Source organism: Sphingomonas silueang (assembly GCF_040049155.1).
In the GTDB taxonomy this organism is placed as follows: domain Bacteria; phylum Pseudomonadota; class Alphaproteobacteria; order Sphingomonadales; family Sphingomonadaceae; genus Sphingomonas; species Sphingomonas silueang.
The window spans coordinates 115,343-173,013 of record NZ_JBDZDK010000008.1 but is presented as its reverse complement, the minus strand read 5'-3'; the positions used below and the strand labels follow the sequence as shown (position 1 = coordinate 173,013).

The window sequence follows — 57,671 nt, the reverse complement described above, 5'->3', positions numbered from 1 at the left end:
CGCCGGTGGTGATCTTCAGGTCGTTGCGCATGTCCGTTTCCCCTCGCTCCGCCAGCAACCTAGCGCCCGCTCAGGCATAGGCATAGGGGCCGCCGACCGCGAGCGCCGCCTGATAGGCCGGGCGGGCATGGATGCGCCCGAGCCACGCGACGGTGTGCGGACGCGACGGCCCCAGCCCTGCGCGACCGCGCGCCGCTTCGAGCGGGAAGCTCATCATCACGTCGGCGGCGGTCATCGCCTCGCCCGCGAACCACGGGCAGGCGGCGAGGTGCGATTCGACGTAATCGAGATGCACGTCGATCATCGGCTGCACCTTCCGCTGCGCGGCCCGGCCGAACAGCGGCACGCGGCCGAGCACCAGCTTGAGCAGCAGCGGCGGCATCAGCGAGCCTTCCGCATAGTGCAGGAAATGGCGATAGTGGAGCGCGGCGCGGCGGTGCGCCGGGATGCCGAGCCGCCCGTCGGCCTTCTCGACCAGATATTCGACGATCGCCCCGGTTTCGGCGACCGCCAGCGGCCCGTCGCTGCCGCGCGCGTCGTCGTCGACGATCACCGGCGATTTGCCGAGCGGATGGATGCGGCGCAGTTCGGGCGGGGCGAGCAACGTCGCCTTGTTCCGGGCGTAACGCTCCACCCGATAGGGCAGGCCCAGTTCCTCGAGCAGCCACAGCACCCGCTGCGACCGCGAATTTTCGAGGTGGTGAACGGTGATCATCGGCACTCCCCCTGGCAATCGCGCATCCGGCAGCCCCGTCGCCGCGAAGCTTGGCCGGAACCCCGCGGAAGTCGGCGAAGGTTACACGGAACATCGTCGTACCGCGGGCACCCCTCCTTGCCAACACCTTGGCAGAAAAGCGGATTGGCCGTTGCAGCGCATCGCATCCGGCGGGCGGAAGTTGGCACTACCACCCGCCGGACGCACCGCATCAGAGGTCGTCGTCCTCCGCATCGGGGCCGGTCATCATCTCCTCGGCGACCTTTTCGGTGCGCTGGCGGATCGATGCCTCCAGCTTGTCGCGGAGTTCGGGATGCTCGTTCAGGAAGGTCTTGGCATTCTCACGCCCCTGCCCGATCCGCACGCTGTCATAGCTGAACCACGCGCCCGACTTCTCGACCAGACCCGCCTTGACGCCGAGGTCGAGGATCTCGCCGATCTTCGAGATGCCCTGCCCGTACATGATGTCGAATTCGACCTGCTTGAACGGGGGTGCGACCTTGTTCTTCACCACTTTCACGCGGGTGGCGTTGCCGATGATCTCGTCGCGGTCCTTGATCTGCCCGGTGCGACGGATGTCGAGCCGGACCGAGGCATAGAATTTCAGCGCGTTGCCGCCGGTCGTCGTCTCCGGATTGCCGTACATCACGCCGATCTTCATGCGCAGCTGGTTGATGAAGATCACCATGCAGCGCGAACGGCTGATCGAGCCGGTCAGCTTGCGCAGCGACTGCGACATCAGGCGTGCCTGCAGGCCGACGTGGCTGTCGCCCATCTCGCCCTCGATCTCCGCGCGGGGCACCAGCGCCGCGACCGAATCGACCACCAGCACGTCGATCGCGTTCGAGCGGACCAGCGTATCGGTGATCTCCAGCGCCTGTTCGCCGGTATCGGGCTGCGACACGATCAGCTCGTCGATGTTGACGCCCAGCTTCTTCGCATAGACCGGATCGAGCGCATGCTCGGCATCGACGAAGGCGGCGGTGCCGCCGTTCTTCTGCGCCTCGGCGATGACGTGGAGCGCGAGCGTGGTCTTGCCCGAGCTTTCCGGGCCATAGACCTCGATCACGCGCCCGCGCGGCAGGCCGCCGACGCCGAGCGCGATGTCGAGCCCGAGCGATCCGGTCGAGATCGCCTCGACCTGCATCGCTTCCTTCTGGCCCAGCTTCATCGCCGAACCCTTGCCGAACGCGCGATCGATCTGCGCCAGCGCGGCGTCGAGCGCCTTCTGCCGTTCGCCCGCCGCCTTGTCGTTTGCCGCCGCCATCTTGCTATCGACCGCCTTCAGATTTGCCGCCATGTCCAGCCTTTCGCGTAGAGCAACCGCGCCGAGGGTTCAACGCGCCTGTTGGATTGGCATGTATTCGTTTTGTTCCGGTTTTGCAAGATGCAATGGTTGCGGGCCGCACTGATCGAAGGGTAACGCAACGGCATGTGCCATCCGGCACGATGTGCAGGAGCGATGCAACGTGGATAGCACCGGCACCAAACTACATGATCGGGACCATCCCGGTCGCGCCTACCGATGGATCGGCGGCATGCTGCGGACAGTCGCGTTCGCATTCGGCAGGGGACAGGTCACCGGACGGCACCACCTGCCGGACGGCCCCGCCATCATCGTGGCCAATCACGTCGGCTGGCTCGACCCGCTCTGGATCGGAACAGCGACCTGGCCGCGCCCGGTCTATTTCATGGCGAAGCGGGAGTTGTTCGTGCCGGTGATGGGTACGATCCTGCGATCCGCTGGCGTATTCCCGGTGGATCGGGATGCCCCGGGGCCCAGCGCGATGAAATTGCCGCTGGCGATATTGGCCGGTGGTGGACTGCTGGTGATTTTCCCCGGTGGCCGACGTAGCGAAGCACTCGGCGATCTGAAACGGGGCGCAGCGACGATCGCAATGCTGGCGGGCTGCCCATTGGTGCCGGTCCACTATGCCGGCCCCACGAAATTGCAGCTCCGTGATCTCTTGCGGCGACCGCCCGTCCGTGTGCGCTTTCATGCGCCGATCCTGCCTCCGCCACGAGAAGGTCGGCGCATGCGCGACGCTGCGGATACACTTTCCCAGGCAATCGAAAAGGCAATCAACTCCGGGTAGTCGGCATCGTGAACGTCTCGACCCTTACCCCAGCGCCGCCAGCGCCTGTTCCACGCCGTCCATCGTGAACGGCTTGGAGAGGACCGGGCGGTCGCGGTGCGTGGGTTCGATCATGTCGCCCGATCCGCCGGTCGCCAGCACGAACGGGATGCCCGCCGCCGCCAGCGCGTCCGCCACCGGCCAGCTCTTCTCGCCGCCGCGCAGGTGGACGTCGAGGATCGCCGCGTCGATGCCGCCCGCGTCGATCGCGGCAAGGGCGGCGGCGACGCTGTCGGCGGTGCCTGCGACCGACTTGCCGAGGATGTCGAGGAAATCCTCCAGCATCATCGCGATGAGGGGTTCGTCTTCGACGACAAGGATACGCATGGACGAGGTCATAGACCGTGGTCCTTAGCGGTCACGGCGAAGTCTTGGCAAGCGCATCGCGTGCCGCCATCGCAAGTTGTTGTACGGAAAAGGGTTTCGGCAGAAACGACACTTGATTCAGATCAATCGACCGGCGCAGCTGTTCCTCGGCATAGCCCGACATGAACAGGATCGGCAGCCTGGGATACGCCTTGCGCACGTGGCGGACCATGGTCGGGCCGTCCATCGTCGGCATGACCACGTCGGAGATCAGCAGGTCGATGTGCGGCCGGTCGGCCAGCAGCTCCAGCGCGGCCTCGCCGTTCTCGGCGGTGAGTACGCTGTATCCCTGCCGCGTCAGCGCGCGTTCGGCGATGGCGCGGACCATGTCCTCGTCCTCGACCAGCAGGATGGTGCCCGATCCCCATGCCGGGGCGGGCTCGTTGCGCGACCGGGGCGGCAGCGCGCCCTGGCGCGGCGGTTCGGTGGCATGGACCGGCAGGTGGATGGTGAAGGTCGATCCCTTGCCCGGTCGGCTGTCGGCGAAGATATAGCCGCCCGACTGCTTGATGATGCCGTACACGGTCGAGAGGCCGAGCCCGGTGCCCTTGCCCACTTCCTTGGTGGTGAAGAACGGCTCGAAAATCTTCGGGAGAATGTCGGGCGGGATGCCGGTGCCGGTGTCGGATACCTTGAGCGTGACGTAATCGCCGACCGGCAGCACGTCGTCGTCCATCGCGCGGACCTGCTGCGCGCTGGTCGCCAGCGTCTCGATGGTCAGCGTGCCGCCGTTGCCGCCGCGTGCCAGCATCGCGTCGCGCGCATTGACCGCGAGGTTGACGACGACCTGTTCGAGCTGCCCCGGATCGGCGCGCACCGAGCCCAGCCCGCGCCCGTGGTTGACGACCAGCTGCACCGTCTCGCCGAGCAGGCGTTTCAGCAGGTTCGACACCTCCGAGATCACGTCGGGGAGTTGCAGCACCTGCGGGCGCAGCGTCTGCTGGCGCGAGAAGGCGAGCAGCTGCCGCGTCAGGCTGGCGGCGCGGTTGGAGTTGGCGCGGATCTGCTGGATGTCGTCATAGTCGCTGTCGCCGGGCGAGTGGCGCATCAGCATCAGGTCGCAGTGGCCAATGATCGCGGTCAGGATGTTGTTGAAGTCGTGCGCCACGCCGCCCGCCAGCTGGCCCACCGCCTGCATCTTGGTCGCCTGCGCCACCTGCCGCTTCAGCTTGCCCTCCTCGCCGGTGTCGCGGAGTGACAGGACGACGGCGGCGTCGCCCAGCCCGCGCGCGCCCGCGATCGACAGCGCGATCGGCTCGTCAGGGCGGTCGGTCAGGCGCACCGCCATGTCGGCGCTGTGCTGCGCGCCCCCGGCGAAGCGGCGGACGGCATCGGCCAGCGCCGCCTTGTCCTCGCGCACCACCAGGTCGCCGGGGTAGAGCGGCGGGGCGACGGGGTTGACGCCGGTCGCCCGGACGAAGGCGTCGTTCATGTGCAGGAACCGCCCGTCGCGGTCGACCAGCGCCATGCCGACCGGCAGCAGCGAGACGAGTGCGCGCACCTGCCCCGCCGCCCCCGGCGCCGCGATGGGGATGAGCCCCGCGGGGGCCTCCTCCTCGTCGAGAAGTGCTACCAGCATCGGGCCGCCGCTGTCCTCGGCGAGCGGGACTTGCAGGATGCGCAACGGATCGCCGCCCAGCCCCTCGCGCTCGAAGCGGACGCGACCGCGATTGTCGGTGACGAGGAAGCGGGCGAAGTCGCGCCCGTCGATCGCGCTGGCATCCTCCTGCCCCATGGCGCGGGCCTGGAACACGCGGTTGGCGCTGCGGATGCGGCCGTCGGGGCTGAGCAGCGCGACCATGATCCCGGCCATGCCGAGCCGCTCGCCGACCTCGCCCGCGATCTGCACGGCAAGGCCCGCGGCCTCCGCGATCGCCTGCCCGCCCTCGAAGCGCCACACCAGCATCGCGTCGCCCGCGCGGGTCAGATGGACGGCGAGCGGCGCGTCGCCCTGGCGCAGCGTCACATGCGCGTGACCGTCGCGCCATGCCGCGCGGGCGGCACCGGCGAGCAGCGTGGCGTCGTTCCCCTCGCCGCCCGCCGCCGCGGGGGTGGGATAGCCCTCGAACAGCGCGGCGTAGCGGTCGTTGGCGCACATCAGCCGCCCGGCGCGATCGGTGACGGCCATGGCATGCGGCGAGGCGGCGGCGAGTGCCTGCGCGACCGACCAGTCGGTCAGCGGCTCGGGCAGTTCGGCGCGTGCCGCCGTCCGGCTCCATGCGAAGATGGCGCCCGCCAGCACCAGCGCGGCGGCGGCGAAGCCGGTCGCGACGATCGGATCGCCGATCAGCCACAGGATGATCCCGGCCGCGACGACTCCGCTCGCCAGCGCGACGGCGATCGGCAGCAGCGGCGACGACGGACGGGGGGAAAGCGACACCATATGCGGCTGTTGCGGTGCTTCGGGGGGCGGCGTCAAGCGGGGTGCGCGGGTGGCGGCGACGGATCGTGCCGCGCCCGCTTCGTCATCCTGGCGCAGGCCGGGATGACGGGGTGTGGCTGCCGTTCCGTCATTCCCGCGCAGGCGGGAATCCATACACGCAACGGTATCGGCTTGATGCGCAGCGTCAGCGGCTATGGATTCCCGCCTGCGCGGGAATGACGAAGGGGGCAGTCTTGCCCTTGCCGAACCAACCCTTCCCGAATGACGGGAGGGAGGCGACCGCAGCCGCCCCCGCCCCTTACCAGATGCGGACGCGCTGTTCGGGGGTGAGGAACAGCTTGTCGGTCGCCGAGGGCTTGTAGCCCGCGTACCACGGGTCGAGGTTGCGCACGACCCATGCCCGCTGCTCCGACGGCGAGTGCGGGTCGGTCAGCAGCCGCTGGCGCAGATTCGCCTCGCGGTAGCTGCGCCGCCACACCTGCGCCCAGCCGAGGTAGAAACGCTGTTCGGGGGTGTAGCTGTCGATCACCGGCTGGTTCCCCGGATAGGCGTGGGTGTACGCATCCCACGCCACGGTCAGCCCCGCGAGGTCGGCGATGTTCTCGCCCAGCGTCAGTTCGCCCTTCACATGCATGCCCGGCAGCGGCTCATAGGCGTCATACTGCTTGACCAGCGCGGCGGTGCGTTCGCCGAAGCGCTTCACGTCCTCCGGCGTCCACCATTCGGTGAGGCTGCCGTTGACGTCGTACTTGCTGCCCTGATCGTCGAAATGGTGGCTGATCTCATGCCCGATCACCGCGCCGATCGCGCCGTAATTGACCGCCGGGTCCGCCGCCGGATCGAAGAACGGCGGTTGCAGGATCGCCGCCGGGAACACGATCTCGTTCATCACCGGGTTCGCATAGGCGTTCACGGTCATGGGGGTCATGAACCATTCCCACTTCTGGATCGGCTTGCCCAGATGCTGCACATTGTAGCGCTGCTGCCACTGGTTCGCGCGCAGCATGTTGCCGAAGGCGTCGCCGGGCACGATCGTGAGGTCGCTCATGTCGCGCCAGCGGTCGGGATAGCCGATCTTGGGGGTGAAGGCCGCCAGCTTGGCGCGGGCCTTCACCTTGGTTTCCGGAGCCATCCAGTCGAGCTGGTCGATGCGCCTGCCCATCGCGGCGGTGACGTTGCGGACCAGTTCGTCCGCCGCCGCCTTGGTCGCGGGCGGGAAATATTTCTCGACATAGACCTTGCTCACATCGTCGGCCAGCGCGTCCGAGGTGAAGCTGACCGCGCGCTTCCAGCGTTCCTCCTGCGCGGGCGTGCCCGACAGGGTGGTGCCGTAGAAGGCGAAATTCTCGTCGTCATAGGCCTTGGGCAGCACGCTCGCGAAATTGTCGAGCGAGCGCAGCAGCAGCTGGTCCTTCAGCACCGCCAGCGGGGCCGCGGCGATCACCTTCGCCATGCCGGTGAAGGCGCTGGGCTGCGCGACGATCACGCTGTCGGTGTTCGCGCCGAGGCCACGGAAATAGGTGGCGAAGTCGAAGCCCGGCGCGCGCCGCTGCAATTCGGCGACGGTCATCTTGTTGTAGGTCTTGTTCGCGTCGCGGTTCTGGATGCGGGTCCAGTGCGCCCGGGCGAACTGCGTCTCGAGTGCGACCACCGCCTTCGCGCGGGCGGCGGCATTGGGCTCGCCCGCCAGCGTCAGCAGCTTGGTCAGATGCGCCTCGTAGGCGGCGCGGGTCGCCGCCAGCTTCGCGTCGGTCGAGAGATAATAGTCGCGGTCGGGCATGCCGAGGCCGGACTGGCCCGCGGACAGCGCATAGACCTGCGGCTGCTTGTCGTCGGGGCCGACATAGGCACCGAACGGCGCGCCGACGCCCGCCTGCGACGCCTTGGCGGCGAGCACGGCATAACCCGCCTTGGCCTTCAGCGCCTTGATCTCGTCCAGCCATGGCCGGATCGGGGCAAGGCCCTTGGTCTCGATCGCCGCATCGTCGAGGAAGGTGGCATAGGCGGTGCCGATCTTCGAGGTCGGATCGCCCTTCGCCGCGTCGAGCAGTTCGCGGGTGCGGGTGCGCGACAGATCGTCGAGGGCGGTGAACATGCCGTAGTTCGACTTGTCCGCCGGAATCGGGGTGATCCGCTCCCACGTGCCGTTGGCGTATTTGTAGAAATTGTCGCCGGGACGGACGCCGGTGTCCATGCCCGCGGTGTCGAAGCCGAAGCTGCCGATCTCGGGCTTGGGCGCAGGAGGCAGCGGCGCAGGCGACGGTTCGGGCGTGGCGGCAGCGGTCTGGACCGGCGCGGTCGGCTGCGTGGCGCAGGCGGACAGCGCGGTGGCTGCGAGCAGGGAGACAAGGACGAAACTACGCCGCATCGGGAAAGCCTTTTCGTATCAGGTGATACGGTGATGCTGCACCCGGGGATATCGATCGTCAATATGGGAAGCACTTTCGCTCCCCTCCCTGGAAGGGAGGGGAGAAGTCGGGCATCCGCGCCCTATTCCCGGTGATGCCGCCGCTTCCACTTGGCGGCGATCCACAGCCGCCAGCCGAGCGCCGCGACGGCATAGCCCAGCACCGCACCGATCACCGAGCACACCACCATGCCGAGCGCGGTGGCTGGGCCGACCTCCGCCACCAGCCAGTCGAGCCAGCCCGGCGGCGCCGCCACCGCATCGCCGATCGGCTGCCCCGGCACCACCCGGTCGAGATGCAGCAGCCAAGCGCCCACCTTGTAGTAGAGGATGAACAGCAGCGGCGTGGTGATCGGGTTGGTGAAGAAGGTGGTGAGCGCGGCGGCGGGCACGTTGGCGCGCAAGGGGAGCGCCAGCACCGCCGACGCCGGTATCTGTCCCAGCGGGATCAGGATGCCGGTGAACATGCCCAGCGCCACGCCGCGCGGCACCGATCGCCGGGTGAAGCGCCACAATTCGGGGGCGAGCACCCGGTGGGCGACCGGGCGCAGGAAGCGGATGCCCTCGATCGATTCGCGCGTCGGCAGGTTGGCGCGGACCCAGCGCAGCGCCCGCGCACCCAGCCGCCGGTCGTTGCCCTGCCGGTCAGCCACGGTCCCGCAGCAACCTTCCGGCTTCGCGCTTCCATTCGCGCTCCTTGATATGCTCGCGCTTGTCGTGGGTCTTGCGGCCCTTGGCCAGCGCCAGCTCGACCTTGGCCCGCCCCTTGGAGTTGAAATAGACCGACAGCGCGATCAGCGTCATGCCGTCGCGGGCGACCGCGCCGTGCATCTTGTTGATCTCGCGCTCGTGCAGCAGCAGTTTGCGCGGGCGGCGCGGTTCGTGGTTGAACCGGTTGCCGTGGCTGAATTCGGGCACGTTCGAGTTGATGAGCCACACCTGCCCGTCGCGGACGTCGGCATAGCTTTCGGTGATCGATCCCTCGCCGAAGCGCAGCGACTTCACCTCGGTGCCGGTCAGCGCGATGCCCGCCTCGTACACGGTGTCGATCTCGTAATCGAAGCGCGCGCGGCGGTTTTCGGCGACGGTCTTCTTCTTGTCGAACAACTGGGGACGCGGACGGCTCATGGCCTGCGACATAGGAGGTCGCGGGGCGGAGGGGAAGCACCATCGCTCCTCCCCGGCACGGGGAGGGGGACCGCCCGCGCCAGCGGGTGGTGGAGGGGGTTCGCCGCAGACGCACCGGTTCCGTATGCGGATACCCCGCTCCACCAGCTTCGCTGGTCCCGCTCCTCGTGCCGGGGAGGATCCTATGCGTCCAGTGCTTCGCGGACCTTCCTTGCCAGTTCGTCCACCCGGAACGGCTTGGACAGCAGCCGCGTGCCCGGATCGAGGACGCCGTTATGCACCACCGCGTTGCGGGTATAGCCGGTGGTGTAGAGCACCTTGAGCTCGCCCAGCAGCGCGATCGCCCGGTCGGCGAGTTCGCGGCCGGTCATGCCGGGCATCACCACATCGGTGAACAGCAGCGTCGGCACCAGCCCGCGCTCGATCAGCGCCAGCGCGGCGGGGCCGTCCGGGGCATGGGCGACGGTATAGCCCAGATCGCGCAGCACCTCGACCGAGAAGGCGCGCACCCGCGTCTCGTCCTCGACGACCAGAATCGTCTCGCCCGGATGGCCACCGCGGACCTCGGGCGGCAGGCCGCGCGGACCCGGCGTCGGCGTCTCGCCGTAGAAGCGCGGCAGGTAGAGGCGCACGGTCGTGCCCACGCCCGGCTCGGAATAGATGCGGACGTGCCCGCGCGACTGGCGGACGAAGCCGAACACCTGGCTGAGGCCGAGGCCCGTCCCGCGCCCGACCGGCTTGGTGGTGAAGAACGGGTCGAACGCCTTCGCCAGCACCTCGGGCGCCATGCCGCAGCCGGTATCGCTGACCGCGATCATCACATATTGCCCGGCGGCCATCTCCGCCTCGCGCGCATAGTCGTCGCCGATATGCGCGTTGGCGGTCTCGATCGTCAGCTTGCCGCCGTCCTCCATCGCATCGCGCGCGTTGACCGCGAGGTTGACGATGGCGTTCTCCAACTGGCCGCGATCCGCCTCCGCCCGCCACAGCCCGGCGCCCAGCACCGTCTCGACCGCGATACGTTCGCCCAGCGTGCGGGCGAGCAGGTCGGTCAGGTCGGCGATCAGGCGATTGCCCTCGACCGGCTCGGGCGACAGCGGCGACTGGCGCGAGAAGGCGAGCAGCCGCCGGGTGAGTGCGGCGGCACGGTCCGCGCCGTCCTTCGCCGCATCGACATAGCGCTGGATGTCGTGGTTGCCGCGTGCCAGCCGCCGCCCGATCATGTCCAGCCCGCCGATCACGACCGCCAGCATGTTGTTGAAATCATGCGCGATGCCGCCGGTCAACTGGCCGACCGCCTCCATCTTCTGCAACTGGCGCACCTGCGTCTCGGCGGCGGCGCGGGCGGAGGCGGCGTCGTGCAGTTCGGTGGCGACCCGTTCGAGCTGCGCGCCCTGCCGCCCGACCTTCGCCTCGAGCTTCACCAGCGCGTCGGCGCGCTGCACCGCGACCCAGGTGATCTCGGCGATCTCGGTCACGAGCGCGACCTCGCCCGGCAGCCAGCGGCGCGGGGTGGCGTGGTTGAGGATCAGCACCGCCTCCACCCGCCCGTCGTGGCGCAGCGGCACGCACAGCCCGGCGCGCGCGGTATAGTTGGCGACCAGTTCGGGCTCGAAATCGGGGTCGTGACTGAAATCATGCGACACGATCGGATGGCCGCCGCGCAGCTTCTGGACGTTTACGCGCCCGAAGCGGTCGAACGAATGGCTGCCGCTGAGCGTCGGCAGCGCCCCGTCGTTCCAGCCCGCGCCGTAGCGGACCTGGTGTCCGCCGATCCGGGCGAAGGCGACGCGGTTGATCCCGAGCCGTTCGCCCAGCGCCTGTGCGGTGAAGCGCATGATCGCCGCCGGATCGCTGGCCGCGCGCTGCCGTGCGCTGAGCGCGAGCACGAAGTCGCGTTCGTCGCGGGCGGCGATGGCGGCGAGTTCGGCCTGCTTGCGGTCGTCGATGTCGTAGCTGACGCCGGGGAAGCGGACCGGGCGACCGTCGTCGTCGAACACGCAGCGTCCCTGTGCCGACACCCAGCGGACGCGGCCTTCGGCGTCGAGCAGGCGATATTCGGCGAGGAACGTGCCGTCGCCCGACGGGTCCATCGCCCCCTCGATCAACCGCTGTGCTGCGGGCAGGTCGTCCGGGTGGATGCCGCCGAAGAACACGTCGATCGATGCGCCGTCCGCCGCCACCTGCGGATCGACGCCGTAGAGCAGCGCGAAGCGGGCGTCGGCGCGGATGATATCGGCCTGCACGTCCCAGTCCCATGCGCCGATGTTGCGCCCCGCCGACAGCGCCTGTTGCAGCCGTTCGTCGGCGGCGGCGCGTTCGCGCTCGGCCACGACGCGCGAGGTCGTCTCGCCGGTGACGCAGAACAGGCCCGCGATCCGGCCCGCATCGTCAAAGGCCGGGGAATAGGTGAAGCTCCACCAGCTTTCCTCCGGCTCGCCGGTGCGTTGCAGGTCGAGCTTCATATCGGTCGCGACGAAACTGCCGCCCGCCAGCGTCCGTTCGACCAGGGGCACGAGTTCGTCCCAGATATTGGCCCATACCACGTCGAACCGCTCGCCCAGCGCCTTGTCCACCCGATGGCCGAGGATCGGGCGATAGGCGTCGTTGTAGAAGCAGTGCAGATCCGGCCCCCACGCGAGGAACATCGGCGTGGGGCAGGCGAGCATCATCGCCAGCAGCGCGCGCAGCGACACCGGCCACGCATCGATCGGCCCGAGCGGCGTCCGCGACCAGTCGCGTGCGGCGATTTCCCGCCCGGTAAGTGTCTGAAGCGAAATGGGTCCGTTAGGCATATGCCCGGCGTGTTAGCCGATCAGCCCGGCATGTGCGAGTGCTGCGTCGACCGCGGCGCGCGATGCCGCCGACGGCGGGGTCATCGGCAGGCGCAGGTCGGTCGGGAAGCCGGGCCGCACGCGCCCCAGCGCATATTTCACCGGGCCGGGCGAGGCATCGCTGAACAGCGCGGCATGGAGCGGATAGAGCCGGTCCTGGATGGTCAGCGCGCGGGCATAGTCGCCGCACTGGCAGGCGTCCTGGAACTCGGCGCACATCGCGGGCGCGACATTGGCGGTGACGGAGATCGCGCCGGTGCCGCCCATCGCCATGAATGCCAGCGTCATGTCGTCGTTGCCCGACAGCTGCGCGAAGCCGGTGCCGCAGCGCGCGCGATGCTCGGCGACGCGCGCCATCTGGCCGGTCGCGTCCTTGATGCCGACGACGACCTCGGGGAACGCCTGCACGATCCGCTCGACCGTCTCGACCGCGATGTCGGTGACGGTGCGCGCGGGCACGTTGTAGAGAACGATCGGCAACCCGCCCTGCCCCGCCAGCACTTCGAAATGGCGGAACACCCCTTCCTGATTGGGTCGGTTGTAATAGGGCGGGACCAGCAGCGCCGCCGCCGCCCCCGCCGCCTTCGCCGCATGGACGTGGTGCAGCGCGACCGCGGTGTCGTTCGAGCCGCAGCCCGCGATCACCGGCACGCGCCCGCCCGCCTGATCGACGCAGACCCGCACGACGTGATCGTGCTCCTCGATGGTCATCGTCGCCGCCTCGCCGGTGGTGCCGCAGGGGACCAGCGCCGACGAACCGCTCTCGATCTGCCAGTCGACGAGCGCGCGGAACGAGGCTTCGTCGAATCGACCGTTGGCGAACGGCGTGACGAGGGCCGGGATCGAACCGGAAAACATGGGGATAAACGCTCCGTCGAGAGGAATCTGGGCCGAAAAGGTGGCGACAGATACGGCGCGCTTCCATATCATGTCCAGTATGCTGACCACCGTGTTCAAGAGCGCGTTCCTGCTCGCCGGCGTCGCCAGTGCCGCCGTGGCCGCAGGGGTGTTGCAGACGCCCTTTCCGCAATCCGCGCCCGTGGCCCCCACGGCGACGCGACAGCCATTGCCGCCGGGCTATGTCCCCTCCGTCCCCGCGCCCGCCACGGTGCAGGCCCCGGTGCCCTATGACCCGATCCAGCCGGTGCTGGCCGACTGGAAGCGGTTGCAGCAGTCGGACAATTATCCCTTCGGCGAATACGCCCGCTTCCTGCTGGCGCATCCGGGCTTTCCGGGCGAGACCAGCCGCCGTGCCGCCGCCGAGACGGTGCTGGCCGACGGCGGGCAGGACCCGTCGACGGTGCTGCGCTTCTTCGGGCGCTATCCCCCGCTGACCGCCGCCGGACAGTTGCGCTATGCCGAGGCGCTGATGGCGACCGGCCAGTCGGGCGCGGCGAACGATGCGGCGCGCGCGGCGTGGCGGCGGGGCGCGTTGCGTACTGCCGACGAGAGCAAGCTGTTCACCCGGTTCGCGGGCGTGCTGACCCCGGCCGATCACGACGCGCGGATGGACCGGCTGTTGTGGCAGGGGGCGACCAGCGCGGCCCAGAAGCAGATCGGCTTCGTGTCGGCGACGATGCGCCCGACCTTCGATGCGCGGCTGTCGTTCAAGGGCGGCGGGGCCGACGCCACGGTGCGCGGCGAGCAGCCGGGGGTGGACCGGGCCGATCCGGGCTATGTCGCCGACCGGGCGATGTGGCTGCGCGCGACCGGCCAGTCGGCGGCGGCGCGCGCCTACCTCGCCCAGCCGCGCCGCCTGTCGCGGACGCCGGGCGATGTCGAGGAATGGCTGGAGGTGCTGCTGACCAATGCCCGCGCCGCGCAGGCCGACGGACAGTATTCGCTGGCGTACCAGATCGCGTCGCAGATCGACGATGCGTTCCCCGCGGGCACGGTGATCGCCGACGAGCCGTACGGCGAGCGCGACGACTATACCAGCCTTGCATGGCTGGCGGGCACGGTCGCGCTCCAGCAGTTGAACCGCCCGACCGAGGCGGCGGGGATGTTCGCGCGCTATGCCAGCGGGTCGCGCACCCCGACGGTGCGCACCAAGGGCTATTACTGGGCGGGCCGCGCGGCGGAGGCGGCGGGCGACCGGCCGACCGCCGATCGCTGGTATGCGCAGGCGGCCGATCTGGGCGACCTGTTCTACGGCCAGCTGGCCAGCGAGCGGATCGGGCGTCCGTTGCGTGCGCCCGCCGCGACCGCCGATCCCGCCGCCGTGCCCGCCGCGGTCCGCACCGCCTATATGAACGGCGAGGTCGCGCGCGCGGTACGCTATCTCGGGCGCACCGGCCAATATGCCGACCAGACGCTGTTCGTCCGCAAGATCGCCGAGGATGCGCGCAGCGACACCGACCACGCGCTGGCGGTCGAGCTGGCGCGGGCGGTCGACCGCCCCGACCTGGGCGTGATGGTCGGGCGCAGCGCGCTGCTGAACGGGCACAGCGACTATACGCTGGCGGGCTATCCTTCCGTCAGCGTACCCGGACCGCATCAGGGGCAGTTCACGCTGATCCATGCCATCGCGCGGCAGGAAAGCCAGTTCGACCGCACCGCCGTCAGCCGCGCGGGTGCGCGGGGCCTGATGCAGCTGATGCCGGGCACCGCGCGCGAGACGGCGGGCAAGCTGGGGCTGTCGTACAGCGCGTCGTCGCTGAACGATCCCAGCTACAACATGCAGCTCGGATCGACCTATATCCAGCGGATGCTCGACTATTACGGCGGCAGCTATCCGCTAGCGATCGCGGCGTACAACGCGGGTCCGGGCAATGTGAACAAGTTCATCCGCGCCAACGGCGATCCGCGCACGCCGGGCGTCGACGTGGTGGAATGGATCGAGAAGATCCCGCTGACCGAGACGCGCGGCTATGTGCAGCGGGTGCTGGAGAACGCCGTCGTCTATGACCTGATCCACGCCGACAAGGCGCGCTCGCGGGGCCCCAACAACCTCAGCTGGTATCTGGGAAAGAACCGTCCGGGATGAGCGAGCCGCGGCCCAATTACATCACCCCCGCGGGCTATGCCGTGCTCAAGGCGGAATATGACCAGCTGCTGGGGAGCGAGCGCCCGAAGCTGGTCGACGTCATCGCCTGGGCGGCGGGCAACGGCGATCGTTCGGAGAACGGCGACTATATCTACGGCCGCAAGCGGCTGCGCGAGATCGACCGGCGGCTGGGGTTCCTCGCGAAGCGGATGAAGGCGGCGCGGGTGGTCGATCCCGCCGCGCAGACCGAACGGGGCCGCGCGTGGTTCGGCGCGGTGGTGACGATCGCGGACGAGGACGACAACCATCGCACGCTCGAACTGGTCGGCGACGACGAGGCCGACGCGGGCAAGGGCCGGATCGGCTGGAACTCGCCGATGGCACGCGCATTGCGCGGCAGTGCGGTGGGCGACGTGCGGACGGTGCAACTGCCCGGCGGGGCGAAGGAATATGAGGTGATGGCGATCGGCTATCCGTGAAGGGGTGATGGGTGCAGGGCCATAGGTCGTCGTTCCCGCGCAGGCGGGAACCCATTGCCGCCGACGGTTGCGATTAGGCCGCGACCTCCGCGCATATGGATTCCCGCCTGCGCGGGAATGACGAACGGTAGGTGATGCGTCACCCCACCCCTGCCGTCACCCCGGCGCAGGCCGGGGTCCATGGATACGGGCGGGATCGATCGACGCGCGACCGTGCCGCGTCCATGGATTCCGGCTTTCGCCGGAATGACGATGGGGCCGGGTTCGTCGTTCCCGCGCAGGCGGGAACCGATTGCCGCTGAGGGTTTGGATTAGGTCGCGGCCTCCGCGCATATGGAATCCCGCCTGCGCGGGAATGACGAACGGTAGGTGATGCGTCACCCCACCCCTGCCGTCACCCCGGCGCAGGCCGGGGTCCATCGACACGGGCCGGATCGATCGACGCGCGACCGTGCCGCGTCCGTGGATTCCGGCTTTCGCCGGAATGACGATCTGCGCATATTGGCATACCTACGAAACCTCGCCGCAGTGCAGCGGTTCCTTCTGCAACCCGTCGAGGAGAAACGATGCCCCATTTCACGCCCCTGATCGGTACCATCGTGCTCGCGCTGGTCGCGGCGTTCCTGCTGGGGGCGCTGGCGCATCGGCTGAAGGTGTCGCCGATCGCGGGCTATCTGCTCGCCGGGGTGCTGATCGGGCCGTTCACCCCCGGCGTCGTCGCCGACAGCGGGGTCGCGAGCGAGCTGGCCGAAATCGGCGTCATCCTGCTGATGTTCGGGGTCGGGCTGCATTTCAGCCTGAAGGACCTGCTGTCGGTGTGGCGCATCGCGGTGCCCGGCGCGACCGTGCAGATCGCCGCCGCGACGCTGATGGGCCTCGCGCTGGCGCTGTGGCTCGGCTGGTCGGTGATGGCGGGGGTGTTCTTCGGCCTCGCGCTGTCGGTCGCCAGTACGGTGGTGCTGCTGCGCGCGCTGGAGGGGCGGCAGCTGGTGCAGACCGAACGCGGGCGGATCGCGGTCGGCTGGCTGATCGTCGAGGATCTGGCGATGGTCCTGGCACTGGTGCTGCTGCCGGTCATCGCCGCCGCGAGCGATCCCGACAAGGCGGTCGCGCCGTCGGCGATCCTGTGGTCGGTCGCGGTCACGCTGGCGAAGGTCGGCGGCTTCGTCGCGCTGATGCTGATCGTCGCGCGGCGGGCGATCCCGTGGGCGCTGCACTGGGTGGTGCACAGCGGATCGCGCGAGCTGTTCCGCCTCGCGGTGCTGGCGATCGCGCTGGGGGTCGCGTTCGGATCGGCGCTGGCGTTCGACGTGTCGTTCGCGCTGGGCGCCTTCTTCGCGGGCATGATCCTCGGCGAGACCGAACTCAGCCGCCGCGCGGCGCAGGAGACGCTGCCCCTGCGCGATGCGTTCGCAGTGCTGTTCTTCGTGTCGGTCGGCATGCTGGCGGACCCCAAGGTGCTGGTCGAGCAGCCGCTGCCGCTGCTGCTGACCGTCGCGATCATCGTGGTCGGCAAGTCGGCGGCGGCGTGGGGCATCGTGCGCGCCTTCGGCCATCCGGGCCGCACCGCCGCGACGATCGCCGCCAGCCTCGCGCAGATCGGCGAATTCTCGTTCATCCTCGCCGGGCTGGGGGCGCAGCTCGGCATCCTGCCGCAGGAGGCGCGCGACCTGATCCTTGCCGGGGCGATCGTCTCGATCATGCTCAACCCGGTCCTGTTCGCGCGCGTCGCCGGGCGCGGCATCGGCCCGCACGCGCCGACGCCGGTGGAGACGACGCGCGAGGAACGCCGCGAGGATCATGTCGTCGTAATCGGTGCCGGGCGGGTCGGGCGGCTGATCGCCAAGGGCTGTCGCGACGCCGGGCGCGCCTTCGTGATCGTCGAGGACCAGCGCGACACCGCCCGCGCGGCGGAGGCCGAGGGGTGGAGCGTGGTCGTCGGCAACGCGCTCGACCCGCAGGTGCTGCGCGAGGCGGGCGTCGATCGCGCGACCAAGCTGCTGATCGCGATTCCCGGCGGGTTCGAGGCCGGATCGATCACGGTACGCGCGCGGGAGCTGAACCCCGACCTCTACATCCTGTCGCGCGCCCATTCGTCGGAGGATGTCGCCCATCTCAAGCGGCATGGCGCCGACGAGGTGGTGCTGGGCGAGGAGGAACTGGCGCGCACGATGCTGCGCCGCGCGGGCGAACGCCGGGCGGAGGCCGGCGGGTGACGGTTTCGGTCGCGCCCGGCGGCGCGGTGCGATAGGACGGGCCATGGTCCATCTTCCCCCGCCCAATCCCACCGGCCCCCATCCCGTCGGCAACGTCGCGCTGCTGATCGATGCCGACAATGCCGGTGCCGCCTATCTCGATTCGGTGCTGACGGTGCTGGCCGAGTTCGGCACGGTCAACGTCCGCCGCGCCTATGGCAACTGGCAGAAGCCCGGCCTGAAGAGCTGGGAGAAGCTGCTGATGCGCCACGGGATCGAGCCGTTCCAGCAGTTCGACATCACCAAGGGCAAGAACGCCACCGACATGCGCATGACCATCGACGCGATGGACCTGTTGCTGCGCGGGCGGATCACCGGTTTCGGCATCATGTCGTCGGACAGCGACTTCATGCCGCTGGCCCAGCGCATCCGGCAGGAAGGGGTGCCGGTCTACGGCTTCGGCACCGAACGCACGCCCGAGGGGTTCCGCGAGAGCTGCACGCGGTTCATCGATGTCGCGTCGCTGGACGTGGAGGATGTGGCGAACATGCCGCTGCCGCCGCCGATCGGCGGCACTCCCCCCGCCGCCGCGCCGGTCGCGGCCAGGCCCGCCCCCGCCCCGGCGCGCAAGAGCCAGAAGGTGGACGCCGCGCTCGTGAAGCTGCTGTCGGACGCCTATGATGCGTCGAAGGTCGACAAGAAGGGCTTCGCCAGCCTGTCCGAAGTCGGCCAGCGCGCGGCGAACCGGTCGAGCTTCGACACGCGCAACTACGGGTTCAAGCGCCTGTCCGACCTGATCGAGAAGGTCCGCGAGTTCGAGGTCGAACGGCGCGATACCGGGGTGTTCGTCAAGCTGGTGTGAGGGGGGGCTTCTCAACGGGCTCGAAGCGCAATGCAGGTTTGGCGTGCGCCAACCAGCGCACCCCCCCTTCGCTTCGAGCAGGTTCGAGCGAAGTCGAGAACCGTCCGTCGAGAAGGCAAGGCATCGCCGCACGCGACGACTTCTCGACAAGCTCGAAGCAAACGGATGGCGAGCGGTGCGCTACACCGCCCCCGGCAACGGCATCGCGAACACCGCGCGCGTGCCCGGCCCGGCATGCTCGAACGCCAGCGTGCCGCCCAGCTGGCGCGACAGGCTGGCGACCATCCGCATGCCGAGGCTGGTCGGGCGCGCCGCGGTCGGATCGAAACCCGCAGGCAGGCCGACGCCGTGATCGGTCACGGTCAGCAGCAGTTCGCCGTCGTCGCAGCGGGTGACGACCTCGACCGGACCGCCGCCGTCGCCATAGGCGTATTTGACCGCGTTGGTGACGAGTTCGGTGACGAGCAGCCCCAGCGGGATCGCGGTATCGCCGCTGACGGTCAGCGCCGCAATGTCGCAGTCGATCGCATGGCTCGGCGCCTGTTCGCGCAGCTGGTCGATAATGCCGCACAGCAGCCGGTCGAGCGCCACCACGCCCACCCGGTCGCCCTGCCACAGCTGGTCGTGCGCCTGGCCGATCGCGACGATCCGCGCCTGCGCGTCGCCCAGCAGCCGCTGCACGCGCGGATCGTCGTCCTCGCGCATCTGGAGGTTGAGCATGGCGGAGACCATGGCCAGGCTGTTCTTGACGCGGTGCGATGCCTCCCGCGTCAGCAGTTCCTGATGCTCGATCGCGGCGCGCAACTGCGCCTCGGCCTCCAGCCGTTCGATCGCCACGCCGATCAGGTTGGCGAACCCCTGCATGAAGGCGAGGTCGTCCTCCTCGAACCGGCCGTCCTTGCGGCTGTCGACCTCCAGCACGCCGAAGCGTTTGCCGTTCGCCTCGACCAGCACGTTGATCGCGCGCTTGACGCCGTGGTCGGCCATGAAGCCGGGAGTGCGGAAGCGCTTTTCCTGGTCGAGATGGTTGGAGATCACCGCCTCGCCGGTGCGGAAGGCAAAACCGGCGGGCGAGGCCATGTCGTCGCCCATCTCCGCACCGCCGACGACGCCTTCCCTCCAGCCCACGCCCGCGCGAACGACCAGCGTGCCGCCCTCCCCGTCATGGTGGAGGAACTTGGCGAGGCGGGTGCGCATCCCCTCGGCGGCGAGTTCGACCGCGGCGCGCACGATCTCGTCGATGTCGCGGCTGCGCAGCGCGATGCCGCCGAAGCGCGCGAGGATGCGCTGCTGGTCGAGGCGATAACGGATCGCATCGGCGGGATCGTCCGATCCCGCCTTGTTGTCCTCGACCACGGCCATCGCGTCTAGCGCGTCAGCTTCTTGTAGGCGAGGCGCGTCGGACGATCCGCCGCGTCGCCCATGCGGCGGCGCTTGTCGGCCTCATATGCCTCGAAATTGCCCTCGAACCATTCGACATGGCTGTCGCCCTCGAACGCGAGGATGTGGGTGCACAGGCGATCGAGGAAGAAGCGGTCGTGGCTGATGACCACGGCGCAGCCCGCGAAGCTCTCCAGCGCCTCCTCGAGCGCGCGCAGCGTCTCCACGTCGAGGTCGTTGGTCGGTTCGTCGAGCAGCAGGACGTTGCCGCCCTCCTTGAGCATCTTGGCGATGTGGACGCGGTTGCGCTCGCCGCCGGACAGCTGGCCGACCTTCTTCTGCTGGTCCTGCCCCTTGAAGTTGAACGCGCCGACATAGGCGCGCGTGCCGAGTTCCTGCTTGCCGAAGCGGAACACGTCGAGGCCGTCCGACACCTCTTCCCACACGTTCTTGTTGGGATCGAGGTCGTCGCGCGACTGATCGACATAGCCGAGCTTCACCGTCTGTCCGACCTCGATCGTGCCGCCGTCGGGCTTTTCCTGACCGGTGATGAGCTTGAACAGCGTCGACTTGCCCGCGCCGTTCGGGCCGATCACGCCGACGATGCCGCCGGGCGGCAGGTTGAAGTCGAGATTCTCGAACAGCAGCTTGTCGCCGTACGCCTTGGTCAGGCCCTGCGCCTCGATCACCTTGCCGCCGAGGCGGTCGGGGATCTGGATGAGGATCTGCGCCTTGCCGACCGCGCGATTTTCCTGCCGTTCGACCAGTTCGTCGAACGCGCGGATGCGGGCCTTGCTCTTGGTCTGGCGCGCCTTGGGCGTCTGGCGCATCCATGCCAGCTCGTCCTGGATCGCCTTCGCGCGGCCCGCTTCCTCACGCTCTTCCTGCTCGAGGCGCTTGGCCTTCTTTTCCAGATAGCCCGAGTAGTTCGCCTCGTAGGTGTAGTAGCGCCCGCGATCGAGTTCGAGCACCCAGTTGACCACATTGTCGAGGAAATAGCGGTCGTGCGTCACGAGGATGACGTTGCCGGTATATTCCTTGAGGTAGTTCTCCAGCCACGCGACGCTTTCGGCGTCGAGGTGGTTGGTCGGTTCGTCGAGCAGCAGGATGTTCGGCTTTTCGAGCAGCAGCTTGCACAGCGCGACGCGGCGCTTCTCGCCGCCCGAGAGATTCTCGACCGAGGCGTCGCCCGGCGGGCAGCGCAGCGCCTCCATCGCGATTTCGAGCTGGTTGTCGAGGCTCCAGCCGTCGACCGCGTCGATCTTCGCCTGAAGATCGCCCATCTCCTCCATCAGCGCGTCGAAATCGGTGTCGTCGGTGGGATCGCCCATCTCGGCCGAGATGGCGTTGAAGCGATCGACGAGGTCGGCGACCGAGCGCACGCCGTCCTTGACGTTCTCGATCACGGTCTTGTTCGGATCGAGCTTCGGCTCCTGCGGCAGATAGCCGACCTTGATCCCCTCGGCAGGCCATGCCTCGCCGGTGAATTCGGTGTCGATGCCCGCCATCACCTTCATCAGCGTGGACTTGCCCGCGCCGTTGGGGCCGATGATCGCGATCTTCGCATCGGGCAGGAATTGCAGGTGGATGTTGTTGAGCACCGGCTTGGCGGCACCGGGGAAGGTCTTGGTCAGCCCCTTCATCACATAGCTGTACTGCACGGCCATCGCCGAAGGCTCCGTTTCGTAATGTCTGGAATGGATCGAGGTGTCGGTCAGCGATGTAGCGACGGGGCGGGGCGTTGGCAACGCGGGGGTATGCGACCCTCCGGGCCGTACTTCGTGATCCTCCCCGCCTGCGGGGAGGATCTTGGGTTGCGTCCGATCCAAACGTATGGAACGCAGGCGTACCGAACCGAAGGGGAACCCATGCGCCGTCTGTTGCTTGCCGCCCTTGCCCTGCCGCTGCCCGCGCTCGCCCAGCCGACCGCCGCCGACGTCGCGGCCCTGCGCGACGCCGCGCTGACCGATACGGTGGCATGGGACATCACCGAGGGGCTGACGACCGAGATCGGCCCGCGCCTGGCCGGCACCCCCGACGAGGCGCGCGCGCGCGAATGGGCGGTGGCGAAGCTCAAGGCGCTGGGGTTCAGCAACGTCCGCATCGAGCCGTACCGCATGCCGGTGTGGGTGCGCGGCGCGGAGACGGCGGCGATCGTCAGCCCCTTCCCCCAGCCGCTGGCGATCACCGCGCTCGGCAATTCGGGGGCGACCCCGCCGGACGGGCTGGAGGCGGAGGTCGTCTTCTTTCCGACGCTCGACGACCTGAAGGCCGCCCCCGACGGCAGTCTCAAGGGCAGGATCGCCTTCGTCAGCCACGCGATGACCGCGACGCAGGACGGATCGAGCTATGGCGCGTTCGGCGCGGTGCGGCGCGCGGGGCCGGGAATCGCTGCGCAAAAGGGCGCGGCGGCGATCGTCATCCGATCGATCGGGACCGATCATCACCGCAATCCGCATACCGGCTCCACCGTATTCCCGACCGGCATCAAGCCGATCCCGGCGGGTGCGCTGTCGGTGCCCGACGCCGAGCAGCTCGAACGCGCGCTGAAGCGGGGCAAGCCGGTGCGCCTCAAGCTGGTGCTGACCCCGCGCCAGATCGGCGAGCGCGAGTCGGGCAACGTCGTCGCCGAGGTGCCGGGCAGCGATCCGTCGGCGGGAATCGTGCTGATCGGCGGGCATCTCGACAGCTGGGACCTCGGCACGGGTGCGATCGACGATGCGGCGGGCCTCGGCATCACCACGGCGGCGGCGAAGCGGATCATGGCGGCGGGCACCCCGCGCCGCACGATCCGCGTCGTCTGGTTCGGCGCGGAGGAAGTGGGCGGCGTCGGCGGGCGCGCCTATGCCAGGGCGCATGCGGGCGAGCGGCACGCGATCGCCGCCGAGAGCGACTTCGGCGCCGACCGGGTGTGGCAGTTCGACGTGGGCCTGCCGCCGGAAGCCGCACCGATCGCGACGCGACTCGCCGCCGCGCTCGCCCCGCTGGGCATCGCCAGGGGCAGCAAGTTCGCGGGCGACGGCACCGACATCGGCCCGACGCTGGCGCAGGGCGTGGCGGGCATCGACCTGACGCAGTCGGGGCTGCGCTATTTCGATCTCCACCACACGCCGGACGACACGCTGGACAAGGTGGACCCCGGGCAACTCCGCCAGAACGTAGCGGCATGGACCGCGATGCTGGCGGTCGTCGCCAACGCGCCCGAGCCGATCGGACCCGTCACCCGGCCGCGCTGAGTTGTGTCCGGAATATTGCCGAACGGTTCCTCCATTGGTCGCAAAGCCGCATTCCTGCCACATTCAAAGATTGACGGCAGCGCAGCATACGCTATTGCGGGAACGTCGCGACGGCATCGCTGCCGGATAAAACGCGAAGTATATTTTTGGGAGCTACCCCTATGAAGAAGATCCTGCTCGTTGCCGCCGCCGCCGGCCTCCTCTCGGTCGCCGCCTGCAAGAACACCCCGGCCGACAACGCCGCCGACGCCGCTTCGGACAACCTGGAAATGATGGCCGACAACCTCGAAGCCCAGGCCGAGAACACCTCGAACGAAGCCGTTGCGGCCGACCTGATGAACGCTTCGGAGAACGCCGAAGACGCTTCGGACGCGATCGAGAACGCCGGCGAACTGAACGGCATGTAATTCCCGTCTCCGGCGCGGCTCACCCGCACCGGAACCGGATTGCAAAGAAAGGGGCGCCCCGGCATCGGGACGCCCCTTTTTTATTGGGCCGGGCGGTCGTTTTGCGGATGCGAAGGGCGCGATCCGGACATGGCGTCATCGTGGCACGATTGCGGCATGTCACAGGGGCGTAACGACTTATTCGCCCTCCAGCCGGGCCAGCGCGATACGGTGCTCGGCGGCGAGGCGGCGGTGGGCATCGCGCGCCGCCGGGCTGGTCGCGTCGCGCGCGAATTCCTGTTCCTGCAGGAAGCGACGGCGATGATAGTCCGCCGGGTCGCCCGTCGCTTCCATCGGCGGCGCCACATGGCGAAAGACCCGGAACCAGTCGAAGAACCTGCCCATCGCTCCCGTCTCCCAAAGAAAAGGGGCCGGGGCGCGAACGCCCCGGCCCCGAAGCGCGGCCTCAGAACTGGAAGCCGACGCCCGCATTCGCCCCGGCATAGCCGCGGCTGTCGATCGTGCCGCCGAACTTCACGACCGCCTGTCCGTCGTTGAAGGCGCGCGATGCGCCGAACGCCATCGCCGACTGGCCGCGATAGGTGCCGACACCGGCGGCGATCATGGTCTTGCCCGGCTCCATCGCCTGCGGCAGCGCCGCCACCGCCATCGCCGCCGACGATCCGGCGCTCATGTCGCGCCGCATGTCGCGCAGGTCGAACCCGACCTGCGTCAGGCGGCTGTCGATATAGTTGGTCGCCTCGACGAAGGTGTTGCGCATGCTGGCCTGCAACTGGCCGACATTGACCGCATCGGTCGCCGCGGTGCCCGCCGCGACGTTGCGCACCGTGACCGGCGTGGTCCCGTTGCCGAGCGTCACCCCGCCGTCGGCGGCGTACTGTACCGAGTTGCTGCCGAGCGCGAGGGCGGCCTGTGCCGTCTGCTGGGTGGCGAACAACTGCCCGCCGTTCACCGCCTGGGTCGAACCGGCGGCGACGGCGCCGTTGGCGACATTGGCGATCGTCACTGGCGCCGCGGCATTGCCCCCGGCCAGCGTGATCGTGTTGGTCCGCTGTCCGGCAGCGTTACGGTCGTACTGGATGCTGTTCGACGCCTGTTGCGAGACCGCGAACAGCTGCCCGCCGTTGACCGCGTCGGTCGAGCCTGCCGCGACGCTGCCGCCCGCGACGTTGTGCAGGCCGACCGGGGCCGCCGCATTCGCGCCGATCAGCGTCACGTCGTTGGTGCGCACCCCGCCGTTGGGCGTCGTCGGGCTGCCGGGGTTGCTGTACTGCACGGCCGACACCGTGCTGCCGGTGACGATGTTCGACAGGTTGGTGATGGCCGTCGTGTTCGACGCGACCTGCGCATTGGTCGCGGCGAGCTGTCCGCCGTTGATCGCGTCGGTCGATCCGGCGGCGACCACGCCCGCGCGGACGTTGTGCAGCCCGACCGGGCCGCCGCTTGCTCCCACCAGCGTCGTGTCGTCGGTGATCGTGCCGCCGTTGGGCGTCGTCGGGCTGCCCGCATCGGCATATTTGATCGGGGCGTTGCCGACCTGCGTCTGGAGGTTGGTGATCGCGGTCGTGTTGTTGTTGATCGCGGTCGTGTTGTTGTCGACGCGGGTGGTCAGGTTGGTGATCGCGGTGCTGGTGCCCGCCTGATTGTTCTGCAGGTTGGTGATCGCGGTGGTGTTGCTGGCGATCTGGGTCGTGTTGTTGCTGACCCGCGTGTCGAGCGAGGCGACGTTGTTCTCGACGGTGGTCAGCCGCCCTTCGGTGTTGGTCACGCGGGTGCCGAGTGCCGCCACCGCCTGGTTGGTGGTGTTGAGCTGGTCGCCGTTGACCGCATCGGTGGAGCCCGCACCCACGTTGCCTGCGCGGACGTTGTGGAGCCCCACCGCGCCGCCGCTGGCCCCCACCAGCGTCAGCTCGTCGGTCACGGTGCCGCCGTTGGGCGTCGTCGGCGCGGCGGCGGTCGAGTAGCGCACCGGCCCCGCCGATCCGTTGCCGATCTGGGCGATGGCGGCGGTGTTGGCGGCGACCTGCGTATTGGTGGCGAACAGCTGCGATCCGTTCACCGCATCGCGCGAGGTGGCCGACAGCTGCCCGGCGGCGACGTTGGCGAGCAGCGTGCCGTTCGCCCCGCCGAAGGTCAGCCGGTCGCGGGCGGCATTGTCATACTGCACCGCGCTCAGCGTCAGCGCGGCGATGGCGTTGGTGTTGCCGGTCACGCGGGTGTCGAGCCCGCCGATCGAGGTCAGCGCGCCGTCCAGCCGCTGGTTGGTGGTGAACAGCTGCGACCCGTTGACCGCATCGGTCGAGGTGGCGGAGAGCGCGCCGGCCGCGACGTTGCCGATCGTCACCGCCTGTCCCGGCGCCGCGCCGACCAGGGTGATGCCGCCGGTACGGTTGCCCGCCGCATCGACGTCATAGCGTACCGCATTGGCGGTGGTGCCCTGCAAGGTGGTGATCGCGTTCGTGTTGCTGGTCACGCGGCCGTCGAGGTTGGTGATCGCGGTGGTGTTGTTGCCCACCTGCGTATTGGTCGCGAACAGCTGCGACCCGTTCACCGCCTGGGTCGAGGCGGCGTCGAGCGCACCCGGCCCGACGTTCGCCAGCGTCACGTTCGCGCCGGGCGTGGCGCCGATGAAGGTGACGCCGCCCGTGCGGTTGCCCAGCGCATCGGTGTCATAGCGCACCGTATTGGCGCCCGCCCCCTGCAAGGCGTTGATCGCGATCGTGTTGTTGGTGATCGCGGTCGTATTGGCCGTGACGCGCGTGTCCAGCCCGGCGATGGCGGTGGTGTTCGCGCCGACCTGCGTATTGGTCGCGAACAGCTGCGATCCGTTCACCGCGTCGGTCGACGTGGCGGTCAGCGCGCCTGCGCCGACATTGCCCAGCGTCACCGTCGCGCCCGGCGTCGACCCGACCAGCGTCAGCCCGCCGGTACGGTTGCCCGCCGCATCGACATCGTAGCGCACGGCGTTGCCGACCGCGCCTTGCAGGGCGGCGATGTCGGTCGTGTTGGTGGTGACGCGGGTGTCGAGGCCCGCGATGGCATTGGTGTTGCTGGTCGTCCGGGTGTCGAGTCCGGCGATCGCCGTCGTGTTGTTGGTCGTGCGCGTGTCGAGCCCGGCGATGGCATTGGTGTTGGTGCCGACCTGGGTGTTGGTCGCGAACAGCTGCGATCCGTTGACCGCATCGGTCGAGGTCGCGGTCAGCGCGCCCGCGCCCACGTTGCCGAGCGTCACCGTCGCCCCCGGCGTCGCGCCGACGAAGGTGACGCCGCCGGTGCGCACGCCCGCCGCATCGGTATCGTAGCGCACCGCATTGCCGACCGCGCCCTGCAGGGCGGCGATGTCGGTGGTGTTGGTCGTCACGCGGGTGTCGAGGCCCGCGATGGCGTTGGTGTTGCCGGTCGTGCGCGTGTCGAGCCCGCCGATCGCGGTGCTGTTGTTGGTGACGCGGGTGTCGAGCCCGGCGATCGCCGTCGTGTTGCTCGTGGTCCGGGTATCGAGGCCGCCGATCGCATTGGTGTTGTTCGTCACCCGCGTATCCAGCCCGGCGATGGCGTTGGTGTTGGTGCCGACCTGGGTGTTGGTCGCGAAGAGCTGCGACCCGTTGACCGCTTCGGTCGAGGTGGCGGTCAGCGCGCCCGCGCCGACGTTGCCGACGGTCACGGTCGCGCCGGGCGTCGCGCCGACCAGCGTCAGCCCGCCGGTGCGCACCCCCGCCGCATCGGCGTCATAGCGCACGGCGTTCGCGGTCTGCCCTTGCAGGGTGGTGATGGCGGTGGTGTTCGCACCGACCTGCGCATTGGTGGCGAACAGCTGCGATCCGTTGACCGCCTCGGTCGAGGTCGCCGTCACCGCGCCCGCGCCGACATTGGCGAGCACGGTGCCGCCCGCCCCGCCCAGCGTGGCGCGGGCACGGGTCGCGTCGTCATACTGGATCGCGGTGCCGGCGAGCGCCGTCACCTGATTGGCGACGCCGGTCAGCTGGCCCACGGTCGCGGCGTCGGTCGCGGCGGTACCGGCGGCGACGTTGGTGATCTGCCGCGCGCCGCCCGCCGTGCCGACCGAAACCTCGCCGGCCGAGGTCTGCGGCGCGGCGAGGCCGAGCGCGGCATAGTTGGCGACCGCACCGCGACCGGCGGTCGATCCCGCGCCCAGCGCCACGCTGTTGGCCGCCGTCACGCTGCTGTTGAAGCCGAAGGCGATGCTGCCGGTCGCGGTGCCGCTCGCCACCGCGCCGTTGCCGAAGGCGATGGCGTTGATGTCCGCCGCCGATGCCACCGCGCCTTCCGCGCCGAGGCCGGTGATACGGTTGCCGCCGATCGAGATGCCCGCCGGGGTGTTGAGGCTGATCTGGTCGGAGGTCGCGCGGCACTGATCGTTCGGGCCGACCACGTTGCCGCTGGTGTCGAGCACCTGGAGGGTGATCGGCTGGCCCGCTGCTGCCTGGTTCAGCAATCCGGTGACGTTGGTATTGAGCGTCGCCCCGCCCAGACCGAGCAGGGGGATGCCGAGGAGCTGGTTCACCCGGCTCTCGATCGGCGCGGTGATCCCGGTGAGTACCGGCGACATGATGCCGGTGACGACCGACGGGGGCAACTGCACGCCGCTGCACGCGCTGACCACGCGGGTTTGCGCGGCGGCCTGTTGCGCGGCGCCGATGCCGATCAGGACGGTGGTTCCCATGAGCGTCCGGAGCAGCAGGCGCGGGACGGCGATACGCGGGGTGGCGGTGGCCATGATGATACATCCTCCTGTGTGCCGAGAATGGGGGGCTTCTCGTGCCGGGTGATGCTGGCCGCGTCGTACCCAAGGATTGATGTGCGCGATGCACCCGGCGGGATGCGGAAATTGCGGCCTTCGCCCCGCCCGCCGGAACAGCCTTTCCGCGCCGTTAACCGGCGATCGTTCATCCGAATGACGAAAAATCCGGAAATCGACGCCCTTTGATCGCGGTCGGAGCGAAGGGCAGGCTGCGGAAAAGAAAGAATTTCCCGATCGAGCGGCAGCGCGGCCCGCCGCCTGGCTGTCCATGTGCTATTGCGAGTCCTTCGCATTCGCGGTAGGCGCATGGCGGGACTGCGGGGGAACGGCGGGTGACGGGCGGATGGATGATCCTTGCGGCGGCGGTGCTGCCGCCTGCGCCCGCCGATCTGCCCGACGGACAGGAGATCGTGGTCGTCGGGCGCGCCTCGCCCGCGCCGGTCGCCGCCGATGACCGCTACAAGCCGGTGCCCGACGCATCGACGCTGCGCAGCGACGCATCGCCGCTGACCAGCCCGCAGGCGGTGGCGATCGTACCCGCGCAGGTGATCGCCGACCAGCGCCCGCGCTTCCTCGACGATGTGCTCGCCAACGTCAGCGGCATCACCCAGGGCAATACGCTGGCGGCGACGCAGGATACGGTGCTGAAACGCGGCTTCGGGGCCAATCGCGACGGATCGGTCATGCACAACGGCATGCCGGTGGTGCAGGGCCGCGCCTTCACCGCCGCGGCGCAGAGCGTGGAGGTGCTGAAAGGCCCCGCCTCGCTGCTCTACGGCATCATGGACCCCGGCGGGGTCATCAACATCGTGACCGCCAAGCCGCTGCCCGCCGCACAGGGATCGGTGACGCTGGCCGGTTCGAGCTATGCCGCCGGGCGCAGCGGGTTGCAGGCGACCGGCGACCTGACCGGGCGGATCGCGGGCAATCTGGCCGGGCGGCTGGTGGTCGATCATCAGGACGAGGATTACTGGCGCAATTTCGGCGAGCGGCGCGAGACGCTGATCGCACCCTCGCTCGGCTGGTACGGTACCGCGACGCAGGCGGTGCTGTGGGTCGAGTTGCGCAGCTTCGACACGCCGTTCGACCGGGGCACCTCGCTCGACCCGCGCAGCCTCAGGCCGCTGGCGGTGCCGCGACGGCGGCGGCTGGACGAGCCGAACAACCGCATGTTCGGCGACAGCCAGCTGGTGCAGTTGGCGCTCGACCATCGGCTGGGCGGCGGCTGGAGCGCGCATCTCGCCGCCAGCTTCAACCGCGAGGGCTATGACGCGGGACAGTTGCGCGTGACCGGCGTGAACGTCGCGCGCGGCACGCTCAGCCGCAGCAACGACGCGACGATCGGCGCGCTCGCCACCGACGCCTATCTCCAGGCCTATGTCGACGGCGGCTTCACCCTGCTGGGTGCCGAGCACAAGCTGATCGTCGGCGCGGAGGGCGAGATTCGCCGCTATTACCGCCGCGACCTGATCCGGCAGGCGGTGCGGAACGTGTTCAGCTACCTGAACCCGGTCTATGGCCGCGAGCCGTTTCCGACCAGCGTGTCGCCAAGCGACAGCGACCAGACCGACCGGCTGGCCAATTATTCGCTGTTCGCGCAGGATCAGGTGACGATCGGTCGACTCATCGTCAGCGCAGGCGGACGGCTGATCGGCTACGACCAGCGCGCCGGACGCGGGCGGCCGTTCGTCGCCAATACCGACCTGAGCGGCTGGGCGCTGGTGCCGCAGGCGGGGGTGGTGTGGCGGGCGACGCCGATATTCTCGCTCTATGCGGGCTATACCCGCTCGCTGCGCCCGACCTCGACCATCGCCCCGCTGGCCGGGGGTGTGACCATCACCTCGACCTTCGCGCCGGAGAAGGGGCGATCGATCGAGGCGGGAGCGAAGCTCGACCTGCCCGACCGGATCACCGCCACGCTGGCGCTGTACGATATCGACAAGCGCAACGTGCTGGTGTCGCAGCTCGACCCGGCCACCGGGCTGAACATGTTCCGCACCGCGGGCGCGGCGATCTCGCGCGGCGTCGAGCTGGACGTGGCGGGGCAGATCGGCCCGGCGCTGAGCGTCATCGGCAGCTATGCCTATACCCATGCCCGCACCACCCGCGATCCGGTGTTCGCGGGCAATGCGCTGGCCAATGTCGCGCCGCACACCGCATCGCTGTCGGTGGCATGGCATGTCGGCGGCGGGCTGCGGATCGGCGGCGGCGGGCGGCATGTCGGCGCGCGCGCGGGCGATGCCGCCAACAGCTTCACCCTGCCCGCCTATGACGTGGCCGACGCCTTCTTCAGCCATGACCTCCGGCTGGGCGGGCGCGCGGCGACCCTGCAACTCAACGTCCGCAACCTGTTCGACGCGACCACCTATGTCTCGGCGGTCAACCAGTATGGCGTCGCGATCGGCGACCCGCGCCGCGCGATCGGCTCGCTGCGCTTCCGCCTGTAACGCCATGGGAACCCCTGTCCGATGACCCGCCGCATCCTGTTTCAGATCCACTGGTTCCTCGGGATCACCGCCGGGTTCGTGCTGGCGGTGATGGGCGTCACCGGCGCCACGATGGCGTTCGAGGACGAGATCATGGCGGCGCTCAGCCCCGGCGTCGTCACCATCGCCCCCTCGCCCACGCCGCCGCTGTCGCCCGACGCGCTGGCGGCGGCGGCGTCGCGCGCCAACGGCGGGGCCAAGGTCACGCGGATCGTGATCGAGCGCGATCCGGCCCGCGCGGCGCAAGTGACCTTCGCCCCGCCCAAGGGACAGCGGCGCGGCGAGCAGCGCTTCGTCGATCCGGCGAGCGGCGCGCTGCTCGGCAAGCCGACGGGGGCGGGCTTCTTCCGCTTCGTCGAGGATCTGCACCGCTGGCTGGCGCTGCCCGGGGGGCCGAACGGGATCGGGCGGCAGATCACCGGCTTCGCCGCGCTGTCGCTGATCTTCTTCGCGCTGTCCGGCCTCTACCTGCGCTGGCCGCGCAAGCCGCTCGACTGGCGGTCGTGGTTCGTGCTCGACTGGCGGATGACCGGGCGCAACCTGTATCGCGCGCTGCATGCGGTGATCGGCGGGTGGGTGCTGGTCTTTTACCTGCTGAGCGCGCTGACCGGCCTCACCTGGTCGTACGACTGGTACCGGCAGGGCGCGCGCTACGCGCTGACCGGCAAGGCGGGCGGCGAGCGCGAGCGTCCGCGCGGGCCGGAGGGCGATCCACGCCCGGTCGGCGCGGCATGGGCGCGCTTCCTGCAAAGCGACGGTGCACGCTATGAACGGGTGACGATCACCCCGGCGCAGGGCGACGGTCCGGTGACGATGCGGGTGCTGCCGCAGGGGGCTCGGTTCGACCGGATGACCGACGAGCTGAAGTTCGACGCGACCACCGGCGCGCTGACCAAAGCGGATCGCTATGCCGCGCGGGGGCTGGGCGAACGACTCGCGGGCAATTTCTATGCGCTGCACACCGGCGCGTTCTTCGGCCTGCCGGGGCGGATCGTGATGCTGCTGACCAGCCTGACGATGCCGTTGTTCACGGTGACGGGGCTGCTGCTCTATCTCGCGCGGCGGCGGTCGAAGAAGGCGCTGAAGGCGGTGGCGGATGCCGCCCCGCCCGCGACCGGCGGCGACGGCGGCGACCTGCTGGTCGTCCATGCCTCGCAGACCGGCAATGCCGAGCGGATCGCACGGCTGAGCGCCGCCGCCTTTCCGGGTGCGCGGGTAGAGGCGCTGGCGACGCTCGACCTCGACAAGTTGCGGGGCGTGCGCCGCGCGCTGTTCGTCGTCGCGACCTATGGCGAGGGCCATGCCCCCGACCGCGCCCGCCGGTTCGAGGCGCAGGCGATGGCCACGCCGCCCGATCTGGGCGGCCTCGACTATGCGGTGCTGGCGTTGGGCGATCGGCAATATCCGCATTTCTGCGCCTTCGGGCAGCGGGTCGATGCGTGGCTGCACGCGGGCGGCGGGCGGCGGCTGTTCGACCGGGTGGAACTGGACGCGGGCGATATCGATGCCGAACGCCACTGGCAGCAGCAGTTGGCCGCGATCGCGGGCGGCGCGATCCAGCCCGACTGGCAGCGCGCCAGCTATCGGCGGTGGACGCTGACCGGCCGCGAGCATGTCAATCCCGGCAGCCCCGGCGCGCCGGTCTATCGCGTGACGCTGACCCCGCCGGAGGCGGTGACGTGGGAAGCGGGCGCGATCGCGGAGGTGATGCCCGAGCATGATCCGGCACGGATCGCGCGCTGGCTGGCACACCATGGCCGCAGCGACGACACGGCGCTCGCCGCTAAGCTGCGCGACAAGGTGCTGCCGGACGACCCGGCAGCGCCGCTGCGCCCGCTGGCCCACCGCGACTATTCGATCGCGTCGATCGCAGGATCGGGTGCGGTGGAACTGCTGGTGCGGCAATGCGCGGCGGCGGACGGCGGGCTGGGGCTGGGATCGGGCTGGCTGACGCAGGTCGCGCCGGTCGGTGCGGCGGTGCAGATGCGGGTGCGCGACAATCCCGGCTTCGCCCCCGCTCCGCCCGAGGTGCCGATCGTGCTGATCGGCAACGGTACCGGCATCGCCGGGCTGATGGCGCATCTGCGGCATCGGGCGGCGGAAGGCGGTGCCCCGGCATGGCTGCTCTATGGCGAGCGCAGCGGTGCGCACGACCGGCCCTATGCCGCCGAACTGGACGCGCTGGCGCAAGCGGGCGTGCTGGCGCGGATCGACCGCGCCTTTTCGCGCGACGCCGATTGCGGGCGCTATGTCCAGCATCTGGTGGCGGACGCGGCGGATGCGGTGGCGGAATGGGCGGCGCGCGGTGCGGCCTTCTATGTCTGCGGCAGTCTGGCGGGGATGGCGGGCGGCGTCGACGCCGCGCTGCGCACGATCCTCGGCGATGAGGCGGTCGAGACGCTTGCGGCGGAGGGACGCTACCGCCGCGATATCTATTGATCCTCGGGCGTTGCCCCGGCGAGCCTTTCCACTATTGCAGCACGATAGTAGCGGGAGAGGCGGATTGAACCTATCGCATGACGGAGCGGGAGGGATGCTGAGCGCGGACGACTGCATCGCCCTGTCCGACGACCCGGTCGACGGGGCGTTCGACCTCGCCGATCCGGATGCCCCGGCGCAGGGCGCGATCGTGACGGCGGTGCGTCGGGCGGTGCTGCTCGGCTATGCCCCCGCCCGCCCCAATGGCCGCGCGATGCTGGTGCTGGCGGGCGGCGGCTATACCCGGTTGATGATCGGGCGCGAGGGGGTGGCGGTGGCCGAATGGCTGGCGGGCCTCGGCTATCACGCCTTCGTGCTGGTCCACCGCTTTCCCGACGCGACCGGCGGACCGTCCGCCGCGCTCGACGATGCAGCGGAGGCGATGCGGACGATCCGTGGGCTGAGGCTCGCACCGGGCGGGCTCGGCGTCGTCGGCCTCTCGTCGGGCGGGCACCTCGCCGCCTGTCTTGCCGCCGCGCGACCGGATGGCTGGGTCGCGCCGCCGTCGCGCTTTCCCGACGTCCCGATCCGCCCCGACGTGCTGGTGGTCGGCTATGCCCCGATCTCGACCAATGCGAAGGGGCGGACGATCGTTGCCGACAAGCCGCCGCTGCCCCCGGCGGAGAAGCAGGCGATGTACGATGCGCTGCAACCCGATGCGATGCTGCTGGATCCGCCGCCGCCGATGTTCATCGCCTATGCCGCGAACGATGCGGTGGTCCCGGTGGTCAACGCGCAGCGGCTGTACGATGCCGTACGCGCGCTGGGGGGCAGCGCGGAGCTGCATGTATTCGCCGACGCGCCGCACGGCTTCGCGCTCGACACGCCGACCGGGCCGGTGACGCTGTGGCCGCAACTGTGCGCGGCCTGGCTGGCGCAGACGGGGTTCTGACGGCCCCGGACCAAGTGCCATCGCGACCTTGCCCGGCGAGGCGAAGCGGCTAAGATGTTGTTTCGCTTGGCCCGGAGCATATGCCGCACGTGATCGCCCTTTGTGTTCCCGTGCGTGACGAGGAGCGGTTGCTCCCCGGCCTGCTCGCCGCCTGTGCCGCGCTCGATCGGTCGGGGGTGGAGCTGGCGCTCTGCCTCTATCTCGACGGCTGTACCGACGGCAGCGCGGCGATCGCCGAGGCGGCGGCCCTGCCCTTCGCGCGCCACCTGCGCCACGGCCCACGCCATGGCGATGCCAATGCGGGCCGGGCGCGCGCGGCGGCGATGGCGATCGGGCTGGCGCTGCCGGGCTGCGAGGTGCTGCTGTCGACCGACGCCGACAGCCGCCCCGAGCGCGACTGGGTGCAGGCGGCGGTGGCGGCACTGGCGCAGGCGGATGTCGCCGCCGGGCGGGTGCTGCGTTTCGGCGCGGCGGCGGACCTGCACCAGACGCGGGTCGAGCGCTATTATGACCGGCTGCACGCGCACCGCCGCCGGATCGATCCGGTGGCGTGGGAGGCGGGTGGATGCCATTTCGGCGGCGGCGCGAACCTCGGCGTTCGCGCCGAGGTCTATCGCGCGCTCAGCGGGTTCCGGGCGCTGCCCTCCGGCGAGGATGCGACCTTCCTCGACGATGCGGCGCGCGGCGGCTGGCGGGTGCGGCACGATCCGGCGATGCGGGTGCACAGTTCGGCGCGGCGCCACGGGCGCGCACCGGGCGGCCTCGCCGTTGCACTCGATGCGCTCGACCGGCACGGCCTGCCCGAGGTTCCGCATCCGGCGGCGGCGGACTGGCAGTATCGGATGCAGGCGCTGGCGCGCGCGGCCTTCGCCCGCGCCGACGAGGCGGCGCAGCGCACCCGGCTGGGCCGCGCGATCGGGCTGAGCGCCGACCATGTGCTGGGCGTCGCGCGCGACTGCGCCAATGCGGAGGCGTTCGCGATGCGGATCGTGCCCGCCGCCCCCACGGGCATCCACATGGTGCCGCTGGTCGAGGCGGAAGCGGCACTCGACGCGCTGGAACGCACGGGCGAGGAAGTCGCGGCATGAGCATCGCCGCCGCGCTCCGCACCGCCATCGCCGCTGCGGGCTGGGACCGGGCACCGCCCGCCGATCCGGTCGATGCCGCGGGCTGGCTGGCGATCCTCCGCCCGCTTCACAACGCGGGTCGCCGCGACCTGCCGCTCGCCCGGCTGCTGGAGGGGCATGTCGATGCGGTGCAGATCGTGCGGCGCTATGGCAGCGCGGCGCAGGTGACGGCGCTGGCCGACGCGCTGGCGGCGGGGGCGACCCTCGGCGTTTGGAACGCCGGGCTGCCGGGCGAGGGGCTGCGCTGGGACGGGGGGCGCCTGTCGGGCGGCAAGAGCCATGCCTCGGGCGCGGGCGTGCTCTCCCATGCGCTGGTGACGGCGGACGACGATGCTGGCGCGCGGCTGCTGCTGGTCGACCTTGCCGCCGCGCCGCCGGAGATCGATCGCGACTGGTGGCGCGTCACCGGCATGCAGCGCTCGGAAACGCATCTCGTCCGCTGGTCGCAAGCGCCGGTCGGGGCCGAGGCGGCGATCGGCGCGCCGGGCGACTATCCGCGCGAGCCGTGGTTCGGGGGCGGCGCGTTGCGCTTCGTCGCGGTGCATGCCGGGGCGGTGGCCGGGTTGTGCGACGCGGCGCGCGCGCATCTCGTCGCGGCCGGGCGTGCGGACGATCCGTTCCAGGCGGCACGGCTGGCCGAGCTGTTCGTGGCAGCAGACGGCGCGGCAGGGGCGGTCCGCGCGGCGGCGGAGGCGTGGGCGAGCGACGGCGATGCCGCGCGTCTGGCACGGGTCGCCGCCGCGCGCATCGCCGTCACCGCCGCCGCCGAACGCGCGATCGTGGTGGCGCGCGAAGCGGTGGGGCTGGCCGGGCAGTTCGTCGCGCACCCGCTTGCCGCACGGATCGCCGACCTGTCGGTCTATCTGCGCCAGCCCGCCCCGGACGCGCAGCGGCTGCGCGTGGGACGGGCGGTGGCCGACGGCGTGCTGACGCCTGCGCTGTGATCCGCACCCTCCCCCCCGCCACGCATGCGCTGATCGTCGCGCCGCACCCGGATGACGAGGTGATCGGCTGCGCGGCGATCATCGACCGGCTGGTGCGGCGTGGTACGCGGGTGTCGGTGGTGATCGTCAGCGACGGTGCGGCGTCGCATCCCCACAGCCGCGCATGGCCCTGCCAACGGCTGGTCGCGGAGCGGCGGCGCGAGAGCCGGGTGGCGCTCCGGCGGATCGGGATCGCCGCCGGGGGAATCGAGTTTCTGAACCTGCCCGACGGGCGCGTCGCGACGAGCGGCTGCCGCGCGATACTGGCGCGCGCGATCCGGCGGCGGCGGGGGATCGACCTGATCGTCGGTCCGGCGGCGGGCGACGGCCATCCCGATCACCGCGCGGTCGCCGCCGCACTGGCCATGCCGGGACGCCGGATACGCCGCCTGCACTATCAGGTCTGGCCGCCGCGCGCCGGGGGCTGCGGCCCGGTACTGACGCTGCCGTTGCCAGCCGCCGCCAAGCGATCGCTGGTGCGGGTCCATGCCACGCAGCTGGGGCGCATCCGCGACGATCCGGCGGGGTTCGCGATCGCGGTCCATGAACTCGACGCCTTCGTCCGCTCGCCCGAACGCCACGGGCTGCGCGCGTGACGCGGCGGATCGCGCTGGACGGGTTCGCGGCGATGTTCGCCGCCGATGCCGATCCCTGGGCCACCTTCACCAGCCGCGACGAGGGGCGCAAGCGCGCGGCGATCCTGCGCGGGCTGGTGCCGGGGCGCAGCGGGCGGGTGCTCGAACTGGCGGCGGGCAACGGGTCGAACAGCGTGGCGCTCGCCGGTCGCGCGCTACGGCTCGACGCGACCGAGGGGACGGCGGAGGGCACCCGGCTGGTCGCCAAGGCGCTGGCGGGGCAGCGGCGGGCGCGGGCGATCCGCCTCGCCCTGCCCGCCCGCCTGCCGCGCCGCCGCTACGACGCGATCGTGATCGCCGAGGTGCTATATTACCTGACGCCACGTGCGACGGCGGCGGTGGCGCGCAGCGCGGCACGGGCACTGCGACCCGGCGGACGGCTGATCCTCGCGCATCACCGCATCGACTTCCACGACTTCACCCAGCATGCCGCCACGGTGCAGCACCGCTTCCTGCGCGACAGCGGCGCCGGATGGCGGGTGCGGACGGTCGAGCGCAACCGGCGCTGGGTGGTGGTCGTGGCGGTGCGGCGAGCGGGGCTTCACCCCTGCGCGCGTTGCGGCCGGTCGTCGAGCAGCACCGTCGCCTCGGCGGCGAGCGGCACGTCGAACGGCTCGGCGATCTCGACCCAGTGCGCCTCGGCATCCGACGTGCCTGCATAGAGGCGGACGACACCGCCGACCCGTTCGATCCCCGAGGAAAAGACGACATCGACCAGATCGGGGCGCTTCGCCTCGCCCGGCGCGAACTGGCTGCGGCCCGCAAGGATGCGCAGGTCGCGCCACTGGTGGCTGGCCGGATCGAACACGAACGACACGGCGTAATAGTGCCGCGCGCTGTACATCGTGTCGTCCTCGAAATAGGCGGCGTGGGCGATCAGCCCGACCTCGCCATTGGCCAGCAGATGCGCCTCGTTCACCCCGCCCCAGTCGAGCGGATGGAACATGCCCTCCAGCATCGGCGCGGCGTCGATCGCCGCGATGGTCAGCGCATCGAGCGAGGCAACCTCGCAATAGCCGATCGTGCCGCGCCCGCCCTTCACCCCGCGCGGCCGGGTGAACACCGCGACGCGCCCGTCGGCCAGCTCGCACAGGCGGATATCCTTCATCCCCCATGGTCCGGCGAAACAGCGGCGGAGGTCGGACAGGCCGTGGCCGCGATAGAACACCGTGCGCCACGCGATCCCGTCCGGTTCGTGCGCGATCTCGACCCCGCCGAACACCAGTTCGCCTGCGATCCAGGTGACGAACGGGTCCTGCAACGCAAGGCGCGGCGCGCCCTCGATCGGGTGCCACGTCCCGTCGCGTTCCTCGAAGAACACCGCGAACGAATCCTCGCTGTCGCGCCGTTCGACCCGGCCCGCGATCACCGCGCGCCCGTCGATCCGGAACGGCGCGGTGATGTTGTAGACGTCCCGGCCATCCACCCCGGCGAAGCGCAGCTGGCCGGTCCGCGCCGCCGGGATGCTGCCCGCAAAGGCGTTGTAGCGGGTGCGCACGCGCAGGATGCTGTCATGCTCCACGCCGAAACTCTCCAGATCGTCCATCGCTCACACCCCCATCGCCGCCCACAGATCGGCCAGCGCCACGCTGCCGAGCGCCATGACCCGGTCCGCCGCGCCATAATAGACCTTCAACTCGTCCCCATCGATCAGCGCACCGCAGCTGAACACCACCTGATCGAAGAACCCCGTCGTCTCATAGGGTTCGACCGGCTCGGCCAGCGGCTGCACGAGCCGGGCGCGCACGATCGTCGGATCGTCGCGGTCGAGCAGCAGCGCGCCGAGGCTGTAGCGCTGGTCCGCATCGACCCCGTGATAGACCTGCAACCAGCCGCGATCGGTTTCCAGCATCTGCGCGCCGCCGCCGATCTTGTTGCCTTCCCACCCGCCGGGGATGTGCCCCGCCAGATGCCGGTGCTGCCCCCAGTGGAGCAGGTCGGGCGAGCGCGCGATCCAGATTTCGGGGCGGCCCAGATGCAGCGGCGCCGGACGATGCAGGCACCAGTAGCTGCCGTCGATCCGGCGCGGGAACAGGCACACGTCGCGATTGTCGGGGGCGTGGATGATCCCCAGCCGCTCGACGCGCACGAAATCGTCCGTCACCGCCAGCGCGGTCGCGATGCCGAGGTCGGACACGGCGGTGTAGTTGATATAGTAGCGCCCCTCGATCGGGGTGATCCGCGCGTCCTCGCATCCGAAGCGCTCGCTGCGGTTCGCGGGGAACAGGAAGGGCGCGTCGTCGACCACGAACGTCTCCCCGTCGCGGCTGCGGGCGAGGCGCAGGTGCGACAGCGAGGTCAGATACACGTCGCGCGGATCGGCGACCGATCGGACCATACGCGGGTCGGAAAAGTCCCAGGTGGGATCGTCGGTGCGAAAGCCGCGCGTGGTGCAGGTCCATGCCCCCTGCCCTTCCGCCAGCACCGGCACGTGCAGTTCGCCGGGGCCGGTCGCCACGATGCTCTCGGCGACGCGGACGAGCAGGATCGTCTCCTCGCCGAAGCGGACGACGCCCGCGTTGAACGTGCCGTCGACCTGCCAGCCGGGGCGGCTGGGCCGGACCTGTTCGGGCGTGACGATCGGGTTGCGCGGGCTGCGCTTCAGCATCTTGGAAATCCTCATGGGTCGTAGCGGGGCGTCACTTGAGCGACAGCGACATGCCCTGCAGGAAATGGCGGCGGAACAGGATGAACAGCAGCACCAGGGGCAGCGTCTGGAGCACCGCGCCCGCCATCACCGGCCCGGCATAGCCGCCGTACTGCTTGCTGAACGTCGCCAGCAGCACCGACAGCGGCATCCGGTCGGTGTCGGAAATGGCGATCAGCGGCCACAGGAAATTGTCCCACGTGCCGGTGAAGGTGAACAGCGCGACGATCGCGATGATCGACTTGTTGAGCGGCACGACGATCCGCATCACCGTCTGCCACAGGCCGGCGCGGTCGAGCCGGGCGGCGTCGAAATATTCCTCGGGCATCGCCTTGAACGACTGCGCCATCATGTAGATGCCCCACCCCGACATCATCGACGGCAGGATCAGCGCGCCGAGCGAGTTGAGCAGGCCCAGCTGTTTCACCAGCACGAACAGCGGCAGGATGAACATGCCGGTCGGAATGACCATCTGGAGCAGCAGGAAGTCGCCGAACAGCTTGTTTCCCGGAAAGCGCAGCCTTGCCAGTGCGAAGGCGATGAACGCCGAGGTGACGAGCACCGATGCGGTGACGGTCAGCGTCACGACCGCCGACACCCCCAGTGCGCCGAGGAACGGCCGGTCGAGCTTGTCGGCGGTGGCGAACAGGAAACGGAAATTGTCGAGCGAGAAGTCCCCCTCGAACAGCGACGTTCCATAGATTTGCGCGGCGGGCTTCAGCGACGCGGCGACCATCCACACGAACGGATAGAGCCATGTCAGCGCCAGCGCGTAGATGGCGATCGTCGCCGCCCAGCCGCCGGGGCTGCGTTTGCCGAGGATGGCACGGAGGCGGTTCATGCAAGCACGACCTTTCGCTCGAACAGCCGCCGGGCGAGCCGCACCAGCGCATAGGTGACGAGCGCCACGAGGATGCTCATCATCGCGGCATGGCTGGGTTGCAGGCGGCGGAACGCGGTTTCGTAGATCATCATCTGCGGCGTGGCGGTGCTGTCGGCGGGGCCGCCGCCGGTGATGATGAACGGTTCGGTGAACAGCCCGAACGATACGAGGATCGCGAAGGTCAGCACCATCATCAGCTGCGGGTTCATCATCGGCAGGGTGATGCGCACCAGCCGCGTCACCGGCCCGGCATGGTCCAGCCGCGCGGCGTCGTAAATCTCCTTCGGGATGGCGAGCAGCCCCGAATAGAGGATCAGCCCGTAATAGCCGACGAACTTCCACGCCACGACCAGTGCGATCGCCAGCATCGCCAGCGTCGGATCGTTGGTCCACGGGATGCGCACGCCGACCGCGTCGAACAGCGCGGTGTTGAGCGGCCCGGTCGAGGAGAATATCTTGGCGAACACCAGCGACAGCGCGACGCCCGACGACACGTTGGACAGCAGGAAGCACAGCGCGAGGAACGCCTTGCCCCGCCCGACATGGCGCAGTCCGAACGCGACCACCAGCGCGCCGCCGAACGCGATCGGCAGGTACATCGCAAGGAAACGCACCACATTCCACAGCGCGCCCAGGAACTGCGGGTCCTGCACCGTCAGCAGCAGGTTGCGCGCGCCCGTGAACACCGGCTCGTCGAAGAAACGCCATTGCGTGACCGACAGCCGCGCCAGCCAGAAGAAGGGATAGGCCCAGAACACCGCGGTAAAGACGAGATAGGTGCCGACCAGCGCCAGCCCGATCACCGCTTCGCGCGACAGGTGGAAGCGCCGCATCAGCCCTGTACCTCCAGCATCCGGTTCGTCCGCGCGACCGCATCGGCCAGCGCCTCGGCGGGCCGCGCGCTGCCGAGCATCAGCGGTTCGACCAGCCGGGCGGACATGATCTTCTGGATATCGATGGTATGTTCCGACAGCGCGGGGGGCCGCGCCGCCGCGACATGATCGGCATAGGCACGCGCCAGCGGGTTGCCGCGATAATAGGGCGCGAACGCGGGGTTCGTCAGCAGGTCGTCGCGCGCGGGCGACTGGCCGGTGTGCCGCAACCACAACAGGTTCAGTTCCTCCTCGCCCAGCACCCATGCCAGAAAGTCGAACGCCTGCCGCTGTACCCGGCTGGTGCGGAAGATCACCGCGCCCTTGCTGTCGGAAAAGGTCGATCCGGCGCCCGGCCCCGGCGCCGCCGCGATCATCGGCCCGATCGCGATGCGGGCAAGCGTATCGGGATAGAGGTTGGCGAAGCGCTCGACGTCCCACGGCCCGCGCACCGCGCCCGCCGCAAGCCCGGAGACGAGCGGTTCCTCCGCATCGAAATCGAGCGCGGTCCACCCCGACCGGAACATGCGGTCGACGAACCCCGCCGCCTGCGCTCCCGGCGCATTGTCGTAGAGCGCACGACCACCCGCCATATACGGCTGCCCGCGCGATGCGGCATAGTAATAGGAGATGTAATCGAACCAGCGGTCCTGCCATGCCCGGCCCGCGACCACCTGCATCGCGTAGCGCCTGCCCGCGATGCCATAGCGTTCGGCGAAGCGATAGACATCGGCATAGGTCGCGGGCGGGGCCGACAGGCCGTGCCGCTCCAGCAGGTCGGCGCGCCACCAGATCAGCGTCGGGCTGGAATAGATCGGCAGCGCCGCGACCCGTCCGTCCTGCGTCCAGCCGGGCATGATTGACGCCATCCGCCGCCGTTCGACCAGCGCGGCATAGCCCGGCATCGTCGCCAGATCGACCACCTGCCCCAGCGCCGCCAGTTGCACCGCGAAGCCGGAGAAGATGTTGGTGCACAGGTCCGGCCCGGTGCCCGCGACCAGTGCGGACAACACGGTATCCTCCGAATTGCCCGCCGTCGGGATGGTGGTGAACTGCACCGGCAGGCCCAGCTTCGCGCGGTTCCACTTGGCCACCGCGACCTTCCAGAAGCCCTCCTCGGCGGCATTGGGCGCGACCCAGAGCTGGATGCGGTCGGTGCGCCGCGCCGCCTCGCGAGCGCCGCAGCCCGCGAGTAGCGCCACGCCGCCGCCGACGCCGTAGCGCAACAGGGTGCGCCTGCCGATCACGGCAGCGGCGTGCCGTTGAGCGCGGTCAGCGCGAACAGCCCCTCGATCGTCGATTCCGCGCCCGCATTGGGATTGACCGATCGCGGCGCGTTGATCCCGTCGAGCACCCGTCCGCTGGCCGCATCGTAGATCGGTCGCCCGGCATCGTTCGCGCGCGTGAACCAGCGGCCCAGCGCCTGCGCGGTGGCGGCGTAGCGTGCCTCGCCGGTCTGGCGATGCGCCTCGGTCGCCGCGAGGATCATCGGGCTGAGGCCATAGGCGATCTGCGGGAAGCGCTTCGCGTCGTATGTTTCGATCCGGCCCCCGCTCCGGCGCAGCGCGAACGACGATCGCATGCCCGACCGCAGCAGCCAGGGGTAGAAATGCTCCACCTCGCGCAGCCCGCTCTCGGTGAAGTCGGCGCGGCCCAGCAGCCTGCCCGCGCGCAGCAGCGCGTACGCCTGCGCATTGCCCCAGGCATGCCACTGGTTGCGCCAGCTCAGATGCGCGCCGTAGGGGAAGGTCTTCGCGTCGCCCGCCTGCATCGCGGTCATCCCCTCGCCGATCCGCTCGATCAGCGCACGGGTGCCCGCATCGCGGGTCCGCTGATAGTGCGGCAGCAGGCCGAGCAGCGCGGTCGATCCGGCATCGGCGCCCGATTCGAGCGGGAGCCACGCGGGCACGACGAACCCCTCGACCGCGATCGTTCCGTTGGCCGCCACCGGCAGGTCGCGCTGCAACGTCGCGACCAGCCGGTCGCTCGCGGCGCGGGCGCGGACCGCCGTCGCATCGTCCGGCGGCAGGCGCAGCAGCGCCGCCTCCAGCCCCCATAGCGCGCGCAGCGACCACCAGTTCAGCTCGGCCAGCGAGGTGCGGTATTCGCGGTTGATCCGCCCGTCCGCCCACAGGAAATTGTGGAAATAGCCGTTGTCGGCCTGCATCGCGAGGACGAACCGCGCCATCCGCTCGATCTGGCGCAGGCGCACCGGATCGGGCGCGGGATCGGCGGCGAGCAGCACGATCGCGCGGGCCACGTCGTCGACGCAGGTATAGCCCTCGCGCGGCTCGATCGCGAAGCGGAAGTCGGGGGCCTCGCTGTAGATATGGACGAAGCCGACCCGTTCGCCGTTCAGGTCGCGCTCCGCATAGAGATGGTCGAAGTGGGCGAAGTTGACGCGCAACGCCGTCGCATCGCGGCTGGCCGCGGCGGGGGCCTGGGCCGGGGCGGCAGCGGGTACCAGGGCCAGCAGCAGCGCCCCCGCGAGCGCGGACCGCAGGCGCGGGCGTATCGTCTGGCCGATCATCGTGGCACCCGCTCCTCATCCCCGCCCCCGGTTGCGGGGTGCATGTTTATCGTTAAACATTGGCGGTTGCGGCTGTCAACCCGCCGGGCTAGGCATGGGGACAAGACGGTGGCCGACCACCCGGAGAGGATGCCATGACCCGCGCGAAACGCGCCACGCTGAAATCGATCGCGTCCGATCTGGGCGTCACCCACACATCGGTGTCGAATGCGTACAACAACCCGTCGAAGGTGTCGCAGGCACTGCGCGACCGCATCTTCGCCCATGCGAGGGCGGTGCAGTACGAGGGGCCGAACCCCGCGGCGCGATCGCTGCGCACCGGGCGGTGCGGCGCGATCGGCATCCTGTTCAACGACCAGCTGAGCTATGCCTTCACCGACGCGCACGACATCGCGTTCCTGCGCGGGGTATCGTCGGTGTGCGAGGAGGAAGGCGCGAACATCGTGCTGATCCCGCTGAAGGACAAGCATCCCGAACGGCTCGACACGCTGACCGCGATCGTCGACGGCTATATCCTGAACGCGCCGTACAAGAGCAATCCGACGATCCGCAAGACGCTGGCGCGCGGGCTGCCGACCGTCGTGGTCGATTTCGACGCCCCCGACCTGCCGAGCGTGCTGACCGACGACCGCACGATGATGCGCACGATCGTCACGCACCTGCTGGACCTCGGCCATCGCCACATCGCGATCGTCACCTTTCCCTGGGCGGAGGGGCATGGCGAGATCTTCGCCCTCGACCGCGATTTTCCCGACGAGAATTATGTCGTGCACCAGCGCATCCTCGGCTGCCGCGACGCCTTTGCCGCCGCGGGCGTGCCGCTGGACACCGTGCTGGTGTGCGAGACGCCCAACGGCGAGGACGGCGGGCAGCGCGCGGTCGACCGGCTGCTGCGCCGCCAGCACGATCTGACCGCGCTGGTGTGCTTCTCCGACCGGCTGGCGCATGGCGCGGTGGCGCGGTGCGAGGCGCTGGGACTGTCGGTGCCGCGCCGCATGTCGGTGACGGGGTTCGACGGGATCGACCCGCCGGGGCGGCCGCCGCAGGGGCTGCGGCTGACCACCATTCGCCAGAACGCCTTTGAAAAGGGGCGCAAGGCCGCCGAAACCCTGCTGTCCGCGCCGCGCAAGGCCGGATCGCCGATCCATATCGCTGCCGAATTCGTCCCCGGCGACAGCAGCGCCAAGCCGTGGGAGCTGGAACGGGAATGAGCGCACTGGTGCTGAGCGACCTCCGCAAATCCTATGCGGGGGTCGAGACGATCAAGGGAATCGACCTGGACGTGCGCTCCGGCGAGTTCGTCGTGCTGGTCGGATCGTCGGGCTGCGGCAAGTCGACGGTGCTGCGCATGATCGCGGGGCTGGAGGACGCGACCGGCGGCTCGATCCGCATCGGCGAGCGCGACGTGACGCGCGTGCCCGCGTCCGATCGCGGCGTGGCGATGGTGTTCCAGTCCTACGCGCTCTACCCGCACATGACGGTGCGCGAGAACCTCGGCTTCGGCCTGCGCAACCTGAAGGTGCCCAGGGCGCGGATCGCCGAACAGATCGCGCACGCCGCGCAGGTGCTGGAACTGGACGCGCTGCTCGACCGGTTGCCGCACCAGTTGTCCGGCGGGCAGCGGCAGCGGGTGGCGATCGGCCGCGCGATCGTGCGCGATCCGGCGATCTTCCTGTTCGACGAGCCGCTGTCGAACCTCGACGCCGACCTGCGGGTGCGGATGCGCCACGAACTGGCCGCACTGCACCGGCGGCTGGGGGCGACGATGGTCTACGTCACGCACGATCAGGTGGAGGCGATGACGCTGGCCGACCGGCTGGTGATCCTCGACCAGGGCCGGATCGCGCAGGTCGGCACCCCGCTGGAGGTGTACGACCGGCCCGCCAATGTCTTTACCGCCGGGTTCATCGGCAGCCCGCGCATCAACCTGTTCGACGCGACGGTCATCGGGCGCGACGGCGGCGGTACGTGGTTCGAGATGGCGGGCGGACTGCGCGTCGCATCGCCTAGGGGAGCCGCGCTCGCGCCCGGCGATCGCGCGACGCTGGGGCTGCGGCCCGAACATGTCCGGTTGCGCGGCGGCGACGATGCCGTCGCGCTGCCGATGGCGATCGACGCGGTCGAGGCGCTGGGCCATTCGACCTATCTCTACGGCAGGCTGCCGTCGGGCGATGCGTTCCGCGCCAAGCTGGACGGGCACCACGGCCTTGGCGACGCGATCACGCTCCATGCCGATCCGGCGCGACTGCTGGTGTTCGATCAGGGCGGGCACGCGGTGGATTGAACCGCCCGATCCGAACTATCCCCCAACGCAACCCGACGAAACGCCTCAACCGGACGATCGGTTCCGCCGCAACCGATTGCCAGTCGTCGCAAGCTGTGTTTTAGCCGGATGGGCGAGATGCCGGGGGGGCACCGCACACACTGGCAAGGGAAATGGCGGACGATGGTCGAGACGGCGGTGTTCACCTGTGGGTTGCTGGCCAGCTTCGTGCTGTCGGCGGCGTCGCGCAACCAGCGCGCCCAGCGACCGAACCCGCCGATCGTGAACCACATCGGCTATATCCTGTTCGGCATGCTGGCGGCGGCGGCGGTGCTGCTGGCGGGCTATGCGGTGTCGGAACTGATCTGACGCGGATCGAGGTTCGCGTCGCTACCATGGATGTTCGTCATTCCCGCGCAGGCGGGAATCCATAACCGCGGCGGTTCGCGGCGGATCCGGTACGTCAGCGCATATGGACTCCCGCCTGCGCGGGAGTGACGGGCATGGGATCAACGGGCAGCTTCGCGTCCAACCCACCGAACATCGATCGGCCGTAGGCCCAAGGCGCGGCGACCCCCGCAGCATACTGAGCTGTCGCGATATTTTCGCCGGCCCGCCCGGTTTAACCGCTTGCCGCCCGAAAGGTTGATCGTTAAACCTGCCGCTCCTTCCGGGCCAGTCGCCGCTTGAACGGCGATGGTCGGCGGAAGCGACAGGGAGAGGATTCGGTATGAAATCCGACACGCGGTTCCGCCTGCTTGGGCTGGCCGGAATGGCCACGACACTCGTCGCAGCGACCCAGGCCACGGCGCAGACCCAGCCCGCCGACAATCCCGCGCCACCGGCGGCCCCGGTGCAGGATGCGGCAACCAGCGCGGAGGACGGCGAGATCGTCGTCACCGGCCTGCGCGAGAGCCTTCGCCGCGCGACCGACATCAAGCGCAACGCCGACAACATCGTCGATTCGATCGTGGCCGACGACATCGGCAAGCTGCCCGACCAGAATATCGCCGAGGCGATCCAGCGCATCCCCGGCGTCACCATCTCGCGCGACAACGGCGAGGGGCAGTTCATCACCGTGCGCGGGCTCGGCCCGGCGTTCAGCACCGCGCTGTACAACGGGCGCATCCTCGCGACCGAGAATCAGGGGCGCGAGTTCAGCTTCGACATCCTGCCCGCCGAGCTCATCAACCGGGTGGACGTGTCCAAGACGCCGACCGCCGCGCAGATCGAGGGCGGCATCGCCGCGACGGTCGACATGTACACCGCGCGGCCGTTCGACTTCACCGGCAGCAAGGTCGCGTTGTCGGGACAGGCGAACTACGACAAGCTGCGCGGGCGCTTCTCGCCACAGGCGTCGGGGCTGTTCAGCACGACCTTCGGCGGTGGCGACTTCGGCATTCTCGGCGCCTTCTCCTACATCGACCGCAAGATCGAGGGGCAGCGCATCTTCACCGACGGGTGGGAAGCGAACCAGAGCCTCGACCTGAACAAGGACGGGCGCGCCGAATTCACCGGTGTGTCGATCCCGACCTATGTCGAATGGGGCGTGAACCAGACGAGCCGCAAGCGCCTCTCGGGCCTGCTGACCGCGCAGTGGCGCGCGAGCGACACACTGCTGCTGACGCTGGACGGGCTGTATTCCAAGCTGGACGTGAACGACGACAACAAGGTGTTCTTCGTCTACGGCGGTCCGGGCGACGTGACCGCCGCGACGGTGGACGGCAACAACACCGTCACCAGCTATACCGGCATCGCGTCGGGGCCGATGTTCACCAACCAGATCCGCCCGCGCCTCGCCACCACCTATCAGGCGGGTGCCAATCTCGCGTGGAACCCGTCGAGCCGGTTGAGCGGCACGCTCGACTTCTCATGGTCGAAGGCGAAGGACGACACCGGCGGCAATCAGGCGTGGTTCGAATCGAACCTCGCGACGCCGACCTATTCGCCTGCGGGCGTGCGCTTCGCGATCGGGCCGACCGGGCTGCCGGTCTATACCGGGTTCGGCAACATCCTCGATACGTCGAACGCGCGCGCCGGGTTCCTGACCTATGAGGGGGTCAGCGTCGCGGACGAGATCTATCAGGTCAACTCGAACCTCAAATGGGATGCCGACATGGGTATCCTGAAACGCATCTCGGGCGGCGTGAACTATTCGGACCGCACCAAGTCGCGATTCTCGTTCAAGACGCCCGACGCGCTGCAGTGCCTGTATTGCGGCACCAACACCCGCATCCCGCAGAGCCTGTTCACCCGCACGGTCGGGGGCGCCAACTTCCTCGGCACGGGCATGTTCGACAGCGCCTTCCCCGCCTATTCGGCCAGCGACCTCGCCGCCTATCTGCTGACCGACGCGGCGATCAACCAGCTCGCCGATCCGGCGGCGGCGCGCGCGGCGCTGGCGGCGAACGGCAACAGCTTCGCGGTGATCCCGGTGCCGGGCAACAGCGGGTCGGCGCAGGAACGCACCATCGGCGGCTATCTCCAGGCGTCGTTCGGCGGCGACTTCGGCACGCGGCGCTGGTCGGGCAATGTCGGCGTGCGCTATACCCGCACCGACGTGACCTCGCGCGGCGTGGGGCAGGAAATCCTGAGCATCACCCAGCCTGCGGGCGGCGGCGATCCGGTGGTCAACCTGTCGGCGCCGCAGCCGATCACCGAGCGCGGATCGTACGGCCAGTGGCTGCCCAGCGCCAACTTCAAGCTCGACGTGTTCGAGGATGTCGTGTTCCAGGCGGCGGTGGCCAAGACGGTGACGCGCGCGACGCTGAGCGACCTGCTGCTCATCCGCAACATCAACCCGCGCCCGCGCGAACGCGCGATCACCGACGGCAACCCCGGCCTCGAACCGATGATCGGGTGGAACTACGACGCGGCGCTGACCTGGTATCTCGACCGGTCGAGCTTCCTCAGCGTCGCGCTGTTCGCCAAGGATCTCCAGAACCTGTCGGAGAGCACGACGACGACGGTGCAGATCCTCGGCCTCGACTTCCGCCGGACGCGGCCGGAGAATATCGGCAGCCGCAACTATCGCGGCATCGAATTTTCGGGCCAGTATACCTTCAGCGGGCTGCCCGAACCGCTCGACGGGCTGGGGGTGCAGGCGAATCTGAGCTTCGTCGATCCCGATGCGACGACCTACAACGCCGTCGCCTTCTATGAGAAGGGGCCGCTCCAGGCGCGTATCGCCTATAATTATCGCAATGCCTATGAACAGACGCAGCAGGGCAATCGCGGCCAGCCGGTCAACGTCGATGCCTATGGCATCTGGGACGCCAGCATCAACTATGCGCTGAACGATCAGGTGACGCTGTTCGCGCAGGGGCTGAACCTGTTCAACGAAAAGACCTTTCTCTATTCGGTCTACAAGGAGCGGGTCATCGCCTACGAGACCTATGGCCCGCGCTATGCGCTGGGTGTGCGGCTGAACTTCTGAATGTCGCGGCGGGCGTGCTAGGGGGTCGGGCATGACCACCCTACCGCCCGTCGACTTCGTGGTGATCGATGTCGAAACCGCCTGTTCGCGCGTCAGCAGCATCTGCCAGATCGGCATCGTCGGCTTCGCAAGCGGCGTCGAGGCGTTCGCGTGGGAGACGATGGTCGATCCGCTCGACGAATTCTCGGCATTCAACACCCGCATCCACGGCATCACCGAGGATCATGTGCGCGGCAAGCCGAGCTTTGCCGACGTGCATGCGACGGTGCGGGACTATCTGACCGGCAAGGTGACGGTCGCCCATTCGCTGTTCGACAAGGGGGCGCTGGCCGCCGCGTGCCATGTCCATGCGCTGCCGCCGATCGAGACGCGCTGGCTCGACAGCGTGGGCGTGGCCAAGCGGACATGGCCCGAACTGCCGAGCCACCGGCTGAACGTGCTCGCCAAACATCTGAAGCTGCGCCACCGCCACCACGACGCGCTGAGCGACGCGCGCGCGGCGGGGATGGTGGTGGTGCGGGCGATGGCGCATGCGGGCACCGATCTCGCCGCGCTGATGAATCCGGTGACGCCGCGTCGTCGTGCCGTGCCCAGGGCCGCCGCGACCGGCGCGTTGCAGGGTGAGCGGATCGCACTTCTGGGGGAGCGCCGCGACGGGCCGCTGGCGCACCGGCTGGCGGCGCAGGGCGCGCGGGTCATGGCATCGGTGGGATCGACCGCGACGATGCTGGTCGTCGCGAACGCCCAGCCGTTCGGGCGCTTCGTCCATGCGCAGGCCGAGTATCGCCGCGCGGTCGACCTCGGCCTCGCCATCGTGACCGAGGACGAGTTGCTCGCCCGGTTGCCGGGATAAGGGGCAGGCCGGAACGTCCGGCCCGCCCCCTGCCCCCTGCCCCCTGGCCTCAGCTCGACGCGCTGGCGCGGATCGTGCCGTTGACGCCGTTGGGGAAGAACCCGCCCGCCGTCTGCGCCGTCCGGTTCAGATAGACGATGTTGAGCACCTGCCCCGGCGTCCGGCTGTAGGCGATGCCGTTCGCGTCGGCGGGCACGAGGTTCGACACCGCCGCATTGCCGCTGCCCGTCGCGCGGATGCCCTGGTCGAGGTCGCTGCTGCCGTCGAGGCTGTCGCGCGCGTTCGACACCGCCTCCACCTGATCGATGATCGCCGGGGTCGCGATCCCCTTGCGATACAGCACGGTGCGCACCAGCCCGGCATGATACGCCTCCGCCGCGTGGATGCCCGCCGCCGCTTCGAGGAAGGTCTTGTTCGAGATGAACCCGACCGCGCCCTTGTACGCCGTGACGCCGACGTCCTCGAAGATGAACGCGCCGAGCAGGAAGGATTCGTCGGTCGCATACACGTCGAACGCGGTGCTGGCGTTGACCAGTCCGGCGGCCCGTGCGGCGTTGGAGAAGGCGCTGTTGACGCCCACGCCGATGTCGATCGCGGGCTGCGCCACCGCCGCCGAGCCGAGGGCCGAGCGCAGGAAGTTGACGTGCGCGATCTCGTCCGCCGCGATTTCGCGCGCATAGCGGGCGACCAGCGGATCGGTGAAGTTGACCTGCCGCCCGCCGCTGACGGCTCCTTGCGTGCCAGTGCCGGTCAGGCTGCTGTTGGGCAGCCCCGCCCCGGTCGCGGCGAAGCTGTAGAACTGCGCTTCGAGATATTCGAGGTTGAGCGCGAAGTTCAGCACGTCGGCGTCGCTGATCGCGCTGGTCGGTGACGGGGTGGGGGTCGGCGTCGGGGTCGGCGTGCCGATGGTGCCGCCGCCGCTGTCGCTGCACGCCGCCAGCAGCGAGGCTCCCGCCGCCGCGACGGTCGCGCCGCTGGCGAAGCGGATGAACTGCCGCCGGGCCGCGCGCCGTTCGTCGCACGCTTCCAGAACCTGGAGGATCGGATCGTTGATGCTCATCATGTGTCTCCCGGGTTCGCGCTCAGTTGGCGCCGCTGCTGCGGAAAAGGCCGTTGACGCCGTTCGGGAAGAACCCGCCGCCGTTCACCTGCGCCCGGTTGAGATAGGCGATGTTGAGCACCTGCGCGGTCGTGCGGCTGTAGGCGATGCCGTTCGCGTCCAGCGGCACGATGTTGCTGGCGTTCGGGTTGCTCGACAGCGGGCTCAGCCCCTGGTCGATGTCGCTGGTGCCGTCGAGGCTGTCGCGCGCGTTCGAAATCTGGTCGGTCGCGGCGATGAGATTGGCCGAGGGCGTGGCGATGCCCTTGGCATAGAGCGTCGTGCGCACGATCGCGGCATGATAGGCCTCGACCGCGAGGATGCCCGCCGCCGCTTCGAGGAAGGTCTTGTTGGTCAGCAGCGGCGCGGCGCCCTTGTAGGCGGTGACGCCGACATCCTCGAAGATGAACGCGCCGAGCAGGAACGCCTCGTCGCTGGCATAGGGATCGAACGCGGTGCTGGCGTTGACCAGCCCCGCCGCGCGGGCGGCGTTGGAGAAGGCGCTGTTGACGCCGACGCCGATGTCGATCGCGGGCTGCGCCACCGCCGCCGATCCGAGCGCGGTGCGCAGGAATTCGACATGCGCGCGTTCGTCCTGTGCGATCTCGCGGGCATATTGCCCGACCAGCGGATCGGAGAAGGCGACCTGCCGCCCGCCGGTCACGGCACCCTGGGTGCCGGTGCCGGTCAGGATCGAGTTCGGCAGGCCGGTGCCGAACGCCGCATAATAATAGAATTGCGCCTCGAGATATTCGAGGTTCAGCGCAAAGTTCAGCACGTCGGAATCGGCGAACGCGCTCTGCGCCGCGGCCGGGCCGGACTGGCCCGCCAGCATCGCCGCCCCGCCGATCGCGGCGGCGCCGCCCATCATCCGGAAGAAATCGCGGCGATCCTCGCGCCGTTTCGCGCGGGCGTCGAACGCCTCTGCGACAAGTGCCCCTTCGGTCATGCTCATCTCCCTGCATGGCTTATCCGCCTGCAACGATCAGCTACGCGCGGGGGATCGGATAATATTTTTGGGGTACGGATGCGTACGGGCCGCATCCGGCAGGCGGATCCCGACGAAGCTAGAGTGCGAAAGTTTTGCGTAAGGAAGATTTTGGTGAGGATAGACAGTTCGGGCAACGCCGTGTCCTATCTGCCGACGACGGAAAACCGGCTTATCGGCGGTCTCGACGCCGACTCCCGGCGCCGCCTGGCCATGGCGGCGACGCGGATCGCGCTGGAGCCGGGGCAGGTGCTGATGCGGATGGGCGAGCCGATCGACCGGCTGATCTTTCCCGAAGGCGCGCCGGTGATGCTGTCGGTGTCGACCGGCGGCATGTCGCAGGATGTCGGGCTGGTCGGACGCGACGGGGTGATCGGCTGGTCGCGGCTGCTGGGCGATCAGCCCGCGCCCTTCACCCCCTCCGTCCGCATCCAGTCGGGCCATGCGGTGGCCGTGCCTGCCGAAGCGATCGTCGATGCCGCCACCGACGACAGCATGGTGCTGCGCGCAGTGCTGGCCTTCGCCCAGCGTTTTTCGATGCAGGTGGCGCGCACCCTCGCCTCCGCGCTGCGCGACGCGCCCGAGCGACGGATCGCTCGGCTGCTGCTGATGATCGACGACCGGATCGACAGCGATACGATGGCCGTCACCCATGCCGCGATCGCCGCGACGCTGAACCTGCGCCGCGCGACCGTGACCGATTGCCTGCACGTGCTGGAGGGCGAGCATCTGGTGCGCTGTTCGCGCGGCCGGATCGTGATGCGCGACCGCGCCGCGCTGGAGGCACGCGCGGGCCTCGCCTATGTCGGGAGCGACGGGGTGGCCTGACCAGCCCGGCGCTACATCGTCACCAGCGGGCCGCTCGCGACCACCGGACCGGCGGGGGCGGCATGGGGAATCCCGGCGGCTTCCTCCATGCTGACCGCCAGCGTCGCGTCCAGCGTGCTGCCGCGGCGCATGTCCGGCGGGATGCGGGTGTCGAGCCGACCGTCCGCGCCGATCCTGCCCAGCGATTGCGGCGCGCCGCCCGCCGGGATCAGCCACAGCTCCGGCACGCGCGCCTGTTTGGGCATGTCCTGCAACCGCACGCTGACCAGCCCGCTGCGCCGTTCGATCCCGACCGCGAGCATCGGCGTGCCGCGATCGTCGGACAGTTGCGCGACCGCGAGCATCGGCGCGGGTTGCGCGGGCGGCGGCACCGGCACCGGCCGCACCGGCAGCGCGAGCATCAGCGCGAGCGCGGCGGCCAGCGCCCCGGCGACGCCGGTCGCGACCTGCCAGCGGCGCACCCGCCGCCGCAGCACCGCCACGGCGGGATCGGCGATCCTCCGCGCGACCGCATCCCACACGCCCGGCGGGGCGGGTACCGGCGCGATCTCGGCATAGAGCGGGGCGAGGCGTTCGTCCCATTCGCCGACCTGCGCGGCGAACGCGGGATCGCCGGCGATGCGCGCGCGTCCGGCGACGCACTCCGCCCCGTCGACCAGCCGCAGCGCCAGTTCGGCGGCGGTCAGTTCGTCTTCCTGTTCGGGCGTGACGTCAGGCATCGTCGAGACATTCCCGAAGGCGGAGCAGGCTGCGGCGAATCCAGCTCTTCATCGTCCCGATCGGCACCGCGTGCCGGTCGGCGAGCTGTACATAGCTGTGTCCGTCGAAAAATGCAGCACGTATGCACCGGGCATGATTGCCGTCGAGCAGGCTGATGCACGCCAGCATCCGGTCCTGCTCCTCGCGGCTGGCCAGCAGTTGCTCGGCGCTCGGCGAATCGTCGGGCAGCGTGTCGGGCACCTCGCCGTCGCCGCCGGGGGTCCGTGCCGCCGCGCGCAGCCGGTCGATCGCGGTGTTGCGCGCGATGCTGCACAGCCAGGTGATCGGGCTGGCCCGCATGGGATCGAAGCGCGCGGCATGGTGCCACACCTTCACATACACGTCCTGCAGCACCTCTTCGGCCGCCGCCGCGTCCTTCAGCACGCGCAGGCACACCGCATAGAGCTTGGCCGAGGTGAGGTCGTAGACGACGCGCATCGCGTCGGTATCCCCGCCGCCCAGTTGCAGCAGCGCGCCGGACAGCCGCTGCCGGTCCATCGCGACGCCGCTCAAGCGATACCGTCCGTCATCGTCTGCCCCTTCGATGCCACATGCTCGCCCGGCCGTGTTTCGGATTGCATTCAAACCGGGGTGGACGACCGATCGCAAGCACGTACCGCACGACCCTTCGGTCCCAGCCGTACCGAATGCACCAGTTGCGCTCCCGTTCCGACGGGTCGTTTCCGCCTACTCGCGCCGGCGCACCGCCTTCAGATCGATGCCGAGGCGTTGTACCTTGTAATAGAAGGTCTTGCGCGGAATCCCGAGCCGGTCGATCGCCGTGCCGATTTCGCCGCCCGCCTGCGCCAGCGCGGTCAGGATCGCCTCGCGCTCGAACGCGGCGATCCTCTCGGGCAGCGTGCGGGCGGCATCATCCGCCGACTCGCCCGTAACGTCGGCGTCGAGGCCCAGCACGAACCGGTCGGCGAAATGCGCCAGTTCGCGGACGTTGCCCGGCCAGTCGTGCCGCGCCAGCCGGTCGCGCGCGGCATGGGTGAGCGGCGGCACCGCGCGGCGCAGCCGTGCCGCCGACGCATCGACCAGATGCGCGAACAGCAGCGGCACGTCCTGCCGCCGTTCGCGAAGCGGCGGCAGCCGCAGCCGCACCGCGGCTAGGCGATAGAGCAGCGCGGGGGCGATCGCGTCGTCGGCCCGCGCGCTTTCCTCCGCCGCCGTGGCGATCACCCGGACATCGACCGGGATCGGATCGCGCGGGCCGCGCAGCGTGCGCTCCTCCACCAGTTGCGTCAGCCGCGCCTGCAACGACCGCGACGCCTGATCGATGTCGTCGAGGAACAGCGTGCCGCGCGCCGCCGCCGCCACCCCGCGATCGCCGGTGGTGGCGAACAGTTCGGCATCGACCAGCGCATCGGGCAACGCGGCGCACGCGACCGGCACGAAGCGGTGCCGCGCCCGCCGCCCCGCGCGGTGGATCAGCCGGGCGAGCAGTTCCTTGCCGGTGCCGGTCTCTCCCTCGATCAGCAGGTCGATGTCGGCATTACCGAGCACCGGGATCATCTCGCGCAGCCGCACGATCGCGGCGGACTGCCCGACCAGCGCGACCTGTTCGGTGCTCGCCGCCGCCGCGCGCAGCCGCCGGTTGTCGAGCGCCAGCGTCCGCGCCGCCACCGCGCGGGTGACGGCGGCGACCAGCGCGTCGGGATCGAACGGCTTGGCGAGGAAGTCCCACGCCCCGCCCTTGATCAGGTTCACCGCGGTGGCGACATCGGCATGGCCCGTCACCAGCACCACCGGGAGCGCGGGATCGCGTTCGTGCAGGATGTGGAACAGCTCGATCCCCGACATGTGCGGCATGCGCACGTCGGTGACGACGATCCCGGCGAAGTCCGCATCGATCGCCAGCAGCGCGGGCGCCGCCGCCGCAAAGGGCAGCACGTCGAACCCGGCAAGCGTCAGCAACTGCGCGGTCGAGACGCGAAGATCCTCGTCGTCCTCGACCAGGATGATCCGGCCCGCTTCGGTCATGTCGCCTTCCGCAACGTCACCTCGAAACGGGCCCCCCGCGCCGAGGGCAGCAGGCGCAGCGTGCCGCCGAGATCGTTCATGATGTCCTGCGCGATCACCAGCCCCAGCCCCAGTCCCGCCGGGCGGCTGGTGGCGAAGGGGGTGAACAGCCGCTCGGCGATCGCGGGATCGATGCCGGGGCCGTTGTCCGCGACCACCAGCACGACGGTGCGATCGTCCTGCGTCAGTTCGACCGTGACGCCCGGATCGTCGCGCCCCTCCAGCGCCTCGACCGCATTCTGGAGCAGGTTGACCAGCACCTGTTCCAGCCGCACCCGCCCGGCGACGACCAGCAGGTCGTCCGGGATCGGCGACACGTGCAGCGCGACCCGCGACAGCCGTTCCTTCAGGATCAGCAGCGCGCCCTCCATCACCTCCGCCAGCGGCAACGGGCCGATCTCGCCGCTGCCCTTGCGGGCGAAGCCGCGCAGTTCCGACGTGACCGACCCGATCCGGTCGGTCAGCCGGGCGATGGCGGAGAGGTTGCCGACGACCGCCGCCGTATCGCCGCGCTCCAGCAGCTGGCGGCCGGCGGCGGCATAGTTGCGGATCGCCGCGACCGGCTGGGCCGTTTCATGCGCCACGCTGGCGGTGATCTGCCCCAGCGCGGCCAGCCGGTTCGCCTGGCGCAGCCCTTCGCGCAGTTCGGCGGCGCGCGATTCGGCGGCGATCCGCTCCTCGATCTCGGCGCGGAGCAGCCGGGTGCGGTCGGCCACCGCTGCCTCTAGTTCGCTGGTGCGGCGGGCGCGGCGGCGGGCACGCTCGCGCAGGGTCCAGCCGACGCCGAACAGCGCGAACAGCACCAGCAGCGTCGCCGCCTGCGCCCAGCGTACCGCGATTCCGACGCTGCGCGGCAACGGCATGGCGAGGTGGACCCGCCAGCCGGCGTCGTCGGGATCGGTGACGACATGCGCATAGGTCCCCGGCTCGCGCGGCAGGGTGATGGCATTGCCGCCCGCGACGAACGGCGCGGGTTTGAGCGCGGGCGCGCCGGTATCGCTGCGCACCGCGGCGGCTTCGGCAGGCGACAGCGGACGGGTCGTCGCATAGCGCCACGCCGGGCGGCTGGCGATCAGGATGACGCCGTGCGGATCGGTCACGAAGGTCAGCCCGCCCGCCGCGCGCCATTCGCGTTCGATCCGGTCGAACTCCAGCTTGACGACCACCACACCGCCGTCGGCGGTGCGGCGCGTGAGATAGAGGCCCGAGCGGCGGCTGACCGTGCCCAGCGCGAACTGCGTCGCCGATCCGTTGCGCACGGCATCCCGGAAATAGCGGCGGAAGCCGTAGCGTCGGCCGACGAACGTATCCGGCGCGCGCCAGTTGCTGGCGGCGATGGCAAGGCCGGTGCGGTCGGTCACATAGATCACTGACGCGCCCGTCGTGCGCGCCAGCCCCTCCAGCTTGCGGTCCAGCGCCGCCCGCGCGCCCGGCATGCCGCGCACCGCGCCCACCACGTCGCGGTCGTCGCTCAGCGCCAGCGGCATCAGCCGGAAGCGCGCGACCTCGCTGGCGAGCAGCACCTGCCGCAACCGCACGTCGGCGGTGGCGGTCGCGATCAGATCGGCCCGCGAACGCTGTTCGACCAGATGCCCGACGAACAACGCCAGCACGC

General features: G+C 69.8%; 45 protein-coding genes and 1 pseudogene (2 of these 46 running past the window's edge). 20 read left to right on the top strand and 26 right to left on the bottom strand.

Features of this window, described 5'->3' with window-relative positions:
* The 3 genes from ABLE43_RS10355 to recA form a co-directional block, all read right to left on the bottom strand.
* Window positions 1-31, bottom strand: partial view of a hypothetical protein gene (locus tag ABLE43_RS10355; protein WP_348978421.1) — the beginning only. It extends 353 nt beyond the left edge of the window; only the first 31 of its 384 coding nucleotides appear in the window; it begins with the start codon at window positions 29-31; its stop codon lies beyond the left edge, outside the window.
* Between the two features lie 39 nt (window positions 32-70).
* A complete protein-coding gene (locus ABLE43_RS10350; RefSeq protein ID WP_348978420.1) occupies window positions 71-715 on the bottom strand; it encodes a glutathione S-transferase family protein in 645 nt (214 codons plus the stop codon).
* Between the two features lie 211 nt (window positions 716-926).
* Entirely contained in the window at window positions 927-2,015 is a 1,089-nt protein-coding gene (recA, locus tag ABLE43_RS10345; protein WP_348978419.1) for a recombinase RecA, read from the bottom strand.
* Window positions 2,016-2,253: 238 nt separating this feature from the next.
* On the opposite strand from recA, the gene ABLE43_RS10340 reads away from it, so the two are divergent.
* Window positions 2,254-2,811, top strand: a complete 558-nt coding sequence (locus ABLE43_RS10340; RefSeq protein ID WP_348978418.1) for a lysophospholipid acyltransferase family protein — start codon at window positions 2,254-2,256, stop codon at window positions 2,809-2,811.
* Between the two features lie 24 nt (window positions 2,812-2,835).
* Here the strand turns inward: ABLE43_RS10340 and ABLE43_RS10335 are convergent, their stop codons facing one another.
* From ABLE43_RS10335 to dapA, 7 genes are all read right to left on the bottom strand, one after another.
* Complete coding sequence (locus tag ABLE43_RS10335) at window positions 2,836-3,177, bottom strand: response regulator (protein ID WP_425475253.1); 342 nt, start codon at window positions 3,175-3,177, stop codon at window positions 2,836-2,838.
* A 31-nt stretch (window positions 3,178-3,208) separates the two neighbouring features.
* Window positions 3,209-5,599: a hybrid sensor histidine kinase/response regulator gene (locus ABLE43_RS10330; protein WP_348978416.1), complete on the bottom strand. Its 2,391-nt coding sequence runs from the start codon at window positions 5,597-5,599 to the stop codon at window positions 3,209-3,211.
* A 298-nt stretch (window positions 5,600-5,897) separates the two neighbouring features.
* Window positions 5,898-7,967 carry a M13 family metallopeptidase gene (locus tag ABLE43_RS10325; protein WP_348978415.1) on the bottom strand — a complete coding sequence of 690 codons (2,070 nt, stop codon included), beginning with the start codon at window positions 7,965-7,967 and terminating at the stop codon, window positions 5,898-5,900.
* Between the two features lie 122 nt (window positions 7,968-8,089).
* A complete protein-coding gene (locus tag ABLE43_RS10320; protein WP_348978414.1) occupies window positions 8,090-8,659 on the bottom strand; it encodes a DUF2062 domain-containing protein in 570 nt (189 codons plus the stop codon).
* Entirely contained in the window at window positions 8,652-9,134 is a 483-nt protein-coding gene (gene smpB, locus ABLE43_RS10315) for an SsrA-binding protein SmpB (protein WP_348978413.1), read from the bottom strand. Before smpB ends, ABLE43_RS10320 begins: the two co-directional genes overlap by 8 nt.
* 182 nt (window positions 9,135-9,316) lie before the next feature.
* Window positions 9,317-11,929, bottom strand: coding sequence for an ATP-binding protein (locus ABLE43_RS10310; protein ID WP_348978412.1), 2,613 nt, complete (start codon window positions 11,927-11,929; stop codon window positions 9,317-9,319).
* Between the two features lie 12 nt (window positions 11,930-11,941).
* Window positions 11,942-12,826: a 4-hydroxy-tetrahydrodipicolinate synthase gene (gene dapA, locus ABLE43_RS10305; protein WP_348978411.1), complete on the bottom strand. Its 885-nt coding sequence runs from the start codon at window positions 12,824-12,826 to the stop codon at window positions 11,942-11,944.
* Window positions 12,827-12,905: 79 nt separating this feature from the next.
* Between dapA and ABLE43_RS10300 the strand changes: the two genes are divergently transcribed.
* The 4 genes from ABLE43_RS10300 (at window position 12,906) to ABLE43_RS10285 (ending at window position 18,490) form a co-directional block, all read left to right on the top strand.
* A complete protein-coding gene (locus tag ABLE43_RS10300) occupies window positions 12,906-14,954 on the top strand; it encodes a lytic transglycosylase domain-containing protein (RefSeq protein ID WP_425475255.1) in 2,049 nt (682 codons plus the stop codon).
* Window positions 14,951-15,433 carry a transcription elongation factor GreB gene (gene greB, locus ABLE43_RS10295; protein ID WP_348978409.1) on the top strand — a complete coding sequence of 161 codons (483 nt, stop codon included), beginning with the start codon at window positions 14,951-14,953 and terminating at the stop codon, window positions 15,431-15,433. The genes ABLE43_RS10300 and greB overlap by 4 nt, the downstream gene beginning before the upstream one ends.
* 566 nt (window positions 15,434-15,999) lie before the next feature.
* Window positions 16,000-17,649 (top strand): cation:proton antiporter domain-containing protein, encoded by a 1,650-nt coding sequence (locus ABLE43_RS10290; RefSeq protein WP_348978408.1) that lies wholly within the window; start codon window positions 16,000-16,002, stop codon window positions 17,647-17,649.
* Window positions 17,650-17,692: 43 nt separating this feature from the next.
* Complete coding sequence (locus ABLE43_RS10285; protein ID WP_348978407.1) at window positions 17,693-18,490, top strand: NYN domain-containing protein; 798 nt, start codon at window positions 17,693-17,695, stop codon at window positions 18,488-18,490.
* A gap of 180 nt (window positions 18,491-18,670) precedes the next feature.
* On the opposite strand, the gene ABLE43_RS10280 is transcribed toward ABLE43_RS10285, so the two are convergent.
* Window positions 18,671-19,852 carry a sensor histidine kinase gene (locus ABLE43_RS10280; protein ID WP_348978406.1) on the bottom strand — a complete coding sequence of 394 codons (1,182 nt, stop codon included), beginning with the start codon at window positions 19,850-19,852 and terminating at the stop codon, window positions 18,671-18,673.
* Window positions 19,853-19,857: 5 nt separating this feature from the next.
* Window positions 19,858-21,537, bottom strand: a complete 1,680-nt coding sequence (ettA, locus tag ABLE43_RS10275) for an energy-dependent translational throttle protein EttA (protein ID WP_348978405.1) — start codon at window positions 21,535-21,537, stop codon at window positions 19,858-19,860.
* A 201-nt stretch (window positions 21,538-21,738) separates the two neighbouring features.
* Between ettA and ABLE43_RS10270 the strand changes: the two genes are divergently transcribed.
* Both ABLE43_RS10270 and ABLE43_RS10265 read left to right on the top strand, forming a co-directional pair.
* Window positions 21,739-23,106 carry a M28 family peptidase gene (locus ABLE43_RS10270; protein ID WP_348978404.1) on the top strand — a complete coding sequence of 456 codons (1,368 nt, stop codon included), beginning with the start codon at window positions 21,739-21,741 and terminating at the stop codon, window positions 23,104-23,106.
* A gap of 161 nt (window positions 23,107-23,267) precedes the next feature.
* Window positions 23,268-23,513, top strand: coding sequence for a hypothetical protein (locus ABLE43_RS10265; protein WP_348978403.1), 246 nt, complete (start codon window positions 23,268-23,270; stop codon window positions 23,511-23,513).
* 177 nt (window positions 23,514-23,690) lie between these two features.
* Here the strand turns inward: ABLE43_RS10265 and ABLE43_RS10260 are convergent, their stop codons facing one another.
* Window positions 23,691-23,897 (bottom strand): hypothetical protein, encoded by a 207-nt coding sequence (locus tag ABLE43_RS10260; RefSeq protein ID WP_348978402.1) that lies wholly within the window; start codon window positions 23,895-23,897, stop codon window positions 23,691-23,693.
* A gap of 61 nt (window positions 23,898-23,958) precedes the next feature.
* On the bottom strand, window positions 23,959-28,248 hold the full coding sequence (locus tag ABLE43_RS10255) for a beta strand repeat-containing protein (protein WP_348978401.1): 4,290 nt from the start codon (window positions 28,246-28,248) through the stop codon (window positions 23,959-23,961).
* Window positions 28,249-28,604: 356 nt separating this feature from the next.
* Here ABLE43_RS10255 and ABLE43_RS10250 point away from each other — a divergent pair, with 356 nt between their 5' ends.
* The 7 genes and pseudogenes from ABLE43_RS10250 to ABLE43_RS10220 all read left to right on the top strand — a co-directional run.
* Window positions 28,605-30,719: a TonB-dependent siderophore receptor gene (locus ABLE43_RS10250; RefSeq protein ID WP_348978400.1), complete on the top strand. Its 2,115-nt coding sequence runs from the start codon at window positions 28,605-28,607 to the stop codon at window positions 30,717-30,719.
* A gap of 21 nt (window positions 30,720-30,740) precedes the next feature.
* Window positions 30,741-33,197 (top strand): PepSY domain-containing protein, encoded by a 2,457-nt coding sequence (locus tag ABLE43_RS10245; RefSeq protein ID WP_348978399.1) that lies wholly within the window; start codon window positions 30,741-30,743, stop codon window positions 33,195-33,197.
* Window positions 33,198-33,291: 94 nt separating this feature from the next.
* Window positions 33,292-34,128 (top strand): alpha/beta hydrolase, encoded by an 837-nt coding sequence (locus ABLE43_RS10240; RefSeq protein WP_348978398.1) that lies wholly within the window; start codon window positions 33,292-33,294, stop codon window positions 34,126-34,128.
* A gap of 89 nt (window positions 34,129-34,217) precedes the next feature.
* Window positions 34,218-35,216: a glycosyltransferase family 2 protein gene (locus tag ABLE43_RS10235; protein ID WP_348978397.1), complete on the top strand. Its 999-nt coding sequence runs from the start codon at window positions 34,218-34,220 to the stop codon at window positions 35,214-35,216.
* Window positions 35,213-36,199, top strand: coding sequence for an acyl-CoA dehydrogenase (locus tag ABLE43_RS10230; protein WP_348978396.1), 987 nt, complete (start codon window positions 35,213-35,215; stop codon window positions 36,197-36,199). The genes ABLE43_RS10235 and ABLE43_RS10230 overlap by 4 nt, the downstream gene beginning before the upstream one ends.
* The gene (locus ABLE43_RS10225; RefSeq protein ID WP_348978395.1) at window positions 36,196-36,834 is read left to right on the top strand and encodes a PIG-L deacetylase family protein; all 639 of its coding nucleotides are present in this window, start codon (window positions 36,196-36,198) and stop codon (window positions 36,832-36,834) included. The genes ABLE43_RS10230 and ABLE43_RS10225 overlap by 4 nt, the downstream gene beginning before the upstream one ends.
* Window positions 36,835-36,866: 32 nt before the next feature.
* Window positions 36,867-37,250, top strand: a pseudogene (locus ABLE43_RS10220) (methyltransferase domain-containing protein); the annotation flags it as partial.
* A gap of 164 nt (window positions 37,251-37,414) precedes the next feature.
* On the opposite strand, the gene ABLE43_RS10215 reads toward ABLE43_RS10220, so the two are convergent.
* From ABLE43_RS10215 to ABLE43_RS10190, 6 genes are read right to left on the bottom strand one after another with little or no spacing between them, the layout of a single operon-like run.
* Window positions 37,415-38,419 carry a DUF1861 family protein gene (locus ABLE43_RS10215; RefSeq protein ID WP_348978394.1) on the bottom strand — a complete coding sequence of 335 codons (1,005 nt, stop codon included), beginning with the start codon at window positions 38,417-38,419 and terminating at the stop codon, window positions 37,415-37,417.
* Between the two features lie 3 nt (window positions 38,420-38,422).
* Window positions 38,423-39,481 (bottom strand): glycoside hydrolase family 130 protein, encoded by a 1,059-nt coding sequence (locus ABLE43_RS10210; RefSeq protein ID WP_348978393.1) that lies wholly within the window; start codon window positions 39,479-39,481, stop codon window positions 38,423-38,425.
* A 31-nt stretch (window positions 39,482-39,512) separates the two neighbouring features.
* On the bottom strand, window positions 39,513-40,361 hold the full coding sequence (locus ABLE43_RS10205) for a carbohydrate ABC transporter permease (RefSeq protein WP_348978392.1): 849 nt from the start codon (window positions 40,359-40,361) through the stop codon (window positions 39,513-39,515).
* Window positions 40,358-41,236 (bottom strand): carbohydrate ABC transporter permease, encoded by an 879-nt coding sequence (locus tag ABLE43_RS10200; RefSeq protein WP_348978391.1) that lies wholly within the window; start codon window positions 41,234-41,236, stop codon window positions 40,358-40,360. Before ABLE43_RS10200 ends, ABLE43_RS10205 begins: the two co-directional genes overlap by 4 nt.
* On the bottom strand, window positions 41,236-42,522 hold the full coding sequence (locus ABLE43_RS10195) for an ABC transporter substrate-binding protein (protein WP_348978390.1): 1,287 nt from the start codon (window positions 42,520-42,522) through the stop codon (window positions 41,236-41,238). The genes ABLE43_RS10200 and ABLE43_RS10195 overlap by 1 nt, the downstream gene beginning before the upstream one ends.
* On the bottom strand, window positions 42,519-43,805 hold the full coding sequence (locus ABLE43_RS10190) for a hypothetical protein (protein WP_348978389.1): 1,287 nt from the start codon (window positions 43,803-43,805) through the stop codon (window positions 42,519-42,521). Before ABLE43_RS10190 ends, ABLE43_RS10195 begins: the two co-directional genes overlap by 4 nt.
* Window positions 43,806-43,939: 134 nt before the next feature.
* On the opposite strand from ABLE43_RS10190, the gene ABLE43_RS10185 reads away from it, so the two are divergent.
* From ABLE43_RS10185 to ABLE43_RS10165, 5 genes are all read left to right on the top strand, one after another.
* Window positions 43,940-45,016 carry a LacI family DNA-binding transcriptional regulator gene (locus ABLE43_RS10185; protein WP_348978388.1) on the top strand — a complete coding sequence of 359 codons (1,077 nt, stop codon included), beginning with the start codon at window positions 43,940-43,942 and terminating at the stop codon, window positions 45,014-45,016.
* Window positions 45,013-46,089 (top strand): ABC transporter ATP-binding protein, encoded by a 1,077-nt coding sequence (locus ABLE43_RS10180; protein WP_348978387.1) that lies wholly within the window; start codon window positions 45,013-45,015, stop codon window positions 46,087-46,089. The genes ABLE43_RS10185 and ABLE43_RS10180 overlap by 4 nt, the downstream gene beginning before the upstream one ends.
* 162 nt (window positions 46,090-46,251) lie before the next feature.
* Entirely contained in the window at window positions 46,252-46,437 is a 186-nt protein-coding gene (locus ABLE43_RS10175) for a hypothetical protein (RefSeq protein WP_348978386.1), read from the top strand.
* A 361-nt stretch (window positions 46,438-46,798) separates the two neighbouring features.
* Window positions 46,799-49,504: a TonB-dependent receptor gene (locus ABLE43_RS10170; RefSeq protein WP_348978385.1), complete on the top strand. Its 2,706-nt coding sequence runs from the start codon at window positions 46,799-46,801 to the stop codon at window positions 49,502-49,504.
* Window positions 49,505-49,535: 31 nt separating this feature from the next.
* Window positions 49,536-50,357, top strand: coding sequence for an exonuclease domain-containing protein (locus ABLE43_RS10165; protein WP_348978384.1), 822 nt, complete (start codon window positions 49,536-49,538; stop codon window positions 50,355-50,357).
* A gap of 49 nt (window positions 50,358-50,406) precedes the next feature.
* On the opposite strand, the gene ABLE43_RS10160 is transcribed toward ABLE43_RS10165, so the two are convergent.
* Together ABLE43_RS10160 and ABLE43_RS10155 are read right to left on the bottom strand one after the other, a co-directional pair.
* On the bottom strand, window positions 50,407-51,417 hold the full coding sequence (locus ABLE43_RS10160) for a ferritin-like domain-containing protein (RefSeq protein ID WP_348978383.1): 1,011 nt from the start codon (window positions 51,415-51,417) through the stop codon (window positions 50,407-50,409).
* A gap of 22 nt (window positions 51,418-51,439) precedes the next feature.
* Window positions 51,440-52,405 (bottom strand): ferritin-like domain-containing protein, encoded by a 966-nt coding sequence (locus tag ABLE43_RS10155; RefSeq protein WP_348978382.1) that lies wholly within the window; start codon window positions 52,403-52,405, stop codon window positions 51,440-51,442.
* A 153-nt stretch (window positions 52,406-52,558) separates the two neighbouring features.
* Here ABLE43_RS10155 and ABLE43_RS10150 point away from each other — a divergent pair, with 153 nt between their 5' ends.
* Window positions 52,559-53,272 carry a Crp/Fnr family transcriptional regulator gene (locus tag ABLE43_RS10150; RefSeq protein ID WP_348978381.1) on the top strand — a complete coding sequence of 238 codons (714 nt, stop codon included), beginning with the start codon at window positions 52,559-52,561 and terminating at the stop codon, window positions 53,270-53,272.
* Between the two features lie 11 nt (window positions 53,273-53,283).
* On the opposite strand, the gene ABLE43_RS10145 is transcribed toward ABLE43_RS10150, so the two are convergent.
* The 4 genes from ABLE43_RS10145 to ABLE43_RS10130 form a co-directional block, all read right to left on the bottom strand.
* On the bottom strand, window positions 53,284-53,991 hold the full coding sequence (locus ABLE43_RS10145) for an anti-sigma factor (RefSeq protein WP_348978380.1): 708 nt from the start codon (window positions 53,989-53,991) through the stop codon (window positions 53,284-53,286).
* Complete coding sequence (locus ABLE43_RS10140) at window positions 53,984-54,544, bottom strand: sigma-70 family RNA polymerase sigma factor (protein ID WP_348978379.1); 561 nt, start codon at window positions 54,542-54,544, stop codon at window positions 53,984-53,986. Before ABLE43_RS10140 ends, ABLE43_RS10145 begins: the two co-directional genes overlap by 8 nt.
* 174 nt (window positions 54,545-54,718) lie before the next feature.
* A complete protein-coding gene (locus ABLE43_RS10135; protein WP_348978378.1) occupies window positions 54,719-56,017 on the bottom strand; it encodes a sigma-54-dependent transcriptional regulator in 1,299 nt (432 codons plus the stop codon).
* A protein-coding gene (locus ABLE43_RS10130) for a sensor histidine kinase (protein WP_348978377.1) crosses the window boundary here: on the bottom strand, window positions 56,014-57,671 show its 3' portion. 34 nt of this gene lie beyond the right edge of the window; only the last 1,658 of its 1,692 coding nucleotides appear in the window; its start codon lies beyond the right edge, outside the window; its stop codon occupies window positions 56,014-56,016. The genes ABLE43_RS10135 and ABLE43_RS10130 overlap by 4 nt, the downstream gene beginning before the upstream one ends.

What these genes read in the sequence shown, in the direction of transcription:
- ABLE43_RS10165 (WP_348978384.1), top strand. Translation starts at nt 49,536, where the DNA reads ATGACCACCCTACCGCCCGTCGACTTCGTGGTGATCGATGTCGAAACC.
- ABLE43_RS10260 (WP_348978402.1), bottom strand. Translation starts at nt 23,897, where the DNA reads ATGGGCAGGTTCTTCGACTGGTTCCGGGTCTTTCGCCATGTGGCGCCG.
- ABLE43_RS10290 (WP_348978408.1), top strand. Translation starts at nt 16,000, where the DNA reads ATGCCCCATTTCACGCCCCTGATCGGTACCATCGTGCTCGCGCTGGTC.
- ABLE43_RS10285 (WP_348978407.1), top strand. Translation starts at nt 17,693, where the DNA reads ATGGTCCATCTTCCCCCGCCCAATCCCACCGGCCCCCATCCCGTCGGC.
- dapA (WP_348978411.1), bottom strand. Translation starts at nt 12,826, where the DNA reads ATGTTTTCCGGTTCGATCCCGGCCCTCGTCACGCCGTTCGCCAACGGT.
- ABLE43_RS10230 (WP_348978396.1), top strand. Translation starts at nt 35,213, where the DNA reads ATGAGCATCGCCGCCGCGCTCCGCACCGCCATCGCCGCTGCGGGCTGG.
- ABLE43_RS10300 (WP_425475255.1), top strand. Translation starts at nt 12,906, where the DNA reads ATGCTGACCACCGTGTTCAAGAGCGCGTTCCTGCTCGCCGGCGTCGCC.
- ABLE43_RS10170 (WP_348978385.1), top strand. Translation starts at nt 46,799, where the DNA reads ATGAAATCCGACACGCGGTTCCGCCTGCTTGGGCTGGCCGGAATGGCC.
- ABLE43_RS10255 (WP_348978401.1), bottom strand. Translation starts at nt 28,248, where the DNA reads ATGGCCACCGCCACCCCGCGTATCGCCGTCCCGCGCCTGCTGCTCCGG.
- ABLE43_RS10160 (WP_348978383.1), bottom strand. Translation starts at nt 51,417, where the DNA reads ATGAGCATCAACGATCCGATCCTCCAGGTTCTGGAAGCGTGCGACGAA.
- ABLE43_RS10330 (WP_348978416.1), bottom strand. Translation starts at nt 5,599, where the DNA reads ATGGTGTCGCTTTCCCCCCGTCCGTCGTCGCCGCTGCTGCCGATCGCC.
- ABLE43_RS10335 (WP_425475253.1), bottom strand. Translation starts at nt 3,177, where the DNA reads ATGCGTATCCTTGTCGTCGAAGACGAACCCCTCATCGCGATGATGCTG.
- ABLE43_RS10135 (WP_348978378.1), bottom strand. Translation starts at nt 56,017, where the DNA reads ATGACCGAAGCGGGCCGGATCATCCTGGTCGAGGACGACGAGGATCTT.
- ettA (WP_348978405.1), bottom strand. Translation starts at nt 21,537, where the DNA reads ATGGCCGTGCAGTACAGCTATGTGATGAAGGGGCTGACCAAGACCTTC.
- ABLE43_RS10145 (WP_348978380.1), bottom strand. Translation starts at nt 53,991, where the DNA reads ATGCCTGACGTCACGCCCGAACAGGAAGACGAACTGACCGCCGCCGAA.
- ABLE43_RS10200 (WP_348978391.1), bottom strand. Translation starts at nt 41,236, where the DNA reads ATGCGGCGCTTCCACCTGTCGCGCGAAGCGGTGATCGGGCTGGCGCTG.
- ABLE43_RS10245 (WP_348978399.1), top strand. Translation starts at nt 30,741, where the DNA reads ATGACCCGCCGCATCCTGTTTCAGATCCACTGGTTCCTCGGGATCACC.
- ABLE43_RS10185 (WP_348978388.1), top strand. Translation starts at nt 43,940, where the DNA reads ATGACCCGCGCGAAACGCGCCACGCTGAAATCGATCGCGTCCGATCTG.
- ABLE43_RS10205 (WP_348978392.1), bottom strand. Translation starts at nt 40,361, where the DNA reads ATGAACCGCCTCCGTGCCATCCTCGGCAAACGCAGCCCCGGCGGCTGG.
- ABLE43_RS10155 (WP_348978382.1), bottom strand. Translation starts at nt 52,405, where the DNA reads ATGACCGAAGGGGCACTTGTCGCAGAGGCGTTCGACGCCCGCGCGAAA.
- ABLE43_RS10215 (WP_348978394.1), bottom strand. Translation starts at nt 38,419, where the DNA reads ATGGACGATCTGGAGAGTTTCGGCGTGGAGCATGACAGCATCCTGCGC.
- recA (WP_348978419.1), bottom strand. Translation starts at nt 2,015, where the DNA reads ATGGCGGCAAATCTGAAGGCGGTCGATAGCAAGATGGCGGCGGCAAAC.
- smpB (WP_348978413.1), bottom strand. Translation starts at nt 9,134, where the DNA reads ATGAGCCGTCCGCGTCCCCAGTTGTTCGACAAGAAGAAGACCGTCGCC.
- ABLE43_RS10265 (WP_348978403.1), top strand. Translation starts at nt 23,268, where the DNA reads ATGAAGAAGATCCTGCTCGTTGCCGCCGCCGCCGGCCTCCTCTCGGTC.
- ABLE43_RS10280 (WP_348978406.1), bottom strand. Translation starts at nt 19,852, where the DNA reads ATGGCCGTGGTCGAGGACAACAAGGCGGGATCGGACGATCCCGCCGAT.
- ABLE43_RS10180 (WP_348978387.1), top strand. Translation starts at nt 45,013, where the DNA reads ATGAGCGCACTGGTGCTGAGCGACCTCCGCAAATCCTATGCGGGGGTC.
- ABLE43_RS10325 (WP_348978415.1), bottom strand. Translation starts at nt 7,967, where the DNA reads ATGCGGCGTAGTTTCGTCCTTGTCTCCCTGCTCGCAGCCACCGCGCTG.
- ABLE43_RS10340 (WP_348978418.1), top strand. Translation starts at nt 2,254, where the DNA reads ATGCTGCGGACAGTCGCGTTCGCATTCGGCAGGGGACAGGTCACCGGA.
- ABLE43_RS10210 (WP_348978393.1), bottom strand. Translation starts at nt 39,481, where the DNA reads ATGCTGAAGCGCAGCCCGCGCAACCCGATCGTCACGCCCGAACAGGTC.
- ABLE43_RS10190 (WP_348978389.1), bottom strand. Translation starts at nt 43,805, where the DNA reads ATGATCGGCCAGACGATACGCCCGCGCCTGCGGTCCGCGCTCGCGGGG.
- ABLE43_RS10350 (WP_348978420.1), bottom strand. Translation starts at nt 715, where the DNA reads ATGATCACCGTTCACCACCTCGAAAATTCGCGGTCGCAGCGGGTGCTG.
- ABLE43_RS10270 (WP_348978404.1), top strand. Translation starts at nt 21,739, where the DNA reads ATGCGCCGTCTGTTGCTTGCCGCCCTTGCCCTGCCGCTGCCCGCGCTC.
- ABLE43_RS10310 (WP_348978412.1), bottom strand. Translation starts at nt 11,929, where the DNA reads ATGCCTAACGGACCCATTTCGCTTCAGACACTTACCGGGCGGGAAATC.
- ABLE43_RS10240 (WP_348978398.1), top strand. Translation starts at nt 33,292, where the DNA reads ATGCTGAGCGCGGACGACTGCATCGCCCTGTCCGACGACCCGGTCGAC.
- greB (WP_348978409.1), top strand. Translation starts at nt 14,951, where the DNA reads ATGAGCGAGCCGCGGCCCAATTACATCACCCCCGCGGGCTATGCCGTG.
- ABLE43_RS10175 (WP_348978386.1), top strand. Translation starts at nt 46,252, where the DNA reads ATGGTCGAGACGGCGGTGTTCACCTGTGGGTTGCTGGCCAGCTTCGTG.